Genomic DNA, 42,643 nt, shown 5'->3' with positions numbered 1-42,643 from the left:
CCATACGGCAGGTTTGGGGGGGGCGATATGGCGGGTTTTGGTTAAATTGTGGTTTTTTCTTTGGGGGTCGTGAGTGGTAAGTGTCGTTAGAACGACACTTACCACTCACGACCTGCCCTTCACGGACCTGAGGCTCAGGCGCTCCGTGAGAGCCGTCCTTACCGCTCACGAGGAGGCAAAATGCGCCCGACGCTCCTCATGATCGCGTTAGGGGCGTTCGTCACCACCCTCGACAACACGATCGTCGCGGCGGGCGCGCCGTCGATCGGCCGGGAACTCGGTCTCGATCTGCCCACGCTGCAATGGGTGAGCATCGGCTACATGCTCCCGTTCGCCGGGCTGCTCCCGGTGGCGGGCACGGTGGTGGACCGCTGGGGACAGGCCGCGACGTTGCGGGCCGGGCTGCTCGCGTTCGGGGTCGGTGCGGCGGCCGGTGGGGTGGCCACGACGGCGTGGCTCGTCATCTCCGCGCGGGTACTGCAGGGCGCCGCCGCGGCGTTCCTGGTCCCGGCCCTGCTCAGCCTGTTGCGCACCAATCTCGACGCGCGAGGGCGGGCGGTCGGGGCGACGGTGTGGACGGCCTGTCTCGCGGCCGCGCTCGCGCTCGGTCCGACGCTCGGTGGCGTGCTGAGCGAATATTGGGGCTGGGGCTGGATTTTCTTCGTCAATCTCCCGTTCGTGGTGGCGATGCTGCTGCTGTCGCGTACGGTCGCCCTCGCGGACCGCGATCCGGCGGCCGGGCGGCCCGCCGTGCTGTCCATGCTGGTGGTGACCGCGGGGATGGTCCTGATCGCCGCCGCCGTGGTGGAACTGGGCGAGGGCGGCGCGTTGCTGTCCGCGGTGTTCGGCGTGGCCGGGACGGGGTTCGCGATTTGGTTCGTGTTCAGGGAAAGACGCGCGCGCGTGCGGTTGGTGCCGGTGGGCCTGACCGGTCAGCGGGTCTTCGCCGGCGCCCTCACCGTGCAGTTGCTGTGGGGTTTGGGCGTTTCGGGCGTCTTCTTCTTCACTCCGTTGCTGCATCAGGAATCCCTCGGGCTCGGGCCGCTGCACGCCGGATTGCCGCTGGTCGTGGTGGCGGTGGCGGTGGTGGCCGCGACGCCGCTGGTACCGTGGGCCGTACCACGATTTGGTCCACATCGGACTGTCGCGGCCGGGCTGGCGACGGTGGCCGCGGGACTGCTGGCGATCGCCGCCGTCAACCACGTGCCGGAAGTGCTTCCGCGGATTCCCGGGTTGGTGCTGATCGGTGCCGGATCGGCCCTGACCACACCGTTGACCTCGTACGCGCTGGAAATCGTGGCGGAGCGGCACGCGGGCACCGCCTCCGGACTGCTCACCGCGTCGCGTGAACTGTCCAGCGCGCTGGGTGTCGCGCTGATCGGCGCCGTGCTGGCGGTGGTCCGCACGGCCCGGCTCGACGAGGGTGCCGAGTCCGCGCTGGCGAGTGGTTACACGGCGGGCCTGCTGACTGCGGCGGGGCTGGAACTCACCGGCGCGCTCCTCGCGCTCCGGTTGCTGAACCCCCGGCCGGGCCGAAGTTCGTCCCGAAGTGACAAGCGGGGTGCCCCCTTTCTCACTTCCCCGTGAGCACGTCCGCGTCTTCGACGGCGTTCCATCATCCTTTCATTGACACTCTTCCCGCGGTATCCATACAGTTCCGGGCAGCTCAAAGAACGGTCTCCGGAATGGAATCCGCTTTCGGCAACGGTGCCGTTCCGAATTCACCCGCTCCTGCTCACGTCGTCAAACGAGGGGCCATGGAAACCATTTCGGAATCGGTCGTCGCCGCCTGCGAGCCGGAAGACGCGCGCGGCGGGGAGTCGTTCGCGACACTGCTGAGGTACTGGGCGTGGCGGCTCGGCGACGAGGTCGCCGTGACCTATCTCGACCATCGCGCCGGAGCGGACGGCCGGGCGGTCACCGTGTCCTGGCGCGAACTCGACGACCGGGTCGACGTCCTCGCCACCCGGCTGACGTCTTTCACCGCCCCGGGCGACCGGGCGGCGATCCTGGCGCGGCAGTCCGCCGACTACGTCGTCGCCTTCCTCGGCGCGATCCGCGCCGGGCTGGTGGCGGTCCCGCTGTTCGCCCCGGACCTCCCGGGGCACGCGGGCAGGCTGGCCGCCGTGCTCGCCGACTGCGCGCCGCGGGTCGTGCTCACCACCGCCGACGGGCTCGACACCGTCGCCGGGTTCCTTTCCACGACGGATATCGAGCGCCCCGCCGTGCTCGCCGTCGACACCTCGACTCCGGTCGCGGCCGGTGATCGTTCCTGGCCGCGACCGGAACCAGACGGACTGGCCTACCTGCAGTACACGTCCGGTTCCACGCGGACACCGGCCGGGGTGATGCTGACCCACCGCAACGCGCTCACCAACGCCCGCCAGGCCTGCGACGCCTACTCGATCGAAACGGGGACGACGTCCACCGTCAGCTGGCTGCCGCTCTTCCACGACATGGGCTTGATCCTCGGGATCGGCGCGCCGATGGCGGCGGGCGCGGCGTCGGTCCTGATGGATCCGCTCGCATTCCTCGAACGGCCGTCGCGCTGGTTGCGTGCCCTCTCCGCCAGTCCCGGCGCGATCAGCGCGGCACCTAATTTCGCCTACGCCTACAGCGCTTCCCGGGTGACCGAGGACGAGAAGAGCTACCTCGAACTGAGCCGGGTCGTCTCGTTGATCAACGGTAGCGAGCCGGTCTTGCCCGCCACCATCGCGAAGTTCCACGGCGCTTTCGAGGACTGTGGGCTGCGGCCCGAGGTGCATCGTTCCTCCTACGGGCTGGCCGAGGCCACCGTGCTCGTCTCCGTCACCGAAGCGGGCAAGGCCCCGCGACAGGTCGCCTTCGACCGCGAGCGGCTCGCCGCCGGGCTGGCCACGCCCGCCCTCCCCGGCGCGGTGTCCACCACGCTCGTCTCCTGCGGATTTCCGGCGGGGCAACGGGTCCGCATCGCCGACCCGGTCACCGGCGCGCTCGTCGAACCGGGGCGGGTGGGGGAGATCCAGGTCAACGGCCCGAACGTCGGCGTGGGCTACTGGGGACGGCCCGCCGCGTCCGACGGTGTCTTCGGGCTGCCGCCGATCGATCCGGAGTCCGGTGCGGGCTGGCTCGCGACCGGGGACCTCGGCGTGCGTTACGAGGGCGAGCTGTTCATGACCGGCAGGCTCAAGGACCTCGTCATCGTCGACGGCCGCAATCACTATCCGCAGGACGTCGAACAGACCGTGGAGACGCATCCCGCGGTCCGGCCGCATTCCGCCGCGGCGTTCGCGATCGAGTACGAAGACGGCGAAGCGGCGGTCGTGGTGGCGGAACGGGCCAAAGGCGCCGAGGCCGACATCGCCGTGGCGACCGCGGAGATCCGGAGGGCGGTCTCGGCCGCGCACGGTCTCCGGCCGCACGACGTGGTCTTCCTCGCCCCCGGCGAGGTTCCGCGCACCTCCAGCGGCAAGATCAGCAGAGCCCTCTGCCGGAAGTCCTTTCTGGACGGTTCGCTGACCGCGCGGCGGCTCGGGTGACCGCGGAGATCCGCGCCTGGCTCGTCGCGCGGGTGGCGGAGCGGACCGGGCTGCCCGCGGATCGGGTCGACCCGGACCGCCCGCTGCACGAGAACGGCCTTTCCTCCCGGGAGTCGATGGAGCTGGCGGCGGAGCTGGGCCGGTACCTCGGCCGTCCGCTGCCGCCGACCCTGGTGTGGCAGTACCCGACGATCGCCGCTCTCGCCGCCCGTCTGTCCACAGTGGAGGACTCCGCGATCGTGAGCGGTGAAGGCCGGGAGGGGGAGCCGATCGCGATCGTCGGTGTCGGCTGCCGTCTGCCGGGCGGCGCGGACTCCCCGGAGCGGTATTGGCGGCTCCTGGACGACGGCCGTGACGGCATCCGCGAAGTCCCCGAAGGCCGCTGGGACGCGTTCGAGGAGGACCTCGGCCGTGGCGGATTCCTCGGCGACATCGCCGGTTTCGACGCCGCGTTCTTCGACATCACCCCCGGCGAGGCCGAAGCGATGGATCCCCAGCAGCGGATGCTGCTCGAAGTCGCCTGGGCGGCGCTGGAACACGCCGGGATCCCGCCGTCCACCTTGCGGGGGACCCGGACCGGCGTGTTCGTCGGGCTCTCGGCGGGCGAGTACGGCCACCTGACGATGGCCGATCCCGCCACCGTCGACGTCTGGTCCGCCACCGGGGCCGCGACGAGCATCGCCGCCAACCGGCTTTCGTACCTGTTCGACCTGCGCGGGCCCAGCCTCACCCTCGACACCGCGTGCTCTTCCTCGCTGGTGGCGGTGCATCAGGCTGTGCAGAGCCTTCGCCGCGGTGAATGCGGGACGGCGCTCGTCGCCGGGGTGAACCTCCTGCTCTCACCCGCCGTCACCGCGTCCTTCCGGCGTGCCGGGGTGCTGGCCCCGGACGGGCACTGCAAACCGTTCGACGCCGACGCCGACGGCATCGCCCGCGGTGAAGGCTGCGGCGTGATCGTGCTCAGGCCGCTGAAGGCCGCTCGCCGCGCGGGGGACCGGGTGCTCGCCGTGATCCGCGGCAGCGCGGTCAACTCCGACGGCCGGTCGAACGGTCTCGTCGCGCCCAGCCCCGGCGCGCAGGCCGACCTGCTGCGTGACGCGTACGCGGCGGCAGGGGTCGAACCGTCCTCTGTGGACTACGTGGAGGCGCACGGCACCGGGACGGCGGTGGGGGATCCGATCGAGGCCGTCGCGCTCGGCGAGGTGCTCGGAGCAGGCCGTGAATCCGGCCGACCACTCCTGATCGGTTCGGTGAAGGGAAATCTGGGGCATCTCGAAGGCGCGGCGGGGATGGCCGGGCTGATCAAGGTGGTCCTCGCGATGGTCCACCGGCGGCTGCCGCCGACCCCGCATCATCGCGCACCCAGTCCGCATATCGATTTCGCCGGTCTCGGCCTCCGGATGGTCGGCGCCGGGACGGACTGGCCGCGGTACTCCGACGTCGTGCGGGCCGGGGTCTCGGCGTTCGGCTTCGGCGGCACCAATGCCCACGTCGTCCTCGAAGAGTGGCCCGCCGCGTCGTTCCCCGCCCGCGGGACGGACGCAGAGGGCCCGCGGGTGCTGGCGCTGTCGGCCCGATCGCCCGAGGTGCTTCGGGCGCGTGCCGCCGATCTGGCCGACTGGCTCGAAGACCCCGCCCATCGCGCGGTACCGCTCGACGTGGTCGCCACGACGCTGGCCAGGAGCCGGGACCACCTGCCGATCCGCGGCGCGGTGGTGGCCGGGGAACGCGGCCGGGCCGCCGCCGCGCTGCGGGAACTGGCCGCCGGACGCGAGGGCGGAGACGTCGTCGCCGGCGAGGCCGGTCCCCTGCCCGACGTCGTGTTCGTCTTCTCCGGCTACGGCTCCCAGTGGCCCGGCATGGGCCGCCTCCTGCTGCGCTCCGAACCCGCGTTCCGTGCCGAGGTGGAGGCGCTCGACCCGGTGTTCCTGGCCGAAGCGGGATTTTCCTTGCGCGCGGTCTTCTCCGGTGAGCGCGACCTGCCGGACCTCGCCGCGACCCAGCTCGCGTTGTTCGGCATGCACCTCGCCCTCGCCGGGCTCTGGCGCGCGCACGGCGTCGTCCCGGCCGCGGTGGCCGGACATTCGATGGGCGAGGTCGCGGCCGCCGTAGTCGCGGGAGCGCTGGACGTCACCGACGGCCTGCGCGTGATGGCCACGCGCGCCCGGCTGCTCGCCGAGGTCGACGCGTCCGGCGACGGCGCGATGGCGGTGGTCGAACTGTCCCCGGCCGAACTCGCCGACCTGGAAGCCGAGTTCCCCGGGATCACCGTCGCGGTCTACGCCTCGCCGGTCCAGTGCACCGTCAGTGGCGGCGCCGAACAGGTCGAGGCCCTGGTGTCGCATGTGGAGGGCCTCGGCAGGCTGGCGAAGCGTCTTCCGGTCGGAGGTGCCGGCCATTCGGAAGCCGTCGACGCCGTCCTCGGCCGGTTCCGCGCCGAGCTCCACGGGCTTTCCCCGCGACCCGCGGAGATCCCCTGCTACAGCAGTGTTCTCGACGATCCACAGTGTTCACCGGTGTTCGACGTCGACTACTGGGCGGCGAATCTGCGCCGTCCGGTGCGGTTCAGCCAAGCCCTGGCGGCGGCGACCGCGGACGGGTACGGCGTGTTCGTCGAGATATCGCCGCATCCGGTCGCGCTGGCCGCGATCGAGCAGAGCACCGGCGCGCTCGCGCTGCCGTCGGCGAGCCGCCGGATCGACGAGCGGACGGCGTTCCTGATCACGCTCGCCCGGCTCCACACCCTCGGACTGCCCGTGGTGCTCGACGGCGGCGGCCCCCGCCCGCTTCCGGTCGAGCTGCCCGGCCCACGCTGGCGGCACGAACGGTTCTGGCCACGGCGGCCCGCCTCCCGGCCCGGATCCGGTGGCGCGCATCCGTTGCTGGGTGTCCACATCGAACAGCCGACCGGCGGCGGGCACCTGTGGCACGCGGACGTCGGGACAGCGGTGCGGCCGTGGCTGGCCGACCACGCGGCGATGGGGGTCCCGTTGTTCCCCGCCGCCGGTTTCCTGGAACTGGCGCTCGCGGCGGCGAAGACCGTCCTGCGGCCCGGTGGGCATCTGCGCGTCAGCGGTCTCGAACTGCACCGCGTCCTCCCGCTCGCCGCGCACACCGAGGTGACGACCAGTCTGAGCACGGGTTCCGGACCATCCGAAGTGGACGTCTACGGGCGGGCCGCGGATGGCGGCTGGGTCCGGCACGCGACCGCCCGCGTCCGCGACGGCAACACCGCGGTCGTGCCGTTCGGCCCGGTCGGCGGCGACGCCCGGCCGGTCGACCTCTACCCGGTGCTGGCCGCGGCCGGGCAGAGCTACGGTCCCGCTTTCCGCGGGCTGCGAGAGGTTCTGGCGGCGCCCGGCCGGGCCTCGGCGCGAATCACGCTGCCCGCCGACCATCCCGCGTACGTCCTGCATCCGGTGATCGCCGACGCCTGCCTGCACGCGCTGGCCGCGGCCGCCGGGGACGCGCTGCGCGAGGCCGACGGCGTCTTTCTGCCGCTGACGCTCGGCGGGATCGTCCTCGCCGGTGATCCCCGGCGTGGTGTCCGGGTCGACGCCGTTCTCGACTCACTCGACCCGGCCGGTGACGGCCTGGTCGGCGGCGTCCAGCTGGTGGACGCCGACGACGTCGTCCTGGTCGAGTTCCGTGACGTCTACTGCCGCCGGTTCCAGCGTTCGGCACTGCCGGTGCCGATGGCGGATCTGCTGTTCGAGACGGTCTGGCGGCGGGCCGAGCCACCGGCGGCGAAACCGGGTCCGCGCGGCTGGGTGGTTCTGGAGGACGGCTCGCCGTGGCCGCCGGCGTTGCGCGAACGACTCGCCGGGGACGAACTGGTGACGGTTCCGCTCGGGGATCGGGCCGCGCTGGCGGAGATCCTGCGTTCCCGCGAAGTGACGGGCGTCCTCGCGTGGGTGGCCACTTCGGACACGCCCGATCCGATGCGGGCCGCGCGGAGTGTCGCCACGCTCTCCGGCGTCGTCGCCGAGCTGGCCGAAGCGGCGTCCGCACCACGTTTGTGGCTGGTCAGCGCAGGCGCCTCGGCCATCGAGCCCGGCGAACGCGGTGATCCCGGGCAGGCATGGCTTCGCGGGCTGGTCCGTGTCCTCGCCTTCGAACACCCCGAGCTGCGAGCGAGCCAGGTCGACTTCGATGCCGAGCCGGATCCGGCACAGCTGTGGGTCGCCAGGCTGGCGGCGGAGCTCCACGCGGACGCGCCGGACGACGAAATCGCCTGGCGTGAAGGCGTCCGGTACACGCGGGTGCTGGCCCGCCCGGACCTAGAGGAAGCCGGCCACGAGACCGTTGTGCGCGACGGCGCCTATGTGATCACCGGAGGTCTCGGCGGCCTCGGCCTGGTCGCGGCGGACTGGCTGGCCGGGCGCGGCGCGACCAGGTTGATCCTTTCTGGGCGACGCGGCGCGAGCCCCGCCGTCGAGGCGGACCTGCGCGCACTGGATGCGGACGTCCGTGTGGTGACAGGCGACATCGCCGAGCCGGGGACGGCGGAAGCGCTGGTCGCGGCCGCCACGGAAGGCGGTATGCCGTTGCGTGGCGTGCTGCACGCGGCCGGTGTGCTGTCCGACGGTGCCGCCATCGCCCTCGACGAAGATGCCGTCGAGGCTGTCTGGCGCGCGAAAGCGCTGGGAGCGTGGCGATTGCACGAGGCCACGGCCGGACACGAACTCGACTGGTGGCTGACGTACTCGTCGGCGGCGGCGTTGTTCGGATCGCCGGGGCAGGCCGCCTACGCGACCGCGAACGCCTGGGTGGACGCGCTCGTCGAGTGGCGCCGCGCAGGCGGGTTGCCGGCGGCGACCATCGGCTGGGGAGCCTGGGGCGAGGCGGGAGCGGCCGTCGGAAGCCGCAACCCGGTGCTCGAACCACTCGGCACGGACGAGGCACTGGCGGCGATGGACGCCGTGCTGAACCGCGATCGCGGATCGACCGGCATCGCCCGCGTCGACGCCGGGACCGTACTGGCCCTGTTCCCGCGTCTGGCCGGGCGGCCGTTCTTCGAGATGCTGATGCCCAAGGAAGAACCGGATACCGGTCCGTCCACTTGGGACGGATTGGACACGCTGCGGGCGGTCCTGCCGGAAGCGGCCCGCGAGATGCTGGCCGACTATCTCGCCGGTCTCGTCGCCGGGATGCTCGGCCTCGCCGCGGACGAGATCGACAGGCACGTCTCGCTCACCAGGCTCGGCCTGGACTCCCTCACCGCCATGCGCGCGAAGGGTGTGGTGGAACGCGATTTCGGCCTGCCGTTGCCGATTCCGTTGCTGTTGCGCGGCGCCAGCCTCGGCGAACTCGCCGATCACCTCGCCGAACAGGCGGGCTTCGGCGAGGGAGGTCCGCGGCCAGCCCGGCCGGCCGTGACCGTCGGACCGCGTGATCCGGCCGAACGCTGGATCGCCCGGCACTGGCAGGCGGAACTCGACGGTGCGGAACCCGGAGTCCACGACGACTTCTTCGCCGCGGGAGGCGACGATGAGGCGGCGAAGCGACTGCGTGCGGTGTTCGCCGGGCAGCTCGGCGCGGTCCCCGACGTCGACCTGCTCTTCGCCACACCGACGATCGCCGCGATGGCCGATCTGCTGCGTGACCGGATCGAGGGACGCGGGGGCTGTCCGGTCCGGCCGCTGCGCGAAGGCGGCGCGGATCCGGTGTTCCTGTTCCATCCGGCGGGCGGCCCGACGAGCGTGTACGAGGGACTCGTCCGCCTGCTGCCGGAGGGCAGGCCCGTCTACGGGCTCGAACGGATCGACGAAGAGGACACCGTCGAGGACAAGGCCGAGTGCTACCTCGAGCTGATCAGGGAAATTCAGCCGCAGGGCCCGTATCGACTGGGCGGCTGGTCGTTCGGCGGCTGCCTCGCCTACGAGACCGCCCGGCGGCTGACCGCGGCGGGGGAGCGGGTCGATCTCGTGTTCATGATCGACAGCATCCTGCCCCTGCCCGCGCGGGGGAAGGCCGCGGACGAGATCCTGCTGGACCGGTTCGACCGGTTCGCCGAGCACGTCGAACGGACCTACGGCGTGCCGCTGGACATCCCGCGCGAGGACCTCGTCCGGCTCGGTGACGACGAGCAGATCCGGCTGGTGATCAGCAGACTGGCCGCACAGGTCCCGGAGCTGGGACAGGGCGTGCTGCGGCACCAGTACGAGTCCTATGTGGACGCCCGGGTCGCCGAACGTTACCAGCCGGAACCCTATGCGGGGCCGGTTCTCCTGGTGCGCGCACAGGAGCCGCATCCGCTGACCACCACCCTCGATCCGCGGTATCTGCGTACCGACGACGCCCTCGGCTGGGACGTCTTCTGCACGGAGCTGGAAGTGGTGCGGGTGCCCGGCGATCACCTGTCGATGATCGACCCGCCGCACGTCGAAGTGGTCGCCGCCGAACTCGCCGCCCGGCTCGGGGCACCGAAGGCGGCGAGACCATGACCGATGCCCCGTTCGCGCCGACGACGGCGTTCCGGATCGCCGACCTCGCCGCCCGCCAGGACGAAGCCGTCCGGATCGCCGAGAAGCGGGCCGTCGACCGGCAGCACGCCAAGGGCAAGCTGACCGCGCGCGAACGCGTCGAGCTGTTGCTGGACCCGGGTTCCTTCGTCGAACTCGACCAGTTCGCCCGGCACCGGTGCACCGAGTTCGGGATGGACGCCAACCGGCCGTACGGCGACGGCGTGGTGACCGGCCACGGCACCGTCGACGGCAGGCAGATCTGCGTGTTTTCCCAGGACTTCACGGTCTTCGGCGGCAGCATGGGCGAAGTCTTCGGCGAGAAGGTCCTCAAGGTGATGGATCTGGCGATGACGCTGGGCTGCCCCGTCGTCGGGATCAACGACTCGGGCGGCGCCCGGATCCAGGAAGGCGTCGTCTCGCTGGCCTATTACGCCGAACTCGGCAGGCGTAACGCGCTGGCGTCCGGCGTCATCCCGCAGATCTCGCTGATCATGGGACCGTGCGCCGGCGGGGCGGTCTACTCGCCGGCGATCACCGACTTCACCGTGATGGTCGACGAGACCGCGCACATGTTCGTCACCGGGCCGGACGTCGTGCACGCCGTCAGCGGCGAACGGGTCACCGCCCAGCGGCTCGGCGGCGCCGCGGTGAACAGCGAAGTCTCCGGGAACGCCCACCACCGGGCGGCCGGCGAACAGGACGCGATCGACTGGGTACAGACGCTGCTCGGCTACCTGCCGTCCAACAACCTCGACGCCGTCCCGGAGTACGCCGACGAAACCGAGCCGGACCTCACGGCCGCGGACCTCGAACTCGACCGGCTGGTGCCCGATTCGCTCAACCAGGTCTACGACATGACCGAGGTGATCGTCCGGCTCGTCGACGACGGCGACTTCATGGAGGTGCACAGCGGCTTCGCGCCGAACATGATCTGCGCCTTCGGCCGGGTGCGGGGCCGGACGGTCGGCGTCGTGGCCAACCAGCCGCGGCATCAGGCCGGTGTGATCGACATCGACGCCTCGGAGAAGGCCGCGCGGTTCGTGCGGTTCTGCGACGCCTTCGGCATCCCGATCCTCACCCTCGCCGACGTCCCCGGCTACCTTCCCGGCGAGGCGCAGGAACGGAACGGGATCATCCGCCGCGGCGCCAAACTGATCTACGCCTACGCCGAGGCGACCGTGCCGATGGTGACCGTGGTGATCCGCAAGGCCTACGGCGGCGGCTACGCGGTCATGGGTTCGAAGCATCTCGGCGCGGACGTCAACCTGGCCTGGCCCACCGCGGAGATCGCGGTGATGGGCGCCGAAGGCGCGGTGCGGGTGCTGCACCGGCACGAACTGGCCGCGCTGCCCTCAGAACACCGTTCCGCCGAACGGAGGCGGCTCACCGAGGCATACCGCGAACGGCATTCGAATCCTTACCTGGCAGCGGAACGTGGCTACATCGACCAGGTCATCGCGCCGTCGCAGACCCGCCTGCAAGTGGCGCGGGCCCTGCACACGCTCCGGACGAAACGGCAGACCACCCCGGCCAGGAAACACGGCAACATCCCGTTGTGAGCGAGGAGAAACGATGAAGCGAACGTGGCGGTGGGGTGCGCTGGCGCTGTGCTTGGCCGCCCTGCTCGGAAGCTCGATCCCCGCGAGCGCGGCGCCCACGCCGGTCACCGCCGACAACGGCGCGAAGGTCGTCGAGGAGACATGGCTGGACGCGCGCACCGTCGACCTCAAGATCAGCTCGCCCTCGCTCGGCACCACCGGCATGGTCCGCCTGCTCGTCCCCACCGGCTGGGCCGCGCAACCCACGCGGACCTGGCCGACGCTGTACCTGCTGCACGGTTGCTGCGAACCGGTGGACTACCGCTCCTGGGACCAGTTCACCGACGTCAAGGCGTTCACCGCGGACAAGGACGCCCTCGTGGTCATGCCGACCGGTGGGCCCGCCGGGATGTACACGAAGTGGTGGAACTTCGGGCTCAAGAGCACGCCGGACTGGGACACGTTCCACACCCTCGAAGTGCGGCAGATCGTCGAACGCGGTTACCGGGCGGGCACGCGCCGGGTGATCGCCGGACTGTCGATCGGCGGATACGGCGCGCTCGCGTATTCCTACAAGCACAAGGGGATGTTCGCCGCGGCGGCGTCGTACAGCGGCGTGCCGAACACGCTCAACCAGGGAGCTCCGCTGTTCATCCAGGGTATCCTCGCCCGCGCGGGGGTCTTCAACTACCTCGAACTCTGGGGTGACAGCTGGGGGATGCGGCCGCTTTGGACGGTGAACAACCCGTTCGACCACGTCGACGACCTGCGCGGCACGGCGCTCTACATCTCGTGCGGGAACGGCAAGACCGGCCCGCTCGATCCGCCGGGGCAGTCCGACATCTTCGAATCCCAGGCGCTGGCCTCCTCGGTGAGCTTCACGGATCGGTTGAAGGCCAAGGGAATCCCGGCGACCGTCGACTACTACGGCGACGGCACGCACAGCTGGCCGTACTGGCAGCGCGCGCTGCGCAACTCCTGGCCGGTACTCGCGGGTGGGCTCGGCCTCTGACCGCGCCCATCGCAAGTAGGTGACGAATTGCGGGGGGTTTACCCGGCCGCGAGCAGTTCGGCGAAGCGTTCCGGGCTGACGTTCCCGCCGCTGATGATCACCCCGACCCGGCCGGAAACGGGAATCCGCCCGCTGAGCAGCGCCGCGAGACCGGTGGCCCCGCTCGGCTCGATGACGAGCTTCAGCCGTTCGAAGGCGAACCGCATGGCATCGCGGACCTGGTCGTCGGTGACCAGCGCGATGTCGTCGACGAGCTTCCGGTTGATGGAGAAGGTCAGTTCGCCCGGGATCTCGGCTGCCTGGCCGTCGGCGATGGTCCGCGGCACCGGGATCGACACGCGTTCTCCGGCTTCCAGCGAACGTTTGGTGTCGTCGCCCGCGGCAGGCTCGACGCCGACGACCCGGATGCCGGGCCGCACGGCCTTCGCGGCGGTCGAACTGCCCGCGATCAGGCCGCCACCGCCGACGGGGACGACGAGCGTGTCGAGGGAATCGGTGTCCTCCAGCAGTTCCAGCGCCGCCGTGCCCTGTCCGGCGATGACGTGCGGGTGTTCGTACGGCGGGATGAGAGCGAGGCCGCGTTCGGCCGCCAGCGCTTCACCGATCGCGACGCGGTCGCCGGTGTACCGGTCGTAGGTGACGATCTCGGCGCCGTAGCCCGCGGTGGCGTCCTTTTTGGACTGCGGGGTGTCCTCCGGGATCAGGATGAGCGCGCTGCTCCCGAGTTCCCGCGCGGCGAGCGCGACGGCCTGGGCGTGGTTGCCCGACGAGTAGGCGGCGATGCCCTTGGCCAGCTGCTCCGGCGAGAGCCGGGAGGCGGCGTTGTACGCGCCACGGAACTTGAAGGCACCGACGCGCTGGAGGTTCTCGCACTTGATGAAGACCTCGGCGCCGACGAGGTCGTCGAGGGTCCGGGAACGCACGACCGGGGTCCGGTGCGCGACACCGGCCAGTCGGGCGGCGGCGTCACGGATGTCGTCGATGGTCACGGGGGCGGTCATGATGCTCCTTGATCACGGATTTCGGCGAGATAGTTGTAAGCGGAGGCACGGGAGATCCCGATGCGGGCGGCGACCTGGGGCACGGCTCGCCGCACGGCGAAGACACCGCGCGCGTGAAGGCTGCGGAACAGGTCGAGCCGTTCTTCGCGGCAGAGCGCGGCCCAGGGTTTGTTCAGCCGGAGCTGGTGTTCGTCGACGATCGCGTCCACCACCGCGTCGACGTCGTCGCCGAAGGTGGTGGTCGGCGTTTCGGTGACGGCACCGACATCGGCGAGTTCACCGACCAGGGTCTTGAGCTGGCCCAGCGCGGTGACGTCGAGGTTCACGCACAGCGCGCCGAACACCGAGCCGCCGCTGTCGCGCAACAGCATGGTCGAAGACTTCACCAGCTTGCCGGACGCCGTCCTGGTCACGTAATTCAGCTGGTCTTCGGCGTCGTCACCGCGGGCGAGCAGGCCCATGCCGATCTCGCTCATCGAGCCGCCCACGGTGCGGTCGGTGACCGAGCCGGCGATCGCGACCACCGATTTCTCCGGGCGGCGGAAGTCGTGGACAACGACCTCGCAGAACGAGCCGAGCGTCGCCGCGATGCCGTCGGCGACCGGGGCGAGCGCGTCGAGGATCGCGTCCTGCTCAGACATCGCGTACTCGGGCGAGGGCCTCGACTTCGACGCTGCCGCCGTAGGGCAGGGACGCGACGCCGACACAGGTCCGAGCGGGCCGAGGCTCGGCGAAGAACTCTTCGTAGACACGGTTGAGCCCGTCGCGGTCGCCGATGTCGGTCAGGTACACGACGACCTTCACCACGTCGGCCCGGGTCGCGCCCACCGAACGCAGCGCGACGTCGAGGTTGGCGAAGGCCTGCGGGCATTCGGCGTCGAATCCGCCGGGCGCGAGTTCTCCCGTCTCGGTCACGCCGAGCCGTCCGGACACGGAAACCAGGTCGCCGCTGCGGAAGGCCGGCGGGTACGGATGCTCGTTGGTCACGAGACCGACTGTATAAGCGTTGGACAAAAAGTCCAAGCGGGTTTCGAGTGATGTACCGCTCACGCGCAAGGAAGGCGGTTGATATACCGTATACAGCAAGAGAGGGAGCTTCGATGACGACGGGTTCGACAGGCGCGGGTTCGATGGGCGCCGTGCGGTATGACGACGGTCGGATCGTCGCGCCGCCGAGTATGGCCGACCTGGCGACCCAGGCGCTGCGCGCGATGATACTTTCCGGCGAACTCCCGCCCGGCACTCGTTTGGTCGAAGCCAAGCTCACCGAACGGCTCGGGGTTTCCCGCCCGCCGCTGCGCGAAGCGTTGCAGGTGCTGGCTTTCGAAGGACTCGTCGTGCCCCATCCACGACGCGGTGTCATCGTCCGTCCCCTGACCCGCCACGACGTCTACGAAATCGTCACCCTGCGCGAAGAGCTCGAAGCCTTCGCCGTCCGGATCGGGATTCCGGTCCGCTCGCCGGAGCGGCTTCAGGCCTGCCGGGACGCGCTGGCCGCTTTCGAGCAGGCGGGCCTCGACGGTGACGAAGGCGTGTTCACCCAGCGCAAGTACGACTTCCACCAGTCGATCGTCGCGCTGGCCGGGCACGAGCGCGTCACCGAGGCGTACCGCGCGCTTTCCCTGCAGATGCAGTTGTGCATGGCGCTCAACCGCAGTGCCCGCCGCGGTGGTGAATCGTTGATGCAGAACGTCGAGCGGCACCGCGAACTGCTCACGACCATCGAGGGCGGCGACCCCGAAGCAGTGCTGAAGGCGCTGGCCGATCACGGGCACGGCAGCTTCCTCGACGAGGTGGTGGATCAGCTCGACGGCGGCACTCCCGACTCGGAGCGCTGGCTGGCCGAACGCCGGTCCCGCTGACGTCCGGCTGGTCGTGAGCGACATGAGAGTTCGACATCGCGCCCCGACCGTCCGATGTGGACCGCGCTCAGCCCCAGCCGGGCAGGATGAACAGCAGCCAGGTCGCGATCGGCGCGATCGCGCACATGCTGAAGCCCCAGATCATCAGGCCACGGAACACTTTGTCGTTCTGGCCGGCGGGCGCGTTGGCCACGACGAGCGCGCCGCTGGTGGAGAACGGCGACGAGTCGACCACCGACGACGAGATCGCCAGCGCGATGATCATGCTGACCGCGCCGACCTCACCCGCCAGCAGGAATGGCACCGCGAGCGGGATGAGCGCGCCGAGGATCCCGGTCGTCGACGCGAACGCCGAAACCACCGCGCCGATCGCGCAGATCAGGATCGCGGCCAGCAGGGGTGAACCGATCCGCGTCACCAGGTTGCCCAGCCAGTCGATCGTGCCGACCCGCTCCATGAGCGAGACGAAGGTGACGATCCCGCAGATCAGCAGCACCGTCGGCCACGCCACCTCGCCGACGGCAGCCTTGGCCGAGCCTGGGGAGACCAGCGACAGCACCGTCGCCACGGTCAGCGCGGTGAACCCGACGTCGAGTTTGAACACCAGCGCGCCCACCGCGAGCGCGGCCAGCCCGATCAGGGTGAACACGTGGTCGCGAGTGAGCGGGAGACGCTCGTCGGGTTCATCGGTGCCGCCACTGGAGGGGGCGGGTTCGCCGGTCAGCGTCGTGCCTGTCGAGGTGCCGCTGAGCGCGAGCGCCGCCGCGGCGACCTTGGGCTTGGCGGCCGAAGACCGGCGGACCAGTTCGCGGCCGCCGAAGAGGAAGAACACCACGACACTGAGCACCAGGTTGAAAACGAAGGACGACGCGAACAGCAGTCCCGGATTGCTCGGCAGGTTGTCGCGGGCGACGACGCCGTTGACGATGCTGCCGAAGATGCTGATGGGGGAGAAACCGCCCGCGCTGGCGCCGTTGATGATCAGCAGGCCCATCAGCATCGGGTTGATCGAGTAGCGGCGGGCGAAACCCATGCCGATCGGCGCGATGATCGCCACCGCCGCCGGGACCACCGCGCCGACCGCGGTCAGTGCCGCGGTGACCACGAACATCACCCAGGGGATCAGGGCGATCCGGCCGCCGACGGCGCGCACCACCAGATGGACGAGCCGGTCGACGGTGCCGTTGCCTTTGGCGATCGCGAACAGCAGCGTCACCCCGACGAGGATGACGAAGAGATCGCCGGGGAAGCCCGAGACGATGTCGTCGGTGCTTTCCCCGGCGAACGCCGTGCCGATCACGAAAGCGGCGACGAACGCCAGTGCTCCCATGTGGACGGGGAGCACGGTCGCGATCAGGAACACCAGGGCGAGCGCCACGACGGTGACGAGTTGGATGGACATGGGAATCCTCTGCGGTCGGCGCTGACACGGTCAGGGAATCGGGTCGAAGTTGTTCCGGGTACCCCCTCGACGGAGTTCGGTACACGGTATACCTTTCAAGCAGCGAGACCAAGGTTTCGCTCTGTGGAACATTTCGAAGCCGAGTGTGGAGGCGCACATGACTTATGCGGCCGGACGTCACTTCCTGCAGATCCCGGGCCCGACGAACGTCCCGGACGTGGTGCTCCGGGCGATGTCGGCGGCGACCATCGACCACCGCGGCCCGGAGTTCCAGGAGCTGGCGACACGACTTTTGAGCGACATCAAGCCTGTCTTCGGCACCACGAATCCGGTGGTCATCTATCCCGCCACCGGGACCGGCGCGTGGGAAGCGGCCCTCACCAACACGTTGAGTCCCGGCGACACCGTCCTCGCCTTCGAGACTGGTCACTTCGCCACGCTGTGGCAGGAGATGGCGCGCGGCCTCGGACTGCACGTCGACTTCGTGCCGGGGGACTGGCGGCACGGCGCGGACCCCGAGGTGGTCGCCGGCAAGCTCGCCGCCGACACCACGCACCGGATCAAGGCCGTCTGCGTGGTCCACAACGAGACGTCCACCGGCGTCACCAGCCGGGTCCCGGAGATCCGGGCCGCGATCGACGCCGCCGGACATCCCGCGCTGCTGCTGGTCGACACCATCTCGTCGCTGGGTTCGATCGACTACCGGCATGACGAATGGGGTGTCGACGTCACCGTCGCGGGCTCCCAGAAGGGCCTCATGCTCCCGCCGGGCATGAGTTTCAACGCGATCAGCGACAAGGCCCTCGACGCCGCCAAGACCGCCGGCCTGCCGAAGGTCTTCTGGGACTGGGGCCCGATGCTCGCCGCGAACGAACGCGGGTTCTTCCCCTATACCCCCAGCACCAACCTCATGTACGGCCTGCGGGAAGCCTTGCGCCTGCTCTACGAGGAAGGCCTCGAGAACGTCTTCGCGCGCCACACCCGGCACGCCGCCGCCACGCGCGCCGCCGTCCGCGGCTGGGGACTGGAGGTGCTCTGCCAGGACGAGCGGGAGCATTCCGGTGCACTGACAGCCGTCTTGGTGCCCGAGGGCGTCGACGCCGACAAGGTCCGCGCGATCATCCTCGACCGGTTCGACCTGTCGCTCGGCGCGGGACTGGGAAAACTCGCCGGGAAGATCTTCCGGATCGGGCATCTCGGCGCGTTCAACGATCTCACCCTCGCCGGAACGCTCGCGGGAGTCCAAATGGGACTCACGCTCGCCGGTGTCCCGGCCGATCCGCGTGGTCTGCAGGACGCCCTCGAACTGCTGCAGAACGACTGAGGGCCCGCCGATGACAGCCGAACTGACCCGCACCAGTCCGCTCGAAGCCGCGTTGTCCGCGCGGATCAACGGTGAAGTCGCCTTCGACGACTACACGCGCCACCTCTTCTCGCGCGACGCGAGCATGTATTCGATCATGCCGCTCGGTGTCGTGTTCCCCCGCGATCACGACGATGTCGCCGCGGCCGTGGTGACGGCGGCGGAGTTCGGCGTGCCCGTCGTCCCGCGCGGCGCCGGCACGAGCCTGGCCGGGCAGACCGTCGGCCCCGGCCTCGTGCTCGACCTTTCGCGGCAGATGAACCGGATCGTCGAACTCGATCCCGTCGCGCGCACCGCCGTCGTCGAACCCGGCGTCGTCCAGGACCAGTTGAACAAGGCGGCGGCCGCGCACGGACTGATGTTCGGGCCCGACACCTCCACCAGCAACCGCGCCACCATCGGCGGCATGGTCGGCAACAACTCCGCCGGGTCCGGATCGCTGACCTTCGGGATGACCATCGACCACATCCGCGCGCTGGACGTCGTCCTCGCCGACGGTTCGACCGCCCGGCTGGAGCCGGTGAGCGAGACCGAACGCGTGCGGCGCGCCGAGGCGGACACGCTCGAAGGCCGCATCTACCGCGAACTGCCGGGACTCGTCACCGCGCACGAGGACGCCATCGCCAAGGGCATGCCGGTGTTCTGGCGCCGCGCGTGCGGCTACCGGCTCGACCGCCTCTCCGGATACGGCGACGAGAATCCCTTCGACCTCGCCAAATTCGTCGTCGGCGCGGAAGGCACCCTCGTGCTGGCCACCCGGATCGAAGTCGACCTGGTGCCCAAACCCAAGAAGACCGTGTACGCCGTCGGGCATTTCGAAACGATGCACGGCGCGGTCTCGGCCACGCTCGACGCGCTCAGCTGCGGGCCGCATCAGGTCGAGATGATGGACAAGACGATCCTCGACCTGTCGCGGCAGAAGATCGAGTACGCCGATCTCGGCGACCATCTCGTCGGAGACCCGGCGGCGCTGCTGTTCGTGTCCTTCTCCGGCGACGACGAGGCCGGGCTGGGGGCCAAACTCGACGAGGTCGCCGCCCTCTGGAAGCGCAACGGGCACGGCTATCACACGCTCAAGCTCGTCACGGCCGGCGAGCAGGAGGCGCTGCTCAAGGTACGCAAATCCAGTCTCGGGCTGCTGATGGCGGCCGGCGAGGGCACCAAACGGCCGTTGGCGTTCATCGAGGACACCGCCGTCGCCCCCGAGCATCTCGCGGAGTACACCGCGCGATTCAAGGAGATCCTCGACGAGCATCACCTCGAAGCCGGGTTCTACGGCCATTGTTCGGTCGGCTGCCTGCACATCCGGCCGTTCGTCGACCTCACCGATCCCGCGCAGGTCGACACGATGCGCGTGGTCGCGGAGAAGATCAAGGACCTCGTGGCCGAATACGGCGGCGTGAACTCCTCCGAACACGGTGACGGTCTTGCCCGCTCCGAGTTCAACCGCGAGATCTTCGGCGACGAACTCTACGAAGCCATGCGCCTGGTCAAGAAACTGTTCGATCCGGCGGGCACGATGAATCCCGGCAAGATCGTCGACGCGCCCTCGATGACCGAGAACCTGCGCGACCGCGACGCCCTGCCGCCCGCGCCACCGTTGCGCACCATGCTGTCCTTCGAGGACATCGGCGGCGGTGGCATGCGTGACGCCGCCGACCGCTGCATGAACATCGGGTTGTGCCGCAAGACCACCGGCGGCGTGATGTGCCCGTCCTACCAGGTCACGCTGCAGGAGGAGCATTCCACGCGCGGCCGGGCCAACGCACTGGTCAAGGCGCTCTCCGAACCGGATCCGAAGGCCGCGCTCGGCGGGGAACGCCTGCACGAGATCCTCGACCTGTGCCTGATGTGCAAGGCCTGCAAGAGCGAATGCCCGATGAGCGTCGACATGGCCTCGCTGAAGGCCGAAACCCTGCACCAGCACCACGAGGAACACGGAACCCCGCTGCGGTCACGGATCTTCGGCTCGATCCGGTTCCTCAACCGGCTCGGCTCGGCCACCGCGCCACTGTCCAATGTGCCCGGCCGGATCGGGCCGCTCCGCCGGATCATGGAACGGGCCGTCGGCATCAAAGCCGAACGTCCGCTGCCGAAGTTCGTGCGGGACAACCTCGTGCGCTGGAATCGCCGCCGCACCACGGCGCCGGGGACGGCGGGCACGGTGAACTGGCTGGCGGACTCCTTCACCACCTTCACCGAACCGCAGATCGGCAAGGCGGCCATCGAGCTGCTCGAAAGTTCGGGCTGGGCGGTAAAACTCGCTTCCGGCGGCTGCTGTGGACGGTCGAGCCTGTCCAAGGGGCTGCTCGACGACGCCAAGAAGAAGGCCGCCGGGCTGGTCACGTCGCTGGCCCGCGACACCGAACCGGGATCGCCGATCGTCGGCTGTGAGCCGTCGTGCGTGTTCACCCTGCGCGACGAGACTTTGGCGCTGCTGCCGGACCTTCCCGAAGCACGGCAGGTCGAAGAGCGGGTCCGGCAGGTCGAGGAACTGCTCGTCGAGGCCATCGACGACGGCAGGCTGAAGCTGCCGGAGCGATCGTGGCTCAGCGGGCGGCGCGTGGTCTTCCATGGCCATTGCCACCAGAAAGCGGAGGTCGGCACCGCCGCCACCCTGGCGCTCCTGCGCCGCATCCCGGGGCTGGAGGTCGCCGAGATCGACTCCGGATGCTGCGGGATGGCGGGCTCGTTCGGCTTCGAGGCCGAGCACTACGAGACCTCGATGGCCGTCGGCCGTGACCGTCTTTTCCCCGCGCTGGAACAGGAACCGGCCGAAACGCTGGTCGCCGCCACGGGGGTTTCGTGCCGTCAGCAGATCTTCCACGGGGTGGGGCGGACAGCGTGGCATCCGCTCGAACTCGTCCGCGAGGCGCTCGGTGGTGCGGAATGCGCCTGATCCGATTCGCCATCGACGAAGCCGTCCGGGCGGGATGTGTCGACGGTGATCTCGTCCGCGCCTACGACCCGGTCACCGGCCCCGGCGAGGTCGTCGGCCCGCTGTCCGGCGTCCGGCTGCTGGCGCCGTGCGATCCGCGCACGATCGTCTGCGTCGGCAGCAACTATCCCTGTCAGCTCGAGGAAAAGGGCCGTCCGTGGCCGGAGCGCCCCGCCTTGTTCTTGAAGGCACCCAACGCGGTCACCGGGCCGGGGGAGCCGATCCTGCATCCGCCGGAGGTCGAGCGGCTGGAGTACGAAGGTGAACTGGCCGTCGTCATCGGCAAAACCGCGCGGAAGCTGACAGCCGGCAACGCCGGGGAACACATCCTCGGCTACACGTGTGCCAACGACGTCACCGCGCACGACTGGCGGGCCGACGGCCAGTGGGCGCGGGCCAAGAGCGCCGATACGTTCCTGCCGCTGGGCCCCTGGATCAGCACCGACATCGGAAGCGGGGACCTCGAGGTGACCACGCGGATCAACGATCGGACCGTCCAGCGGTCCACCACCGGGGAGATGATCTTCGGCGTGCCCGCGATCCTCGCCTGGGTGACCCGCTGGTTCACCCTGCGCCCCGGCGACGTCGTGCTCACCGGCAGCCCGGCCGGGGTCGGGCCGATGAAGCCGGGAGACGAGGTGACCGTCGCCATCGAAGGCGTGGGCGAACTGACCAACCCCGTGCGGGCCTCGTGAGTGGTGAGGACGGCTTCTAACCTGATGCCACGTAGCTTACGTTGATCTTGGACGGGGTTTTCGATCGCAAGTGGCGACGGTTGTCGCAGGTCAAGCGCTCGGTTGGGCCGGCGCGCCCCTGTCAAGGAGTCGTGAGTGGCAAAGGTTGTTCTAACCCTCTTTATCACTCACGACCCCTTTCATAGCTGGGCGAAGCACCCACATCGGGCATCCAGGTCCGGACTGGCGTCCCGTGTGGACAGTCGCGCCCCGGGTCCACCGCCGGTGACTTGTCCGGCTCGGTATCGGTGTCCTTGCCCTCCCGAGTACATGAAGGCCCCCTTCCTTGCGCCTATGTACAGGAAGGGGGCCATCATGTACTGGGGGAAGGCATGAAGGTCGAGTTTCCTCGACTGAGCCGAGGGAAGGGGTCCTTCGCGTGCCACTGTTGTGGCTGCTGGTACTCGTGGGGCGAACGTGGCGGTGGCCGAGTCTGTGAAGGCCTCCTTGAGGGACCCAGAGTCCCTCAAGGGGTCCTTCACAGACCGGGGGCCTGAGATCAACCGCAGCTGGAACCACGTAGGCACCTGCGCACTACCCTCAAACGACCTCGAAGTTCGCCATCATCGCCATGTCCTCGTGTTCGGCGTTGTGGCAATGGAAGACGTAGCGGCCGCGGTAGCCGTCGAAGCGGGCGATGACCTCGACCGACTCGCCCGGACTCAGATCCACGGTGTCCTTGATACCGCCGTCGAACGGCCCCGGCGGACGCCCGCCGCGCGAGAGGATCCGGAAACCCACCAGGTGCAGGTGCACGGGATGGTGGATGTCGGCGACGAACCGCCAGATTTCGACGTCACCGAGGCGAGGGCTCGCCGACATCAGGTCCGGCGAGAACGGTTCCCCGCCGATCACCCAGCCCGCGCGGCCGTGGACGGTGCCGGCGCGGAACGAGAAGTCCCGCGTGGTCGTGGCCTGTTCGCGAGTGAGTGGCGGGATTTCGCTGAGCTTCGCCGGAATCCGGCTGTCGTCCGGTGCGCGGCGTGCGACGACGAACCGCATGACCTTGGCGGTCGAGCCGGTGCCGAGCCGGTTCACCAGGGTGACCTCGGTGCCGACCGGATACCGGCCGAAGTCGACGACGAGGTCGTACCGTTCCGCCGGGGCGATGGGAAGGTGGTCGTGTTCGCGCGGCGCGTCGAGGAGGCCCTGGTCCCCGCCGATCTGGACGAAACCGCCTCCGCCGGGTGGCGGTGGGTCCAGCGCCAGGTCGAAGCGCCGGGCGTTGGAGCCGTTGAGGACACGCAGGCGGTATTTGACGGCCGCCACCTCGTGCACCGGCCACGGTGCGCCGTTGACCAGGATGACGTCGCCGAAAACGCCTTCCACGTAAGCACTTTCCACGCCCGGCGTGGCCCGCAGCGTCCGATCGAGAGACGGGTACGCGAAGGCACCGTGCTCGTCGAAAGAGCGGTCGGCGATCATCAGCGGCAGCTCACGCTCCCCGGACGGGAGCCCCAGCGAGTCCTCCTCGTCGTCGCGGACCAGATGGAACCCGGCAAGGCCCCGGTACACGGCCGGACCGGTGAAGTCCATGCGATGGTCGTGGTACCACAGGGTCGCGGCGCGTTGCCGCAGCGGGAAGACGTAGTCGCGCTCGCCGTTCGAGATCCGGGCGCGTGAGTCGACCATGCCGTGGCCGGTGTGCCCGGCGGCCCAGCCGGACCGCGGCAGGACGAGATCGGTCGGATAGCCGTCGGACTCGGCGGGCGTGTGCCCGCCGTGCAGGTGGACCACGGTCGGGACGGGGAGTTCGTTGCGGTGGTGCGCCACCACCGTGCGGTCCCGCCGCGATTCGATCGTCGGACCAGGGAAGATCCCGTCGTAGCCCCAGATCGGCGTCCGGACACCGGGCAGGATCTCGGCCGTCGCCGCCCGCTGGGTGATCGTGTAGTGATCGGCGTCGGCGGTCCTTTGTGGACGCAGGATGGGCGGGATTGGCAGCGGTACCCGGAACGGTTCCGGCAGCGGGAGCGCGCTGTGCAGCAACTCGCCCGTGCCGGGCGTGCATTGGGCGATCAGGCGGGGAGCGGTGATCCCCGCGGCGACGAGGACACCGGTCCCGCCGGCGAGCCCGAGGAAGGTCCGGCGGGGAAGACGGCGGCTCATCGGCTCGCCCACCAGGTCTGCGGCCGCCAGACGGCGATCGTGGTCAGCACGGTTGCCGTCACCAGGGCGACGCCGAGCGGGATGTGCAGATCGAGCGCGCCTTTCATCCCGGCGAGATACTGCCCGGTCTCGCCCAGCGCGAGCAGCAGGCTGACCCAGAACAACCAGCGCGGTCCGCGCATCAGCCACAGCCCCAGCGCGGCCAGGATCTGCGCGTACGCCAGGTACGACACCGCGTCGGCGCCCCAGCGGTGTAGGAAGAGCATGTCGTAGTCGCCGCCGAGATAGCCGCCGGCGAACACCGGCTGGCCGATGATCGCGACGGCGTGGGCGGTCACCAGCACCCGGTTCACCACCAAGGTGCCGTTCGCCTTCCGGCTCGGGCCGGTCAGGGTTTCACTCACGTGCTCGAACGTAAGAGGCCACGGCTTATGCTGTCCAAGACAAGATCGGTTATCTGTTCATAACAGGTGAGGTATCAGCAGTGGATCTTCTGGCGCTCCGGTACTTCCAGACGGTCGCCCGGCTCGAACACGTCGGCCGCGCCGCGGAGAAGCTGCGTGTCGCGCAACCCTCGCTCAGCCGGACCTTGGCCAGACTGGAAAACGACCTGGGTGTGCCGCTGTTCGACCGGCACGGCCGCCGGATCCGGCTCAACCGGTTCGGCACCGCGTTCCTCCGCCGCGTCGACCGGGCACTGGCCGAACTCGACGACGCCCGGCAGGAACTCGACGACGCCGCCGGACTGGAACGCGGCGCGGTCACGGTCGCGGCCGAAAGCCTGCTCGTGCTCACCGAACCGCTGCGCACCTTCGTCCCCGGCCATCCGCTGGTGGACGTACGGCTGTCCCAGGCGTCGGGGGAGGGGATGGCGGAGAAGCTGCGATCCGGCGACGTCGACCTGTGCGTCACGTCGCAACCCTTGTCCGGCAACGACATCCACAGCCGCGTGCTGCTCGACGAAAAGGTGATGCTGTGCGTGCCCGCCGGTCACCGGCTCGCCGGACGCGGTCGCGTCGGGCTCGCGGATCTCGAGGGAGAGCCGTTCCTCACCACACGGCCCGGTTACTGGCAGCGTGCGCTCGTCGACCGTCTTTTCGCGAAGGCGGGTCTCGAATTGCACGTCGTTTGTGAGGGAGACGAGGCCGCCGTGCTCTTCCAGCTCGTCGAAGCGGGACTCGGTATCGCGTTGGTGCCCTCCCTGGGGCTGCGGTCGGTCACCGGCCCGACGGTGGTCTGGCTCGACGTCGACGATCCCGACTGCCGCCGCGTGCTCAGCGTCGCGTGGCGCGAGGACACCTACCTTTCCGTTGCCGCCCAGCGCTTTCGTGACCACACCGTCGAATACTTCCACGCACAGGCCGGGCCCCGGTCGCGGTGACCAGTGCCCGGCCTCGCGACGTGCTTACGGGTTGAGCGTGACGCTGTAGGCGCTCATCGCTTCACCGATGGGCTGGAAGTACGAGGTGCCGCTGCCCTTGCCGGAGGTGATGCCGAGGCCGACGCTGCCGGAGAACAGGCAACCGCCCGAGTCGCCGGGGTTGACCAGCGCGTTGGTCTGGATCAGCTGGTGCACCGAGCCTTCGGCGTAGTTCACCGTGACGTTGAGCCGCTGCACCGAACCCGAAGTGAGGCGGGTGGTGCTGCCGCTCTTGCTGATCCGCTGGCCGACGGTGGCGGAACCGGCGGAAGCGATCCGCTGGGTGGAACCGTTCCACAGGGTGACGGCGCCGGGCGCGCTGCCGGTGGTGTTGCGAATCAGGCCGTAGTCGTTGGTCGGGAAGCTGGCGCCCTGCGACGGCCCGACGTTCCACTGCGACACCGCGCGGGTGCAGTGGCCGGCGTCGAGGATGTAGTTCTGGCCGCCGCGGTTGGTGTTGAACCCGACCGAGCAGCGGGTGCCGCCGCCGGTGATGGCCTCGCCGTTGTAGATCGCGGTGTGCATCTCGCCGGTGGTCCGCTCCACCCGGACCCGGTCGCCGAGCGCTTCGGCGGCCTTCACAAGGGCCTCGGTGCCCTTCGCCGCGTCGGAGATGGTCAGCACGACCTGGTTGGTCTTCGGGTCGAGACCGATCGACGTATGCGCGACGGCGGGCAACGCCTGCAAGGCGTTCTGTGCCCCCGCCAGCGCCGCGCTGGAATGCTTGACCACGCGGGCCTGGGCCCCGGTCGCGGTCACCTGGTCCGCGGCGGCCTGGTCGAGCACGTTGACCACCGGCTTGGCGGCATCGTCGAGGTAGCCGTCGGCGGCACGGGCGCCGAGCGACGCGGTGACCTTCTGCAGGGTTTCGACACTGGCCGTCTGTGTCCGGAGGAACTCGACGGCGGCGGTCTTGCTGATCCCGGCTTCCGAGGCGAGGGACGTCACGGCTTCGTGCTGCACCGTGGGGGAGTAGCCCGCGATGGTGGTGGCGGTCGCCGTGGACGGGGCGAGAAAGCCGATGACCGCGGCCGCGGCCACCAGTGTGGTGGCGGTACGAGCTAAGGGGTTTGTGCGCATACCGGTTGCTCACTTTCGCGAGGGAGGATCCAGCGCGAGGGGTGGCCGCACTGGACACAGTGGGGTAGCCGGGCACGGCCAAGGTGCTCCGGCACCGGTGATCCGGTGCCGATCATGGTGAGCGCGTCACCGGCGGGCGGGTACCGACTTTCGTTGGACAGGAAGAAAGATAGGTACCGCGAAAGCGGGCTACCGACGTATACGCGCACAGTAAAACGCGGCGGCGGGTCCGTGAAGGACCCCACGCTCACGACCCGCCGATGACGAGGTGTTTCGCGAAACGTTCCCCGATGAGCCGGTGCGTGGCCGCGTCCGGATGCAGGCGGTCGGGCAACGGCAGCCCGGCATGGTCGGCCTCGCCGTACAGTTCCAGGCCGTCGACGTAACGCAGGTTCGGATCGGTCGTGCTCCGCTCCTTGACGATCCGGGTGAGCTCACCGCGGATCACGGTGAGCGTCAGCTTCCCCGCGGCGGTTTCCGCGGGATCCCCGGTGGCCCTGAACCGCACTTTTCCCTCCCGCAGGCCATCGGGGTCGAACTGGCCTGGCCCAGGGGTGTGCTCGTGGATGGGGCAATGGATCGGCGAGACGACCAGCAACGGCGTGCTGGGATGCCCTTCCCGGATGGTGTCGAGGAAACCGTGCACCGCCGGGCCGAACGCGCGCAGCCGCATCAGGTCGGCGTTGACGACGTTGATGCCGATCTTGACGCTGATCAGAGCCGCGGCGGTGTCCCGCATGGCGCGGGCGGTGAACGGGTCGAGCAACGCGCTGCCGCCGAAGCCCAGGTTGACCAGCTCCACGCCGGCGAGAGCCGCGGCCGTGGCGGGCCAGATCCCGGTCGGGGTCGCCGCGTTGGAGCCTTGGCTGATGGAACTGCCGTGGTGCAGCCAGGTCTTGCGGCCGCTCGACGGTGCCTTGTGGACGGTCGCGTCGGTGCGCAGGGCGACCAGCCGGGTCGTTTCGTTGTGCGGCAGCCAGATTTCGACATCCTTCTCGTCGGCGGGCAGGCCGGCGAAGCGCAGGGTGCGCACAGGTCCGAGCTGGTGGGTTCTGGCGCCGGTGGCCATGTCGACGCTGATCGTGTCACCCTCGGACACGCTCGCCTGTCCCGCGAGCCTGCCGTCGACGAGCAGTTCGTAGACGCCGTCGGGCCGGGGTGGCACGCCGACGAGGAACCGTTTGGTGGCGATGACGTCCAGTTCGACGATCGTCGCCGCGGTGCGGAAGACGAGCCGCACGCCGGACGGCTGCGATTCCGCCATGGCCAGCTGATCGTCGGGGATCTGCTGCCTGGCGCGCGCGGGCAGCCGGTGGAGGAGCACGCCGCGTTCGGTGTACTCGAGGTCCAGTGCGCCGCGGACGAGGTCGGCGGTGATCGGGGTCGTGCGCATTTCTCCGGTCATTTCGTTCGGGGCCAAGCGCGCAGCAGGATGTCGAGCGCGTCGAGGATCTCGGTCCAGCTCTCCTGCGAGCCGGGGGTGCTGTGGCTGAAGCCTCCGGCGGCCTCCAAGCCGACGTAGCCGCTGAAAACGCTGCCCAGCAGCCGGACCGCGTGCGTCTGGTGCGGTTCGGCGAGGTCGTAGCCGCGCAGGATCGCCCGCATCAGTTCCGCGTGCCGGACGCCGGCACTGGTGGCCGCCTGTTCCGGGGCGAGCCGGAACCTCGCGGCGGTGAACCTGCCGGGGTGCTTGAGGGCGTAGTCGCGGTGGACGTTCGCCAGTGCGAGCAACGCGTCCTTGCCCGCCAGGCCCGCGACCGCGGTGGCGGCGAGATCGGCGAGTTCCGTCAAGGCCAGCAGGGCGATTTCGGTCTTCAGTTCGTGGGCGTTCCTGACGTGCGAATACAGGCTCGCCGTCTTGACGCCGCACCGCTTGGCGAGCTCCGTCGGCGTCACGAGCTCGAAGCCGATCTCGTCGGCCATGTCCGCGCCCGCCCGGACCACGCGTTCCGTGGTCAGTCCCGCTCTAGCCATGCCGGCGACCCTACCATAGTCCATTCGGGATTTACCTAAGAGGATTAGGAAGCAAAACCTGGGTTCGGTAGCGCCCGGCTCGACGGAGGCTGGGCGCAGCCGAACGGAGGTGAGCGTGATGAACACAGTGGACCCGGCCCGCGCCCGGTACGAGCGCATCGAGCGCCTGCGAGGTGACCGCCGCCTGCTCGTGGGCGCGATCCTGGCCTCCGCGGCCACCCTGGTCTGCGGTTTCGTGACCGGACACGGATTCGGCGAAATCCTGGAGCAGTTCCGGACCATGGCGATCGACAGCGTCTTCGACGACCGCGGCGACGGCGACCCGCCGTACCGCGCGATCTGGGGAACCTTCGGTCTCCTCGGGTGTTTCGCTTCCGGCTGCCTTGCCGGGGTGGCCGTGCGGCGGTACCAGGGACGGCAGTCGGGACCGGCGTTCCCGGCCGTCCTGGCCCTCGCGGCCAGTACGCTCGGCCTCTGGGACGCGTCGCGAGAGTGGCTTCCGCCGCTCGCCGTCGGCGTCGCGGTCGACCCCGTCTTCCACACGGACGAAAAGTGGGGGTTCTGGGGGTGGCTGATGTACTACGCCGACCTGTGGATGCCCGCGTCCCTGCTCCTCCTGACGTTGCTCGCCCTGTGGTACACCGTCGGGGTTTCGCGACGGCACGCCGAGATGGCGCGCACCAGGGAACGGCTGCTGCGGTCCGGGCGGCGGGTGCCCGCCGAAATCGTCGACGTCAAGCTGCGCCTGGGAGGGGACGAGTCCGGCACCCGCGTCGTGGGCGCGGACGTGACAGTGATGTTCGCCGACCTCGCGGGCGTCCGGCACTGGGTGACCCGCCGCACCAGGGACACCACCATCGCGGGCGCCGAAGTGCTGTTCGACCCGGCTTCACCCGCCGACGACAAGAAGATCTTCGTGGCGCTCCGGCGTCACCCCGCCCTCAGTGACTGGCTGCCCGCGGACTGAACGCCCGCCCCGAAACCCTGGAGTCACCTTGTCGCCACTCGCCCTTGTCCGCGGATTTCTGACCGGGATCGTCAGCGGGACGACCCTGTGCGCCTTCGTCGTCGGCATCATCATCGAGTACGTTCCGCTGACCGTCACCGGCGTCGGACTTCCCGTCGTCTATGGGATCCTGCTCTACCTCGCCGGGGCGCCGCGCCGTGCCCGTGAGGCGGCGACCGTCCCGGTCATCGCGCTCGCCAAGATCGAAAGCCTCCGGGCAGGCGGCACCGAGACAGGTGACATCCCGGTCGACTTCGTCCTGACCGTCGCCCCCGAAGGGGAGGCGTCGTACCGCTTGAAGGTCAGCCACGGCATCAACCTGGTCGACATCCCGAACTACCGGCCGGGCGACGTCCTCGTCGTCCAGTACCCGCGGGACCGGCCGTGGAAGGCGCGGATAGTGGAGCGGCTGTCGCCGGAGTGGGAGCGCCGCGTGGCCGCTGCCGCGATCGAGTCCGCTCCGGAGTCCACCCTGGTGCAGGAGCCGCCGGACGGCTGCGCTCATGGCGCTCTCGCGGTCCTCGGGTTCCTGCTCGGCGCCGCGCTCGTGCTGTTCCTGTTCCGCGCCGAACTGTTCACGCCGGAAGCACCCGCGCGAGCGGAAGAAACCGAGTCCAGCGTGACCACGTCCTCCTCGGGATCCGCGACCGTGAACGTCGACGGTTCCCTGCTGGGGGAAGGGGAACTGCGCCGGGCGATCGATGCGCTGGCGCAGGCCGCGGACGTCTCCCGGGTGCTCACCGCGGTCGTCGAGGACCGGCGGCTGACCGTGGTCTTCGCGCCGACGGCGGCCCAGGTGCCGCATTTCGACCTCCGCGAACTGGCGGCCGACCGCGTCCCGGCCCTGGTCCGGAGGGCGACGGCGACGATCGAGGTCGGTTCGCCGCAGACGTGGCAGGTCACGATCGTCCCGTTCGGGACCGCCGTGAGCAGCAGGGTGATCGTGACCGGCCCCGACGGCAGCGGCTCACTCGCGGACGGTGGCTGAACCCCCGGCCGTCCCGTGCTTTCCGGGCGCCGCACTGCCCGAGTACTCACCGAGGTCGGTGATCAACCTGGTCAGCTCGGCGTCGTTGTCGTAGCGGCGCTGGTGCAGTTCGGCGATCTTCGCGCCCATGTCCGGATCCGGGTCGTCGGTGACGTCGAAGGACGCGAACTTGTCGACCAGCGGAAGTCCGACCTGGTCGGTGTTCCGGTGCGCCGGATGGATGAGGTACTCCCAGTACCCTTCGAGGTCTTCGAGCACGAAGACGGCGCCCCATTCGTACTCGCCGCCGAAATCGCGGCCGACGACGAAGGACTTCACCGACGGGATGACCCGGCCCTGATTGCGAAGGCTCTCCAGTGCTTCTTCGACCTGCTCGGGGGCGGCGCCGGGCCGCAGGGTGAAACGGTTGCCGTGGTAGATCATCGTTTTTCCTTTCCGTTGTTCCGGTTCGTGAAAAGAGCGGCGAGTGCCGCTCCGGCTCCCATGGCGACACCGGTCCAGGTGAAGGCGGCGGAGATGCCGATGCCCTGGACGAGTGGCTGGACGACGAGCGGGGACAGGAACTGCCCCAGGAAGATCCCGGTCACCAGGCCACTGAGGACCCGGCCGCGCTGCGCGGGAGGGGCGAACTCGGCCAGGCGCAGGTTGAAGTTCGGGACGACGAGGCCGACGCCGAGCCCGCCGACGAGCAGCCCCGCCACCACCGGGGCGACGGTGCCTGCCGTACCGATCACCAGCCAGCCCGCGCCCAAGAGCGCGACGCTGAACGTGGTGATCGCCGTGGGGCTCAGCCGCTCGCGCAGGCGGGAGAACGCCAGCGCACCGGCGACGCCGGTCACCGTGCTCCCGGCGACCACGGCGCCGATGACGGCGGGGCCGCTGCCGAATCCTGCCAGCAGGAACGGCAACTGCGTCGGCGCCATGTAGAAGACCAAGGTCGCCACCAGCGCCAGGACGTACACGCCGATGATGCGAGCGGGCGGTCGCGTTCGCTCGCTCGCACTGACCGCCGGGGCACTTCGGGCCGGTTCGCGCAGGGAGACGATCGCGAAGACGGCCACGATCGCCGAGGCCGAATAGATCCAGAACGGCGCCTTCCAGTCCACTGTGGCCAGCAGACCGGCTGCTGGCAGGAAGACGACGCCGCCCAGACTCGCGAACGCCTGCTGCAACCCGAGGAACGACGCACGTCGCTCGCCGGAGTACCAGTCGGTGATCAGGGTGCTGACCGCGGTCATGATCGCGCCGACGGCGAGTCCGAGCCCTGCCCGGGTGGCCAGCAGCAGGGGAAGGTCGCTCACGAAGAAGCCGGCCGTGCCGGAGATCGCGTAGAGCCCGAGGCCCGCCAACAGCAGCGGACGGCGTCCCAGGCGGTCGGCGACGAGCCCGGACAGGGGCGCGCTGATCGCGATCGCGAGCGAGGTCACGGTCAGCGCGAGCCGCACGAGCAGATCGGAGCCGGGCGTTCCGGCGAAGACCTCGCGCATCGCGGGCAGGCTCGGCGCGATGATCGCCGCGGCCATGATGGTCAGCGGCGCCGCGGCCAGCACGGTGCCGCGCGCCAGGCGCGTCGGCGTCAGGGTGTCCGCTCGGTTCGTCACGCCACCAACCTCGCAGCGGGAGGCCGGGGTTCGCGTCGGTGAAAATCGCCTAGCTCGGTAGCGTGCGGGCATGACCGCCGAGATCCTGCCCGCCATCGCCGGAGAGATCCTCACCGGAGAAGCGGACCTTTCCGTCGCGAGCAGGGACTGGGGAAACCTCGTCCACGCCAGGCCGGGCCTGGTGGTGAGGCCGGCTTCGGCGACCGATGTGGCCGTGGTGCTCAGGTTCGCCGCCGCGCGCGGGCTGCCGGTCGCCGCCCGCGGTGCCGGGCATTCGTCGTACGGCCAGGGACAGGTCGAGGGCGGGATCCTGCTGGACATGACCTCGCTGCCGCCGCGAAGGGTGGTCACCGGTGAGCTGGTTTCCGTGGACGCGGGTGCTCGCTGGCGTGAGGTACTGGAAGCGACGTTGCCGCACGGGCTGACCCCTCCGGCGCTCACCGACTATCTCGAGCTGACCGTCGCGGGCACGCTGGTGGTCGGCGGGATCGGCGGCGCCGCCCACCACCACGGCACGCAGACCGACAGCGTGGTGGAACTGGAAGTGGTCACCGGCGCCGGCGAGGTGCGGACCTGCTCCCACGACAGCGACAAGGACCTGTTCGACGCCGTCCTCGGCGGCCTCGGGCAATGCGGGGTGATCACCCGCGCCACTCTGCGCCTGATCCCGGCCCCGGCGCGGGCCCGCCGGTGGAAGCTCTACTACGACTCTTTTCCGGCGTTCCTGGCGGATCAGCGCGCCGTCGTCCGCGATGGTCGTTTCGACTACGTGGAAGGCCAGCTGATCCCCGTCGACGGCGGCTGGCGGTACCTGCTGGAGGCGGTCGCCTACTACACGCCGCCCGCCGCGCCGGACGAGGCCGCGTTGCTGGACTCGCTCGACTTCGGTGAGTCCGAAGACGAGGACACGAAGTATTTCGACTTCCTGAACCGGATGGCCGACGGCGAGGCGGCCTTACGGGCGGAGGGAAGCTGGTTCCATCCCCACCCCTGGCTGAACCTGTTCCTCCCCGACGACAAAGTCGAGCACTTCGTGGCCGAAACCCTCGCCGCCACCGGCGAACCCGAACTGGGCGCCACGGGCCTGCTCCTGCTCTATCCAGTGCGGAACGACCGGTTGAAAACCCCGCTGTTCAGCGTTCCCCCGGGTGAGCTCTCCTGGCTGTTCTGCCCGCTGCGCGCCGGTTCCCCCGACGACCCGCTGCACAACGCGCGTTTGCTGGAGCTCAACGTGGACCTCTACCGGAAGGCACGGGATCTGGGCGGTAAGGCCTACCCGACCAACGCGCTGCCGATGTCCACAGAGGACTGGCGTGCGCATTTCGGCCCCGCCTGGCCGAAGCTCGCCGAGGCGAAGGCCCGATACGCGCCGGGGAACCTGCTCAACCCTGGACAGCGGCTCCGGTCGCCTTGAGGACCGCGGCCACGACCGGACATCCCGGACACGGTAGAAAGGTCCGATGCGGGATTTCTTCAAGGGTTTGCGGATGTTCGGGCAAGGGCTCGGCATCCTGGCGCGGTCGCCGAAGCTGCTCCTGATCGGGGCGTTGCCCGCGGTGCTGACCACACTGCTGCTGATCGGCGGGATCGTCGCGCTGGCGTTCTGGATCGACGATCTCTCGCTGCTGCTGACCCCGTTCGCCGACGACTGGTCGCCGGGCTGGCAGACGACGATCCGGGTGGCGGTCGGGGTCGCGGTGTTCGGGGTGGTGCTGGCCATCGCCATGATCGGGTTCACCGCGATCACCCTCGCCGTCGGCGGGCCGTTCTACGAGCACATCGCGGAGAAGGTCGAGGACGACCTCGGCGGGGTGCCGGGCGCTGTCGACCTCTCATGGTGGCGGTTGCTGGTGATGGGCCTCAAAGACGGGCTGTCCCTGGTGCTGCGTTCGCTGATGTTCACCATCCCGCTCCTGATCGCCGGGTTCATCCCCGTGGTGGGGCAAACCGTCGTGCCGGTACTGCTGGCCTTGGTCACGGCGTGGTTCCTGGCGCTGGAACTGATCGCCGTGCCGTTCTACCGGCGCGGGATGGATTTGAAGCAGCGACGGGTACTGTTGCGCCGCCACCGCGCGCTCGCACTCGGACTGGGTCTTCCCGTGTCACTGCTGTGCCTGATCCCGTTCGCCGCGCTGATCGTGATGCCGATGGGCTTCGTCGGCGGTGTCCTCGTCGCCCGTGAAGTCCTCGCGGCGGAGACGGCCTGACCTTTCCCAAGACCGGTAAGGACTATTGAGGGGTAAGGCAGACGTGGCGCGAGTCACGTCCCCAAGCACGCGAGTCACGCGTTACTTCACGACCGGCCGCCGAGGTCACAACCGTCCCACCGTCACCAGGGATCACATCCGACGGTAGTGAGGGCCTCCTTCCCTACCGTCAGCGTAGGCAAGGAGGCCCTCACTACCAGGAGAACGCATACGCAGCAGCGACACCGGCCCCACGCCACGACACGTTTGCCTTAACCCTCAATAGCTGACGGGTTCGATCCAGATGTTGCGGAATCGCGGGTTCTCGCCCGGATCCCCGTGATCCTGGAGCCGGATGGCGCCCGGTCCGGCGTTCTCCGGGTTGTTGTCGCCCGTGCCGCCGTCGATCGCCACGTCGTTGTGGACCACGACACCGTTCCAGACCACGGTCACGCGGGCGTTGTCGGTCTTGTTCCCGGCACCGTCGAACCGCGCGGCCCGGAAGGTGACGTCGTAGGTCTGCCAGGTCCCGGGAGCCGTCGCCATGTTCCGGTCGGGCGCCCGCTTCGAGTAGATCGAGCCCGCTTCGTTGTTGGCGAGCGTGGTGTCCCCGAACGATTCCAGTACCTGGAGTTCGTAGCGTTCCTGGAGGTAGACCCCGCTGTTGCCCCTCGCCTGCCCGGTGACCTCGGGCGGATAGTTCGGCTCGTTCCACTCCACGTGCAGCCGGAAATCACCGAACTGCTGTTTCGTGCGGATGTCCCCGCCGTTCGACTCCATCGCACCGCCCGAGACCGGCCACGTCGCGGCGCCGCCCGCACGTTTCTCCCACGCGTTCAGGTCGGTGCCCTTGAACAACTGGATGCGCTGGGACTCGGTGACGGTGAGGCTGTCGAGGTTGACGTTGCCCGCGTCGCCCGTGTCGTAGCGATAGGAGATCGTGTTCGACCCGGCTTTCAGGTTCAGCGTTTCGGGTTGGGTGTTCCACGTGTCCCAGTTGCCGGTACTGGCGAGCCTGACCTGTTTCACCTTGGCGCCGTTGACGTAGACGGTCACGGATTTGGTACCGGGCGCCGGATCCGGACCGTTCGAGTAGCGCAGTGCCGCGTTGTAGGCACCGGTCTTCGGCGCGTTGACGGTGAACGTCGTCGCGGCGCCCTGGTTCCAGTAGCCGTCCACGAAACCGGTGCCCGTGTAGCCCGCGTGGTTCGTGTTCGTCCCGGCGCCACCGCTGAGCGCGGCCCGCTCCGCCTCGTAGGTCGTGCTCGCCGGCGTGCCACCGGCCAGCGAGTTGAGCGTGTACCACGCTTCGGTGCTCCACAGCGCCGCACCGGACTCCGCGGCGAACGGACGCGGCGACCGCACGTGGACCACGTGCCCGGCCTTCAGCCCCGCCATCTGCAGCGTGACCTTCTTGCGGTCGGCGGAAAGGCTCGCGGAGGTGACGGACAGCGTCTTCTCGTCGATCTTGGGTCCGCCGTACGCCGCGGTGGGCTGGTAGCGCCACTGCTGCGCCTGGTACTTCGCCGCCAGGTTCTGCGCGGTCCCGGCCGACAGCGGCTGGGTGTACTCGAGCTCGAATCCGCCCGCGACCGCCCGCATCGCCTTGATGTCGAAGGCGTTCGTGCCGTTGGGCGTCACCTTCTGCAGGCCGTAGGCGAGCTTGCCCGGCTGGCCCCAGTTGCCTCCGCCGTCGATGCCGCCGGTGTAGATCGCGCCGTCGGGACCGAGGCTGATCCGGCTGACGCCCGACTCGAGTCCTTGCGTCATGCGGAAAACGGCGCCCTGGTACTCACCGTTGACCTTCTCCAGGAAGGCACGCTGGAGCCCGCCGTAGGTCACGTCGCCGTACACCATCTGCCCGGCGAACGGGCCCTGCGACAACATGACCATGTTGCTGGGCGAGTTCGCGATCTCGTTGTGCGGCAACCACAACACCGGCGCGGTCACCGGTTTCGAGTCGAACGGGCCCGAGGGATTGGTGTAGTGGTTGAAGAAGCGGTCCTGCTTGACCCGCACGAGCTTGTTCGCCGGCAGCCAGCCGCCCTGGTTGTCGGTGACGAACACGTCGCCTTCCGGTCCCCAGCCGATGCCGTGCGGCGTGCGCAGCCCACCGGCGACGTAGGAGACCTGACCGGTGGCTTTGTCGACCTTGATCGTCGTGCCGCGGTTCGGCGCGGGTTGCGGATCGGTCGTGGCGCCGCCGTAGTTGATGGAGACGGAAAGGTTGGCGTAGAAGAAGCCGTCTTTGTACAGCAGGCCGAAGGCGAACTCGTGGAAGTTGCCGCCGAACGGCCACGTGGCCACGGTGCGATAGTCGTCGGTCACGCCGTCGCCGTTGGTGTCGTTCAGCTCGACGAGCCGCGTCTTCTCCGACACGTACAGCTTGCCGTCGACGTACTTGACGCCCATCGGTTCCTTGAGCCCGCTCGCGACTCGCTGGGTCCGGACCTTGCTCGGGTCGGTGTTCCCGCTGACGTTGCTCAGCAGGTGGACCTCGCCGAGGACCTTGTCGGATCCGCCCCAGGTGGCGATGGCGAGCCGCCCGTCCGGCAGCCAGTCCATGCCGGTGACCTGCGGCTGGAAACCGTCGGGGCGCAGGTTCGTCAGTGTGAAACCGGGGTGGACACCGTTGAGGGGCAGGCCGTCACCCGGCGAGTCCGCGGCGCCCTCGCATTCCTTGCGTCCCGGCGCGGTCACCCGGACGACGTCGGCGTCGGTGCTGAGCACCGAGGTCGGCACGAGCGCGAAGCCGGCCGCGCCCGGCGGCCGCCATTCGAGGGTGACTTGCTGGTCGTGGAGGTTGTCGAAATGGTCGATCCGCAGGGCGTGGTATCCGGTGCCCAGCTGGACCGAGCCGGTCGCCGGGGTCGCCCCGTGCAGACCGTCGTGGTTGATCACCGTCTGGCCGTCGATCCGGAGCCGCGACCCGTCGTCGCTCGTGAGCCGGAATTCGTACTGGCCCGCGGTGGCGATGTCGATGTTGCCGATGACCTCGGAGACGAACTGTTCGCCGAGCCCGAAGTCCGCCGTGGTGGTCCAGTTGATCGTCGGCATCAGCTTGTCGACGTTCGGCGTCTGGCCGGATTTGATCGTGCAGAGCTTGGTGATCTCGCGCTGGAGGTCGTACGTGCGGAGCGTGACTCCCGGTTGCTGGGGTGGGATGGCCGCTTCGGCCGGGGCTGTCACCAGCCCGGATACTGCCGTGACCAGCGCCAAGGAAGCGACGATGGACCGGTTGAAGCGCTTGCGGACGGACGGAAGCATCGTCGCTCCTCGGGTCGGCGGCGGAGCACCTCTGTGACGCCGCTGAACCTAAGAGGACTTTCGGTCGAAGTCAACGAAAGTATGTACAGAACGGACGAAAGTTAGTCCGAACGGTCGCGCTGCCCGACAGTCCTTACTCACGAACCCCGGCACGACACTCGGATAGAGTTGTGGCCTGCGCGAGGGGAGGGCGATTGACGACGGGATCGGGCGGGCCCCGGCTGCGTTCGGCCGTCCTCACTCAAGCCTGGGAGCGCATCGACGGCGTCGAGGTCCTGTCGTCGGCCGACGGCGGACCGCTGACCCGGACGATCAAGAAGATCATCGACCCGCTGGTGGTCCGCACGGCGGCGCGGCCCCGACTGGGGCGTCCGGTGCTGGACCCGGTCGCGGCGGCGGAGGTGACGGAACTGCTGCTGGCCGACGTGGACAGGTTGCGCGCGACGGCCGCGTGGTTCACCCACCTCAAGCGCCAGCGCCGCGCCCTGCGCATCACGGCGGGCAACGTCCAGGACGTCTGCTTCCCGCTCGCGTACGAGCTGGCGACGGGATTCGGCACGCCCGGCCCCGACGCGGCGGCGACGGCCGCGGCGGCGTTGCGTGATCTGCACGGCGAGAGTGGCGCGGCGGACGTCGATCAGCTCACCGCTTATCTCGCGGATCCGCGGCATGCGGCGGATCTGACCGCGGAGCTGCATCGCCGCTGGAACGCCGAATCCGCCGTATCACCGGACTTTTCCGCGCTCCGGGCGTTCGTCGACGAGCTTTCCGACACCGCATGGCGTGCCCTCGCCGACTCGGCCACTGGTCACGCCCTCGGGCTCGGCCTGCGACGGCAGGGAGGGGCCCGCGCTCTGAGCGAAGCCGTTCGAGAGATCTCCGGGCTCCCGGCTCCGGATCTCGGGCTCCAGCGCGGGGAACGGACCGCCGTCCCACCTCTGAACCGGCGTGACGAAACCGGGGCCGAACTCCTCGAACGCAGTGTCGAACGGCGGGTGCGCGCGACCTTGCGCCGTCTTCCCCCGGACGAGCGGGCTCCCGTCGCCGACCTCGTCGACGACGAACTCGCCAGGGTCGCCGCCGGTTTCGGGCTCGGCCTGCCCGCGCTGGCAGCCTGCTTCGCGCTCGGTGTCGTGCTCGCGCCCGCGTTGCGACCGCTCGACGGCGCGGCGCCCGCGGGCGTCCCCGAATTCGCGCGGCAGCTCAACGCCCAGGTCGCGCGGGAGGGTTACGTCCTGCACGCCCGCCGAGCTCTGGCCGGAGCCACGCCGCTCACCCCGCGGCCCGACGCCGAACTCCTGCGCGACCTTCGCGAGTTCGCCAAGCAGTTCCTCAGCAGGCTGTGGGTCCGGCTGCACGGCTTCGACGTCCGCGGCGACCTGCCCGCCGATGCCGCGGACGTACGCGACCTCGTCACCGGCGTGGTCCGTTCGACCTCGCTGGATCTGCGGACGAAGGTGCGCCGCTCACTCATGGCCCGCCTGCCCGATCTGGAGGCCGTGTCGTGACGCATCCGGTGCACACACCCGTACTCGCGGCCGACGGCGGCCTGATTCGCTTCGCCCTCGCGGATCTCCTCGCCGGCCGGACGACCACGATGCACATCGAACTCACCGACGCCGGAGCCGCCGAACCGTGGCTGACGCGGCTCGCGGGCGCTGATGCCGGCCTCATCGCGCTCGGCCAAGGCCAGGCGGACCTCGCGGCCAAGCCGGAACTGGGCAGACTCGCGTTGCTGCTCTGGCTGCGCCGCTGGTGGCCCGCCGGTCCGTCGCTGGGAATCCCTTCGCTGGACCCGGCGTTGCTGGACCTCGAAACGGCGGTCGCGACGGCGGACGTGGAGGACCTGGCCGAGGGTCTTCTCGACGGTTTCGAAGCTTCCCCGGCCGAACTGTTCGACACGGCGATCGCGGACGGAGCCCTTCTGGCCGCCGCGGCACCGGTCGCCGACGAAGTCCGGGGATTGTGCAGTCGCCTCGCCGCCTGGTTCGACGACCAGGACGACGTCGTGCGCGCCGAAGCGGCGGCGCGCCTTGAGATGGCGGCCCCGGGCCAACGTGCGTACGCGCTGGCAGCGGGCACCGATCCGGTCGCACCCGGTGAAGGCGTACTCGCGAGCGGACGCGCGAGCGTCGACTGGGCACGAGTGCCGCCGGGCATCCTGGACGCCGGTGAGGACACGGTGACGTGGCGGATCGTCGCCGCCGCGTCCGCCACCCGGCTCGAAGTCGTTGTCGCGGGCGCGTTCGCCGACGCGGCGATCACCGCGTTCGCGACCCACGAGGGTGAGCCGTTCGCGGAGGTACCGCTGGAGCTGGGCGCCGGGCGGTTCACCGGCACGGCCGACCTGGACGAGACCGCGGCCCGGCTCGCCGCTCGCGTCCGAAGTGGACAGATCGCCCTCGTCGTCGGCGTTGCCGGCGAGGGGGTCGCCGGGACCACGACGGAAGACCGCGCGGAAGTGGTCGCACTCGTGCGGGCACGCCCGCCGGAGACCAGGACACTCGCCGAACGGGCGGCGGCCGCTTCCGCCGATGAGGAGTTCTGACGTGCTCGTCGGCATGCCACCGCCCCGGAATTCACCCGACCGGCCGCTCCCGCCCGAACTGGGTCCGGCGACTTCGCACGGTTACAACTGTCGTTGTGTCGCGCGGCATTTCGGCCTCGACCCGGCACCGTACGGCGAACTGCCGGCGTGTTCGCTGTCCGAACGCCAGTACCGGAAGCTCCTCGTCGACGCGGCCAAACTCCAGGACAAGGCCAAACGGCTCGCCGCCGCCAGGGACGTCGCCGGCGCGCACCGGACGTACGGCAAGATGCGGGAGATCGCGCAACGGCTGGATCGGACGGATCTGGACCTCGCCGCGGTCAGCGATCTGGCCACCGTCTGCTATTCCGCGGGCGACCTGCGCAACGCGAGGCAATGCGCCGAGGCCGTGCTTCAAGCCTTCAGGGTGAGCACCGCCGCCATCGTCCACTTCGGACAGTACGCCGAGATCCGGATGATCGAAGGCTCCCGGGAGGTCGCCGAGCGTGTGCTCATCTCCTTGAGTACCGAGGAAGGCGACGTCGTCAAGGCGCGTGAGCTGATCGCCGGGCAACGGCGCCGAGCGGCGTTGCGGAAGGAAGAGGGGCCGGATCAGTACCCGCCCGAGTTGCTCGACGTGCACGGCGCGGACGAGCTGGAACTGCGGGTCTTCGACGTGCGCGTCCAGATCGCCGCCGGGGACATGGCGGGCGCGCGGGCCTCGATCGAGGAGATCCTGAAGGCGTTGGACGCCATGGCGGAGATCGACGAGGTCCGCGGGCAAGTGGCGGCGCTGCAGGCGATGGCGCGAGCCGAACGCGCCCGCGTCCGCCAGGCGGGCGGCGAAGACGCCGACGCGCGCGCGGATCTGCTGCGGCTGAGCGCCCAGCACGAAGGCCGTCCCTTGGCCGCCAGGGCGAGCATCGAACTGGCGGCCGACCGGGCCTTCGGCGGCGACCTCCCCGGAGCGGTCGCCGAGATCGTCGCCGCCCGCGACGAACTCGCCGACGCGGGCCTGAACGGCGACGTCGCGGAGGCGAGCCACGCGCTGGGCACACTGCTGCTGTTCACGGGTGATGTCGTGCAGGCCAGGGAACAGTTCGAGCACGCGGGAAAGATCTGGACGGCCAACGCCGACGTCCCTGGCCTGCGACGGCTCGACGTGGCGCTGGCCCGCTGCGCCATGGCCGAAGGCGACTGGGCGAAAGCGAGTGAACACGTGACCCGCGCCCGGGAGTCGGCGCGGACGTCGGGGGACTGGTCGGACCGCCTGCACACGGATTTCGTGGCGGCCACGATCGGCTTCGCCCACGGCGAGGACCTGCGTTCGGTGCTGGATCTCCTGCTTCCGCTGGCGCTCGCGGCGGCGGAGTACCGGTTCGAGTTCACCTCGCCGCAGGCACGCACGGCCTGGGCCCGCGACGTCGCCGGTCCGGCGACGGACATGCTGATGGCGCTGCTGGCTCAGCTCCAAGAGGCGAGGCTGGCGGCGGAACTGATCGAGCGCACCTGCGCCGTCGGGGCGTACACGGGCGTCGAGGGCCGTTCGCTGGATCTCACCGGTGCGCTGCCCACCCTCGAAGTCGGCCCGGTCGCCGAGGGACTCCCGTTGGCGGCACTGGGTTCCGTCACGTCGTCGCTTCCGCTGCGGCTCGCCCCGCCACCCGCGCTGCGCTGGTCGCCTTCGTCGCCCATGGAGCTGGACCCGTGGCTCCGCCTCGCCGCCGAGCGATATCAGCTGCCCCGCACGGTCGCCGAAACCGTCGAGACCTGGCCCGCCGCGAAGCCCGGACGCGAGACCTTCCTGCTGCGCTACGCCGACGCCGGCCACACCTTCCTCACCTGGCGGACCACTGAGGACCTCGACACGGTCCACACCCATCCGATCGAATTCGCCCTGGTCGCGACCGCTCGCCAGTACTTGGACGCCGCGTCCCCCACACCACGCGAAGGCGAGAGCGCGGCCGACGCCGTCCGTCGCTCACTGAGCGAAGACGCCTTCGGCAGCTTCGCCGGCGAACAACGCCTTGCCCGCGTCCTCGCTCTCAACCTCCTGCCCGCCGACCTGGTCGAACGGCTCCGGCGTGCCGCGGACGGCGGAACCCGCCCGCTCCTGCGGATCCAGCCGTCCCCGAGCCTCGCCGGTGTCCCGTGGGGACTGCTCGCCCTGCCCGACCGCCGGGCCGATCACGTGCTCGAGATCGAGGAGATCGGCGGCTGTTTCGAGGGTGACGAGCGCGTTCTCGACGTCGCCGACGTCTCACTGCTCGCCCCGGCCGCGATCCCACGCCGTCCGCCCGCCGCCGACGGCCCGCCCGTCTACCTGCTCGACCCGCGCATCCCCGGCCAGAGTGCCTTCGGCGAGCTGGGTTCGGTGCTGGGCAAACAGGACGCGACGTCGCCGCTGATCCGCCATCTGGACGCGCGGCTCGCCGAAGGCCCGGTCCTGCCCGCCGCCGGACACGGGCTCGATCTGGTCCGCCGCACCGACACGGACCGCCGTCTGCTCGCCGCACTCCTCTCGCGGCCCTGTTCGCGGCTGGTGTTCGTGGGGCACGTCAGCCGGGTCCGCGACGAGTACGGCGCGCAGACCGCGCTCCATCTGTCCTGTTCGGCCGACCTCCCCGGCACGGCCGCGCCGATCGGAGCG

The 42,643-nt window shown here is 69.8% G+C and carries 29 protein-coding genes (1 of these 29 only partly in view); 17 read left to right on the top strand and 12 right to left on the bottom strand.

Translation table 11 applies throughout. The features are described from left to right. Positions 1–180 precede the first annotated feature (180 nt). From ACIHAO_RS28505 to ACIHAO_RS28485, 5 genes are all read left to right on the top strand, one after another. Positions 181–1,587: an MFS transporter gene (locus tag ACIHAO_RS28505; protein WP_396562903.1), complete on the top strand. Its 1,407-nt coding sequence runs from the start codon at positions 181–183 to the stop codon at positions 1,585–1,587. Positions 1,588–1,757: 170 nt separating this feature from the next. Next, positions 1,758–3,518, top strand: a complete 1,761-nt coding sequence (locus ACIHAO_RS28500; RefSeq protein WP_396562901.1) for a fatty acyl-AMP ligase — start codon at positions 1,758–1,760, stop codon at positions 3,516–3,518. Next, a complete protein-coding gene (locus ACIHAO_RS28495; protein WP_396562899.1) occupies positions 3,515–9,964 on the top strand; it encodes an SDR family NAD(P)-dependent oxidoreductase in 6,450 nt (2,149 codons plus the stop codon). The genes ACIHAO_RS28500 and ACIHAO_RS28495 overlap by 4 nt, the downstream gene beginning before the upstream one ends. Continuing rightward, positions 9,961–11,544, top strand: a complete 1,584-nt coding sequence (locus ACIHAO_RS28490; protein ID WP_396562897.1) for an acyl-CoA carboxylase subunit beta — start codon at positions 9,961–9,963, stop codon at positions 11,542–11,544. The genes ACIHAO_RS28495 and ACIHAO_RS28490 overlap by 4 nt, the downstream gene beginning before the upstream one ends. A gap of 13 nt (positions 11,545–11,557) precedes the next feature. Continuing rightward, positions 11,558–12,535, top strand: a complete 978-nt coding sequence (locus ACIHAO_RS28485; RefSeq protein WP_396562895.1) for an alpha/beta hydrolase — start codon at positions 11,558–11,560, stop codon at positions 12,533–12,535. A 38-nt stretch (positions 12,536–12,573) separates the two neighbouring features. On the opposite strand, the gene ACIHAO_RS28480 is transcribed toward ACIHAO_RS28485, so the two are convergent. Genes ACIHAO_RS28480 through ACIHAO_RS28470 form a run of 3 tightly spaced genes read right to left on the bottom strand, consistent with a single transcriptional unit; the run spans position 12,574 to position 14,523 of the window. Then, the gene (locus ACIHAO_RS28480) at positions 12,574–13,536 is read right to left on the bottom strand and encodes a pyridoxal-phosphate dependent enzyme (RefSeq protein WP_396562893.1); all 963 of its coding nucleotides are present in this window, start codon (positions 13,534–13,536) and stop codon (positions 12,574–12,576) included. Continuing rightward, positions 13,533–14,177, bottom strand: coding sequence for a transcriptional regulator (locus ACIHAO_RS28475; RefSeq protein WP_396562891.1), 645 nt, complete (start codon positions 14,175–14,177; stop codon positions 13,533–13,535). The genes ACIHAO_RS28480 and ACIHAO_RS28475 overlap by 4 nt, the downstream gene beginning before the upstream one ends. Continuing rightward, positions 14,170–14,523 carry a RidA family protein gene (locus ACIHAO_RS28470; protein ID WP_396562889.1) on the bottom strand — a complete coding sequence of 118 codons (354 nt, stop codon included), beginning with the start codon at positions 14,521–14,523 and terminating at the stop codon, positions 14,170–14,172. Before ACIHAO_RS28470 ends, ACIHAO_RS28475 begins: the two co-directional genes overlap by 8 nt. Positions 14,524–14,636: 113 nt before the next feature. Here ACIHAO_RS28470 and ACIHAO_RS28465 point away from each other — a divergent pair, with 113 nt between their 5' ends. Then, the gene (locus ACIHAO_RS28465) at positions 14,637–15,398 is read left to right on the top strand and encodes a GntR family transcriptional regulator (RefSeq protein WP_396562887.1); all 762 of its coding nucleotides are present in this window, start codon (positions 14,637–14,639) and stop codon (positions 15,396–15,398) included. A 67-nt stretch (positions 15,399–15,465) separates the two neighbouring features. Here ACIHAO_RS28465 and ACIHAO_RS28460 read toward each other — a convergent pair whose 3' ends face one another. Continuing rightward, a complete protein-coding gene (locus ACIHAO_RS28460) occupies positions 15,466–16,800 on the bottom strand; it encodes an SLC13 family permease (protein WP_396562885.1) in 1,335 nt (444 codons plus the stop codon). A gap of 157 nt (positions 16,801–16,957) precedes the next feature. Between ACIHAO_RS28460 and ACIHAO_RS28455 the strand changes: the two genes are divergently transcribed. Genes ACIHAO_RS28455 through ACIHAO_RS28445 form a run of 3 tightly spaced genes read left to right on the top strand, consistent with a single transcriptional unit; the run spans position 16,958 to position 21,796 of the window. Next, positions 16,958–18,124, top strand: a complete 1,167-nt coding sequence (locus ACIHAO_RS28455; protein ID WP_396562883.1) for a pyridoxal-phosphate-dependent aminotransferase family protein — start codon at positions 16,958–16,960, stop codon at positions 18,122–18,124. A 10-nt stretch (positions 18,125–18,134) separates the two neighbouring features. Continuing rightward, positions 18,135–21,062 carry an FAD-binding and (Fe-S)-binding domain-containing protein gene (locus ACIHAO_RS28450; protein WP_396562881.1) on the top strand — a complete coding sequence of 976 codons (2,928 nt, stop codon included), beginning with the start codon at positions 18,135–18,137 and terminating at the stop codon, positions 21,060–21,062. Then, positions 21,053–21,796, top strand: coding sequence for a fumarylacetoacetate hydrolase family protein (locus tag ACIHAO_RS28445; protein ID WP_396562879.1), 744 nt, complete (start codon positions 21,053–21,055; stop codon positions 21,794–21,796). Before ACIHAO_RS28450 ends, ACIHAO_RS28445 begins: the two co-directional genes overlap by 10 nt. Positions 21,797–22,375: 579 nt before the next feature. On the opposite strand, the gene ACIHAO_RS28440 is transcribed toward ACIHAO_RS28445, so the two are convergent. Beyond that, a complete protein-coding gene (locus ACIHAO_RS28440; protein WP_396562877.1) occupies positions 22,376–23,944 on the bottom strand; it encodes a multicopper oxidase family protein in 1,569 nt (522 codons plus the stop codon). Further along, complete coding sequence (locus tag ACIHAO_RS28435; protein WP_396562875.1) at positions 23,941–24,348, bottom strand: hypothetical protein; 408 nt, start codon at positions 24,346–24,348, stop codon at positions 23,941–23,943. Before ACIHAO_RS28435 ends, ACIHAO_RS28440 begins: the two co-directional genes overlap by 4 nt. Before the next feature lie 80 nt (positions 24,349–24,428). Here ACIHAO_RS28435 and ACIHAO_RS28430 point away from each other — a divergent pair, with 80 nt between their 5' ends. Further along, entirely contained in the window at positions 24,429–25,325 is an 897-nt protein-coding gene (locus ACIHAO_RS28430; RefSeq protein ID WP_396562873.1) for a LysR family transcriptional regulator, read from the top strand. A gap of 24 nt (positions 25,326–25,349) precedes the next feature. Here ACIHAO_RS28430 and ACIHAO_RS28425 read toward each other — a convergent pair whose 3' ends face one another. From ACIHAO_RS28425 to ACIHAO_RS28415, 3 genes are all read right to left on the bottom strand, one after another. After that, entirely contained in the window at positions 25,350–26,444 is a 1,095-nt protein-coding gene (locus ACIHAO_RS28425; RefSeq protein WP_396562871.1) for a S1 family peptidase, read from the bottom strand. Between the two features lie 247 nt (positions 26,445–26,691). Further along, positions 26,692–27,837: an SGNH/GDSL hydrolase family protein gene (locus ACIHAO_RS28420; protein ID WP_396562869.1), complete on the bottom strand. Its 1,146-nt coding sequence runs from the start codon at positions 27,835–27,837 to the stop codon at positions 26,692–26,694. Positions 27,838–27,845: 8 nt separating this feature from the next. Further along, positions 27,846–28,418, bottom strand: a complete 573-nt coding sequence (locus ACIHAO_RS28415; RefSeq protein WP_396562867.1) for a TetR/AcrR family transcriptional regulator — start codon at positions 28,416–28,418, stop codon at positions 27,846–27,848. Positions 28,419–28,536: 118 nt separating this feature from the next. Here ACIHAO_RS28415 and ACIHAO_RS28410 point away from each other — a divergent pair, with 118 nt between their 5' ends. Further along, the gene (locus ACIHAO_RS28410) at positions 28,537–29,385 is read left to right on the top strand and encodes a hypothetical protein (protein WP_396562865.1); all 849 of its coding nucleotides are present in this window, start codon (positions 28,537–28,539) and stop codon (positions 29,383–29,385) included. 28 nt (positions 29,386–29,413) lie between these two features. Further along, complete coding sequence (locus ACIHAO_RS28405; RefSeq protein ID WP_396562863.1) at positions 29,414–30,412, top strand: hypothetical protein; 999 nt, start codon at positions 29,414–29,416, stop codon at positions 30,410–30,412. On the opposite strand, the gene ACIHAO_RS28400 is transcribed toward ACIHAO_RS28405, so the two are convergent. Together ACIHAO_RS28400 and ACIHAO_RS28395 are read right to left on the bottom strand one after the other, a co-directional pair. Then, positions 30,392–30,835 carry a Dabb family protein gene (locus ACIHAO_RS28400; RefSeq protein ID WP_396562861.1) on the bottom strand — a complete coding sequence of 148 codons (444 nt, stop codon included), beginning with the start codon at positions 30,833–30,835 and terminating at the stop codon, positions 30,392–30,394. The two genes, ACIHAO_RS28405 and ACIHAO_RS28400, sit on opposite strands and share 21 nt — an antisense overlap. Next, positions 30,832–32,013 carry an MFS transporter gene (locus tag ACIHAO_RS28395; RefSeq protein WP_396562859.1) on the bottom strand — a complete coding sequence of 394 codons (1,182 nt, stop codon included), beginning with the start codon at positions 32,011–32,013 and terminating at the stop codon, positions 30,832–30,834. The genes ACIHAO_RS28400 and ACIHAO_RS28395 overlap by 4 nt, the downstream gene beginning before the upstream one ends. Before the next feature lie 70 nt (positions 32,014–32,083). Between ACIHAO_RS28395 and ACIHAO_RS28390 the strand changes: the two genes are divergently transcribed. Next, entirely contained in the window at positions 32,084–33,427 is a 1,344-nt protein-coding gene (locus ACIHAO_RS28390; RefSeq protein WP_396562857.1) for an FAD-binding protein, read from the top strand. A gap of 46 nt (positions 33,428–33,473) precedes the next feature. Further along, a complete protein-coding gene (locus tag ACIHAO_RS28385; protein ID WP_396562855.1) occupies positions 33,474–34,220 on the top strand; it encodes an EI24 domain-containing protein in 747 nt (248 codons plus the stop codon). Between the two features lie 258 nt (positions 34,221–34,478). On the opposite strand, the gene ACIHAO_RS28380 is transcribed toward ACIHAO_RS28385, so the two are convergent. After that, complete coding sequence (locus ACIHAO_RS28380; RefSeq protein ID WP_396562853.1) at positions 34,479–37,466, bottom strand: family 16 glycoside hydrolase; 2,988 nt, start codon at positions 37,464–37,466, stop codon at positions 34,479–34,481. A gap of 194 nt (positions 37,467–37,660) precedes the next feature. Between ACIHAO_RS28380 and ACIHAO_RS28375 the strand changes: the two genes are divergently transcribed. The 3 genes in view from ACIHAO_RS28375 to ACIHAO_RS28365 are tightly spaced (each overlapping or abutting the next) and all read left to right on the top strand, a layout consistent with a single transcriptional unit that may run on beyond the window. Beyond that, positions 37,661–38,974, top strand: a complete 1,314-nt coding sequence (locus ACIHAO_RS28375; RefSeq protein WP_396562851.1) for a hypothetical protein — start codon at positions 37,661–37,663, stop codon at positions 38,972–38,974. Further along, positions 38,971–40,014, top strand: a complete 1,044-nt coding sequence (locus tag ACIHAO_RS28370) for a hypothetical protein (protein ID WP_396562849.1) — start codon at positions 38,971–38,973, stop codon at positions 40,012–40,014. The genes ACIHAO_RS28375 and ACIHAO_RS28370 overlap by 4 nt, the downstream gene beginning before the upstream one ends. Then, a protein-coding gene (locus ACIHAO_RS28365; protein WP_396562847.1) for a hypothetical protein crosses the window boundary here: on the top strand, positions 40,001–42,643 show its 5' portion. Its footprint extends 399 nt past the window's final position; 2,643 of the gene's 3,042 nt are visible here — the first part of the coding sequence; its start codon is at positions 40,001–40,003; its stop codon lies beyond the right edge, outside the window. Before ACIHAO_RS28370 ends, ACIHAO_RS28365 begins: the two co-directional genes overlap by 14 nt.

It is taken from the genome of Amycolatopsis sp. NPDC052450 (assembly GCF_044547565.1).
In the GTDB taxonomy this organism is placed as follows: Bacteria; Actinomycetota; Actinomycetes; order Mycobacteriales; family Pseudonocardiaceae; genus Amycolatopsis.
The sequence above is the reverse complement of the archived record's forward strand: the minus strand, read 5'-3'. Positions and strand labels throughout refer to the sequence as shown.

What these genes read in the sequence shown, in the direction of transcription:
- ACIHAO_RS28445 (WP_396562879.1), top strand. Translation starts at nt 21,053, where the DNA reads ATGCGCCTGATCCGATTCGCCATCGACGAAGCCGTCCGGGCGGGATGT.
- ACIHAO_RS28440 (WP_396562877.1), bottom strand. Translation starts at nt 23,944, where the DNA reads ATGAGCCGCCGTCTTCCCCGCCGGACCTTCCTCGGGCTCGCCGGCGGG.
- ACIHAO_RS28455 (WP_396562883.1), top strand. Translation starts at nt 16,958, where the DNA reads ATGACTTATGCGGCCGGACGTCACTTCCTGCAGATCCCGGGCCCGACG.
- ACIHAO_RS28475 (WP_396562891.1), bottom strand. Translation starts at nt 14,177, where the DNA reads ATGTCTGAGCAGGACGCGATCCTCGACGCGCTCGCCCCGGTCGCCGAC.
- ACIHAO_RS28500 (WP_396562901.1), top strand. Translation starts at nt 1,758, where the DNA reads ATGGAAACCATTTCGGAATCGGTCGTCGCCGCCTGCGAGCCGGAAGAC.
- ACIHAO_RS28460 (WP_396562885.1), bottom strand. Translation starts at nt 16,800, where the DNA reads ATGTCCATCCAACTCGTCACCGTCGTGGCGCTCGCCCTGGTGTTCCTG.
- ACIHAO_RS28505 (WP_396562903.1), top strand. Translation starts at nt 181, where the DNA reads ATGCGCCCGACGCTCCTCATGATCGCGTTAGGGGCGTTCGTCACCACC.
- ACIHAO_RS28380 (WP_396562853.1), bottom strand. Translation starts at nt 37,466, where the DNA reads ATGCTTCCGTCCGTCCGCAAGCGCTTCAACCGGTCCATCGTCGCTTCC.
- ACIHAO_RS28450 (WP_396562881.1), top strand. Translation starts at nt 18,135, where the DNA reads ATGACAGCCGAACTGACCCGCACCAGTCCGCTCGAAGCCGCGTTGTCC.
- ACIHAO_RS28485 (WP_396562895.1), top strand. Translation starts at nt 11,558, where the DNA reads ATGAAGCGAACGTGGCGGTGGGGTGCGCTGGCGCTGTGCTTGGCCGCC.
- ACIHAO_RS28480 (WP_396562893.1), bottom strand. Translation starts at nt 13,536, where the DNA reads ATGACCGCCCCCGTGACCATCGACGACATCCGTGACGCCGCCGCCCGA.
- ACIHAO_RS28490 (WP_396562897.1), top strand. Translation starts at nt 9,961, where the DNA reads ATGACCGATGCCCCGTTCGCGCCGACGACGGCGTTCCGGATCGCCGAC.
- ACIHAO_RS28390 (WP_396562857.1), top strand. Translation starts at nt 32,084, where the DNA reads ATGACCGCCGAGATCCTGCCCGCCATCGCCGGAGAGATCCTCACCGGA.
- ACIHAO_RS28385 (WP_396562855.1), top strand. Translation starts at nt 33,474, where the DNA reads ATGCGGGATTTCTTCAAGGGTTTGCGGATGTTCGGGCAAGGGCTCGGC.
- ACIHAO_RS28400 (WP_396562861.1), bottom strand. Translation starts at nt 30,835, where the DNA reads ATGATCTACCACGGCAACCGTTTCACCCTGCGGCCCGGCGCCGCCCCC.
- ACIHAO_RS28410 (WP_396562865.1), top strand. Translation starts at nt 28,537, where the DNA reads ATGAACACAGTGGACCCGGCCCGCGCCCGGTACGAGCGCATCGAGCGC.
- ACIHAO_RS28465 (WP_396562887.1), top strand. Translation starts at nt 14,637, where the DNA reads ATGACGACGGGTTCGACAGGCGCGGGTTCGATGGGCGCCGTGCGGTAT.
- ACIHAO_RS28420 (WP_396562869.1), bottom strand. Translation starts at nt 27,837, where the DNA reads ATGCGCACGACCCCGATCACCGCCGACCTCGTCCGCGGCGCACTGGAC.
- ACIHAO_RS28425 (WP_396562871.1), bottom strand. Translation starts at nt 26,444, where the DNA reads ATGCGCACAAACCCCTTAGCTCGTACCGCCACCACACTGGTGGCCGCG.
- ACIHAO_RS28415 (WP_396562867.1), bottom strand. Translation starts at nt 28,418, where the DNA reads ATGGCTAGAGCGGGACTGACCACGGAACGCGTGGTCCGGGCGGGCGCG.